This window comes from Streptomyces sp. NPDC094448 (assembly GCF_044763775.1).
Taxonomy (GTDB): domain Bacteria; phylum Actinomycetota; class Actinomycetes; order Streptomycetales; family Streptomycetaceae; genus Streptomyces.
This window is the reverse complement of record NZ_JBIWGU010000010.1, coordinates 216,197-264,812: the sequence shown is the minus strand read 5'-3', so window position 1 is coordinate 264,812 and position 48,616 is coordinate 216,197. Positions and strand designations below refer to the sequence as shown.

Genomic DNA, 48,616 nt, shown 5'->3' with positions numbered 1-48,616 from the left:
GGCCCGGCCCCGCCCGGCACCCCCCGGCCCGGGGCGGGGCCCCCCCCCCCGGCCGGGCAACCCCCCCCCCGGGGGGGCGCCGCCCGGGGGGGTGGATTCCGCCCCGGGCGGCGCCGCCCGCGACCGTCGGTAAAGTGGACGGGTCGTATCACGCCCTTACAGGGGGAAGCCGGTGCGAATCCGGCACTGACCCGCAGCCGTGAGCCGTCGGCGCGCCGTGTCCGTGACCCCCAGGTCACCTCCGTACGCGCCGGGCAGAGTCGGAATGCCCTGTACGCGGCCGTGACCGGCTTGTGCCACCGGCAGCCGCCGGTGGCCGGCACCGTCGAGGAATACGGGGCCGGAGCCCTGGTGCGTCCCCGACGCGCCCGTGCCCGGATCCCGGCAGCGTCCCGCAGAGGGCGCGGGAAGAGGCACCACCCGTCATGACCAACGCCACCGCACGCCGCGCGGCCGTCGCGCTCGCCGTCTCCGCCGTACTCGGCACGGCCCTCGCCCCCGCCGCGACCGCCGCCACCACCCCGCCCCCGGCCGCCCCGCTGCCCTCCGGTCTGTACGGCACCGCCGACCCGGCGTACGACGGCGTGTGGCGGCAGTCGCTGGCGCTGCTCGCCCAGGACACCGTCGGAGTGAAGCCCGCGGCCAAGGCCGTCGACTGGCTGACCGGGCAGCAGTGCGCGGACGGCGCCTTCTCCGCGTACCGCGCCGACGCCTCGGCCGCCTGTGACACCAAGCTGCCGCGCGATACCAACGCCACCGCCGCCGCGGTCCAGGCACTGACCGCGACCGGCGGCGCCGAGCAGACCGTCGGCAAGGCCGTCACCTGGCTGAAGTCGGTCCAGAACGCGGACGGCGGCTGGAGCTACAACCCGGGCGGCGCGAGTGACGCCAACTCCACGGCCGTGGTGATCGGCGCGCTGGCCGCCGCGGGTGAGAAGCCCGCGGCCGTGGTCTCCGCGAAGGGCGGGAAGTCGCCGTACGACGCGCTGCTGACCTTTGCCCGGCCGTGTACGGGACCGGACGCGGGCGCCTTCGTCTACCAGCCGCAGATGCCGGGCGCCGTCGGTGACTCCACGGCAGCGGCGGTCGTCGCCGCGCAGGGTGCGGGCCTGGCCCCGAAGGCCGGTTCCGCCGGTTCCGCCGCCGAGGGCGCCGGCTGCGACAAGGCCGCGAAGGACCTCAAGGGGGCGGCCGTCAACGGTGGCGCCTATCTGGCGGGCGCACTGGCGAAGACCGGCCATCTGCTGACCCCGCCGATGCCGGGCGCCGAGGACTCCGCGCCCAAGCCCGACTTCGGGAACACGGCGGACGCGGTCGTCGCGCTGGCCGCGCAGGGCCGCACCGAGGCCGCGAAGAAGCCGCTGGAGTGGCTGAAGGCGAACGGCGCCGGGTGGGCGAAGGCGTCGGGCCCGGCGGCGTACGCCCAGCTCGTCTTCGCGGCCAACGCCACCGGCACGGACCCCGCGGACTTCGGTGGTACGGATCTGGTGGCGGCTCTGAACGCGACGGGTCCGGCGCCGGTGTCGGCGTCGCCGTCCGCCGACACCGGGAAGAAGGACGAGAAGGAAGAGAAGAACGACGACGGCGGCCCGAACCTGTGGTGGATCGTGGGCGCGTTCTTCGCGGCGAGCGCGGGCGCGGGCTTCCTCCTCAGCGGCCGCCGCAAGCCCCGCGCATGACGGCCTCCGCCGACCGCGCCCCTGGGCCGGGCCCGGCCCAGGGCGCCGGGGAGTCCGCCGCGGGCCCGCGCCGGCGGTCCGCCGCCGTCGCGCGCATCGGGGCCCTCGTCCTCGTGCTCGTCGCGGGGGCCGTCGGTGTGCTCGGTGCCGCCGCGCCCGCGCAGGCGGCCGGATACCGCTACTGGTCGTACTGGCAGGCGTCCGGCACCACCTGGACGTACGCCACCGAGGGCCCGGCGATTGCCCGGCCGCCGGACGGCGCGGTCCACGGCTTCCGCTTCGCGGTGAGCGCAGACTCCTCCGACGCTTCGAAGCCCCGGACCGCACCCGATTTCGCCGCGGTCTGCGGCACCACAGCCGCCGAGCCGGGCACCAAACGCATCGCCCTCGTCATCGACCCCGGCACCGCCGCCGACGCGCCGTCGGGCGGGCGGCCGCCCGCGCCGCGTACCGCCTGCGCCCGCGTCCACCCCGGCGCGACCGCGGCCGAGGCGCTCGCCCGGGTCGCCAAACCGCTGCGCTACGACGGGAACGCGCTGCTCTGCGCGATCTCCGGCTATCCGGCGACCGGCTGCGGCGAACAGATCGCGAGCGGATCGCGGAACGGCGAGGACGCCACGGCGAAGACCACGCAGGATGCCGCACCGGATTCCGCACCGGACCCCGCCGAGGCGTCCGGCGACAGCGACGGGGGCCCGTCCCTCGGTCTCGTGGCAGGCCTCGGTGCCCTCGCCGTCCTCGGCGCGGCAGCGTACGGGCAGTCCCGCCGCCGGTCCCGATGACCCGCCCCACCCCACCGGCCGCTTCCGGCCGCGCCCGCCCCACCGCCGCGTCCGCCGTGTCACGGCGGCGCGCGCCCGTCGCGGACCGGGCCAACGCCGTCCACCCGGGCGCCTGGTGGCTCTGGGCCATCGGGCTCGCCGCCGCGGCGTCCCGGACCACGAACCCGCTGCTCCTGGGGCTGATCGTGGGCGTCGCCGGATATGTGGTGGCCGCCCGGCGCACCGATGCGCCGTGGGCCCGCGCGTACATCGCGTTTGTGAAACTCGGGCTGCTCGTCCTCGCGATCCGGGTGCTGTTCTCCGTCCTCCTCGGAGCCCCGATCCCGGGGACGCATCTGCTGTTCACCCTCCCCGAGGTGCCGCTGCCCGACTGGGCGAAGGGCATCCGGATCGGCGGCCCGGTCCATGCCGAACAGATCGTCTTCGCCGTCTACCAGGGCGCCAAGCTGGCGGCCCTGCTGATCTGCGTGGGCGCGGCGAACGCGCTCGCGAACCCGGCCAGGCTGCTGAAGTCGCTGCCGGGTGCCCTGTACGAGGCGGGGGTGGCCGTCGTCGTGGCGATGACGTTCGCACCGAATCTGGTGGCGGACGTGGCACGGCTGCGCACGGCCCGCAGACTGCGCGGCCGCTCCACGGGCGGGCTGCGGGCGATGGCGCAGATCGGGCTGCCGGTGCTGGAGGGCGCCCTGGAGCGTTCGGTCGCGGTCGCGGCGTCGATGGACGCCCGCGGCTACGGCCGGACGGCGAACGTGCCGCCCGCGGTCCGGCACACCACGACCGCCCTGACGCTCGGCGGACTGCTGGGCGTCTGCGCCGGTACGTACGGGCTGCTGGCCGCCGAAGGGGCGGCGTACGGTATGCCCCTGCTGGTGGGCGGGCTGGCCGCGGCGGTCGCCGGGCTGCGGCTCGGCGGGCGGCGGACGGTCCGGACCCGCTACCGGCCCGACCGGTTCGGAGCCCGCTCATGGCTGGTCGCCGGTTCGGGCGCGGCGGTCGCCGCGCTGATGGTGTGGGCGGTGTCGTACGCCCCGGGCGCGCTGGAGCCCGGAGTCGTACCGCTGACCGCACCGGCCCTGCCGCTCTGGCCCGCGGCCGGTGTGCTGCTCGGCCTGCTGCCCGCCTTCGTCGCCCCCGTCCCCTCCTCTTCCCCCGTTGCCCAGGAGTCGCCGTGATCCGGTTCGAGAACGTGTCGGTGACCTACGACGGCGCGGCCGCCCCCACGGTCAGCGGGGTCGATCTGACCGTCCCGGAAGGCGAACTCGTCCTGCTGGTGGGTCCGTCCGGGGTCGGCAAATCGACCCTGCTGGGCACGGTCTCCGGTCTCGTACCGCATTTCACCGGCGGTACGCTGCGCGGCCGGGTCACGGTCGACGGCCGGGACACCCGCACCCATCCGCCGCGGCAGCTGGCGGACGTCGTGGGAACGGTGGGCCAGGACCCGTCGGCGCACTTCGTCACGGACACCGTCGAGGACGAGCTGGCGTACGGCATGGAGTCGCTGGGCACGCCCCCGGACGTGATGCGGCGCCGGGTGGAGGAGACCCTCGACCTGCTGGGCCTCGCGGGGCTGCGGGAGCGGCCGATCGCGACGCTGTCGGGCGGGCAGCGGCAGCGGGTGGCGATCGGTTCGGTGCTGGCCGCGCACCCCAAGGTGCTGGTCCTCGACGAGCCGACGTCGGCGCTGGACCCGGCCGCCGCGGAGGAGGTGCTGGCGGTGCTCCAGCGGCTGGTGCACGACCTGGGGACGACGGTGCTGCTGGCGGAGCACCGGCTGGAGCGGGTGGTGCAGTACGCGGACCGGGTCGTGCTTCTCGCCGAGCCGGGCGCCGCGCCGGTGACCGGGACACCGGAGAAGATCATGGCGGTCTCCCCCGTACACCCTCCCGTGGTGGCGCTGGGGAAGCTGGCGGGCTGGGATCCGCTGCCGCTGTCGGTACGGGACGCCCGGCGCCGGGCCGGGGAGCTGCGGGACCGCCTCGGTGACCCGGAGCCCGTCCCCGCGCCCCGTTCCGGCGAAACCGTGGCCGGACTCTCCCGCGTCGGTGTCCGGCACGGCCGGGTGACGGCCCTGCGCGCCGTCGACCTGACGCTGACGGGCGGCGAGACCGTCGCCCTGATGGGGCGGAACGGCGCCGGGAAGTCGACCCTGCTGTCGTCCCTGGTGGGGCTGGTCGAACCGGTGTCGGGCACGGTGTCCGTCGGCGGGCTCGTACCGCACCGGACACGGCCGCGGGATCTGATCAGGCGGGTCGGTCTGGTACCACAGGAGCCGCGGGACCTGCTGTACGCGGACACGGTCGCCGCCGAGTGCGCGGCGGCCGACACGGACGCGGACGCCGAACCGGGGAGCTGCCGCGCTCTGGTGACACGGCTGCTGCCGGGGGTGGCGGACACGGCACATCCGCGGGATCTGTCGGAGGGGCAGCGGCTCGCGCTGGCCCTGGCGGTGGTGCTGACGTCCCGGCCGCCCCTGCTGCTCCTCGACGAGCCGACCCGGGGCCTGGACTATGCGGCGAAGGCGCGGCTGGTGACGGTGTTGAAGGAGCTGGCGGCCGAGGGGCATGCGATCGTGCTGGCCACGCACGATGTGGAGCTGGCGGCCGAGCTGGCGCAGCGGGTGGTGGTGCTGGCGGACGGTGAGATCGTCGCGGACGGCCCGACGGCGGAGGTCGTGGTGGGCTCTCCGGCGTTCGCCCCCCAGGTGGCGAAGGTGCTGGCGCCGCGGCGCTGGCTGACGGTGGCCCAGGTGGGGGCCGCACTGTGAGCCCGGTGCCCTCCCCCCGGCCCGTCCGTCTCGGCCCCCGTTCCGTCGCCGCCCTCGCGCTGATCAGCGCCATCGGTGTGGCGTTCTTCGGCTGGCCGCTGCTCGCGGACGAGCGGTCCGGGGTGGTGGCGCATGCGGAGGACGCGCCGTGGCTGTTCGCGCTGCTGCTGCCGCTGCTGGTCGCGGTGGTGGTGGCGACGATCGCCGATACCGGGATGGGCGCGAAGGCGGTCGCCATGCTGGGGGTGCTGGCGGCGGTGGGCGCGGCGATGCGTCCGCTGGGTGCGGGGACGGCCGGCCTGGAGCCGATGTTCTTCCTGATGGTGCTGGCGGGCCGGGTGCTGGGGCCGGGCTTCGGCTTCGTCCTGGGTTCGGTGACGATGTTCGCCTCCGCGCTGCTGACGGGGGGCGTCGGGCCGTGGCTGCCGTTCCAGATGCTGGCGATGGGCTGGTTCACGATGGGCGCGGGGCTGCTGCCGGGCGCGGAGGGGCTGCGGGGGCGGGCGGAGACGCTGATGCTGGCCGGTTACGGGGCGCTGGCGGCGTTCGCGTACGGCACGGTGATGAACCTCCAGGGCTGGACGATCGTCCCGGGTATGGCGACGGGGATCTCCTTCCAGCCGGGTGAGCCGCTCCAGGACAATCTGGTGCGCTTCTTCGCCTATGTCGCGGCCACCTCCCTGGGCTGGGACCTGGGGCGGGCGGTCCTCACGGTCGTCCTCACCCTCACCGTCGGCCCGGCGGTCCTCGCGCTGCTGAGGCGGGCGACACGGCGGGCCGCGTTCGAGGCGCAGGTCACATTCGAGGGCGGGGACGGGAGTGCGGCGGGTGAGCCGCCCCACAGGGCGCCGAGGGTGTACGAGGAGTCTTCGTAGCCGTACGGGCCGGGGGCACGGCCGCCGACCGGCCCGGGTCACGGGGTGTGGCGGCCCGGACTGCGCAACCGCTTAGTAAGTGGGCTCGTTGCGACGGGGTCGGGCGGCGGCTAGAACTGATCCGTCGCCGGGCGGCGGGCGTTTCGCCCCGTCCGGGCGGCAGCCCCCGTCCCCGACGTCAGGATCCCCCTGTGCTGCGCTCCGCCACCGCTGTGCTCCGCCGCCCGTCCCGCCACGCCTTCGTGGGCGCCGCGCTCGTCGCGACGTCGGCCGCGATGGTCGTGGGCCTGAACCCGGCTTCCGCCGCCGCCGCTCCCGCGGCCGCCCCTGCCTCGGTTCCGGCAGCCGTGGAGGCGGCGTCCGCGAAGGCGGTCGCACAGAAGATGATCGGCGACGACGCGCAGTTCCAGTGCTTCAGCCGGATCGTGGCCAAGGAGAGCAACTGGGACGTCCAGGCGTCGAACCCGTCGAGTGGTGCGTACGGCCTGGTGCAGGCGCTTCCGGCGAACAAGATGGCCACGGCCGGATCCGACTGGAAGACCAACCCGGAGACCCAGATCGAATGGGGTCTGAACTATATGCAGGAGCGTTACGGCAGCCCGTGCGCGGCCTGGGCGAAGTGGCAGACCCAGGGCTGGTACTGATCCCGCTGCCCTGAGGCGAAGCGGCCTCGACCGGCCCGGAGGGCCCCGTACGGCGAACGCGCCGTACGGGGCCCTCTGTCATGTCTCAGCCCGTGGCCGGCCCCCGGCGGCTTTCATCAGCAGATGTCCCCGGCGGTACCGCTCCCCTTCGCGCGGTTCGCGGAGCATCCGCCCGACCTCGGTGAACCCGGCACCGGCGGCCAGCCGCGCCAGCTCGTCCACCGGCCAGCGCCAGGCCGCCGTCACCCGGTGGTCGAAGACCGTGACCGGCTCGCCCTCCGATTCGAAGAAGGCGAGCAGCAGCATTCCGCCGGGGGCGAGCACCCGGCGGAATTCGTCGAAGTACGGCGGCAGCTGCCGCGGTGGCACATGGATCACCGAGTACCAGGACACGATGCCCGCCGCCTCACCGTCCGCCAGTTCCAGGGCGTCCATGGAGCCGATCTCGAACCGCAGGTCCGGGTAGGCCTCCCGGGCCAGGCCGATCATCACGGGCGACAGGTCGACCCCGAAGGCGTCCAGGCCGAGATCGCGGAGGAGCGCGGTCACCGGCCCCGGACCGCAGCCCAGCTCGGCGACGGGCCCGCCGCCCGCGGCCCGTACCTGGTCGGCGAAGGCCTGGAGGAACGTACGGTCGAGGGAGGGGGCTTCGAGGTCGTCGCGGTCGAAGGCGGCGTAGGGCACGGCGAGGGCGTCATAGGCGTCGGCGGTCCGGCGCAGATACGAGATGGGCTCGGTCATGCGCAGGGACGCTACCCCGCCCGTACCGCGCCGGCCCGGGGAGCCCGGGCGCGGGTCGGTCGCCTACCCCGCCCCAACCCTGCGGCCGCCACCGCAGACGGCCCCGCCGCGCCCCCACCCGCGCTCCGCCGGCGGCTACACCCGCTGGATGATCGTCGCCGTCGCCAGGGCGCCGCCCGCGCACATCGTCACCAGTGCCGTCTCCTTGTCGCGGCGCTCCAGCTCGTGCAGGACCGTGGTGATCATCCGGGCGCCGGTCGCGCCGACCGGATGCCCCAGGGCGATCGCGCCGCCGTTGACGTTGACCTTCTCCAGATCCTGGTCGAAGACCTGTGCCCAGCTCAGTACCACCGCGGCGAAGGCCTCGTTGATCTCGACCAGGTCGATGTCCTTCAGGCTCATGTCCGCCCTGCCGAGGACGGTACGGGTGGCGTCGATCGGGCCGTCGAGATGGAACCGGGGATCGGCACCGACCGCGGCCTGGGCCACGATCCGGGCGCGCGGCTTCAGCTTCAGCGCGCGGGCCGTCCGCTTGGACGCCCACATGATCGCCGCCGCGCCGTCGGAGATCTGGGAGGCCGTGCCCGCGGTGTGGAGCGCGGCCGGCAGGACCGGTTTCAGGCCGGCCAGCGCCTCCATGCTGGTATCGCGGAGCCCTTCGTCGCGGTCGACGAGCCGCCACATGCCCTGCCCGGCGGCCTGCTCGTCCTCGGTGGTGGGCACCTGCACCGCGTACGTCTCGCGTTTGAACCGCTCCTCGGCCCAGGCGGTGGCGGCCCGCTCCTGGGAGAGCAGCCCCATGGAGTCGACGCGCTCCCGGGTGAGCCCCCGGTGGCGGGCGATCCGCTCGGCCGCCTCGAACTGGTTGGGCAGATCCACGTTCCACTCGTCGGGGAAGGGTTTTCCCGGCCCGTGTTTGGAGCCGCTGCCCAGCGGCACCCGCGACATCGCCTCGACCCCGCAGCTCACGCCGATGTCGATGACCCCGGCCGCGATCATGTTCGCCACCATGTGGGAGGCCTGCTGCGAGGAGCCGCACTGGCAGTCGACGGTCGTCGCGGCCGTCTCGTACGGCAGGCCCACCGCGAGCCACGCGTTGCGCGCGGGGTTCATGGACTGTTCGCCGGCGTGGGTGACCGTACCGCCGACGATCTGCTCCACACAGTCCGGCTGGATCCCGGTCCGGCCGAGGAGTTCGCGGTAGGTCTCCCCCAGCAGATAGGCCGGATGCAGATTGGCGAGGGCGCCCCCGCGCTTCCCGATGGGGGTCCGGACGGCTTCGACGATGACGGGTTCGGCGGCCATGGCTCGTCCTCTCCTGTGGGCTGCGCGGACGGTCCCGGCGCCCGCGCAAGAACTAGTACGCGTTCTAGTTCTACTGTCAGTCTTATGGTCGTTACCCCGGGTACGCAAGGGCCTTGCAAGCCCTTGCCGCACCCCTGCGGGACAACAGTTCCCGCCATGCCTCTTGCCTCTTCTAGAACTCGTTACTACCTTGCGATCGGATTCTGATGCACCGTCAGATTGCGGTACGGAGGACGGAACCGCGGACGGCGCATCGCGAACGGGCCACCGGCCGGCCGGCGGGGGGACCGCCGGCGGACCACCAGAGGACGGAACGGATCAGAGAACCGCGGATCAGAGAACCGGAGAGCTGCCGATGTCCCCCATGCCGTGTCCCCATCTGCCCGAGGGGTTCGACGTCACCGACCCCGACCTCCTCCAGTCACGCGTGCCGCACCCCGAGTTCGCCCTGCTGAGAAGAGTGGCCCCGGTGTCCTGGTGCGCCCAGCGGCACGGCGTGTCCGGGTTCGACGACGACGGCTACTGGGCGGTGACCCGGCACGCCGACGTCAAATACGTCTCCACCCGTCCCGAACTGTTCTCGTCCTGGACGAACACCGCGGTCATCCGCTTCAACGAGTCCATCCGGCGCGACCAGATCGACGTCCAGCGGCTGATCATGCTGAATATGGACCCGCCCGAGCACACCCGGGTCCGGCAGATCGTGCAGCGCGGCTTCACCCCCCGCGCCGTCAGCTCCCTCCGTACGGCGCTGAGGGAACGCGCCCTGAGGATCGTGGACGACGCGGTCGCGCGCTCCCGCGACGGCGGCTCCTTCGACTTCGTCTCCAGCATCGCCGTCGAACTGCCGCTCCAGGCCATCGCCGAGCTGATCGGCGTCCCGCAGGAGGACCGGTCGCAGATCTTCGACTGGTCGAACACCATGGCCTCGTACGACGATCCCGAATTCGCCGTCACGGAGGAGGCGGGCATCCGGGCGTCGATGGACTTCCTCTCGTACGCGATGAACCTCGCCGCAGCCCGCAAGGAGTGCCCGGCCCAGGACATCGTCACCCAACTGGTCGCCGCCGGGGACGCGGGCAACCTCTCCAACGACGAGTTCGGCTTCTTTGTGATCCTGCTGGCCGTCGCGGGGAACGAGACCACCCGCAATGCGATCACCCACGGGATGCACGCCTTCCTCAGCCACCCCGACCAGTGGGAGCTGTACCGGCGCGAGCGTCCGGCGACGACCGCCGAGGAGATCGTCCGCTGGGCCACACCGGTCGTCTCGTTCCAGCGGACCGCCACGCAGGACACCGAGCTGGGCGGACAGCGGATCCGGAAGGGCGACCGGGTGGGGCTCTTCTACTCGTCGGCCAACAACGACCCGGAAGTCTTCGAGGACCCCGAAACCTTCGACATCACCCGCGACCCGAATCCGCATCTGGGCTTCGGCGGCGGCGGACCGCACTTCTGCCTGGGGAAGTCGCTGGCGGTGATGGAGATCGACCTCATCTTCAACGCGATCGCGGACGCCCTGCCCGGTCTCCGACTCGCGGGTGAACCACGCAGGCTCAGGTCCGCCTGGCTGAACGGCGTCAAGGAACTGCGGGTGACCACGGGCGCCTGAGCCCACCGCGCGGACCCCGGCACAGCTCCGCCTGCCTGGAGGCGGACCCCGCCACGGATCCCGCCACGGCTCCGCCTCCAGGCACCGCGAGGACCCGCTCCGGGTGCGGCGCGGCCCCCGTCCCCGGGACCGCGCCGCACCCGGAGCCGTACCGCCGCACGGAAACGGCCCCGGGCCGCGGACCAGGTGTCCGCGGACCGGGGCCGCCCCCGGTGCCCCGCCGCCGTGCGGCCGGGCACCCTCCCGTCAGGTCGCCGACTTCTGGGCGACGGCCGTACCGCCCCCGCCGTCCTCCGGCGCGGTCACGTCCTCGGCCGCCGGCCTCTTCTCCGTACCCCCGAAGACACCCACGGCACTCTCCTCCGAGGTCCGGGCAGCGGGGACGGAAACCCTCACCGGGACGGCATCCCCCGACCCTGACCCCGACCCTGACCCCGGCCCCGACCCGGCCGGGGACCCGGCCGCGCCCGCGGCCTCCGGCAGCAGCGACCGCCGCCCCGACAGGACGTAGGTCAGACCGAAGCCGGCCCCGACCACGATCGCGCCGCCCACCGCGTCCAGGATCCAGTGGTTCGCGCTGGCCACGATCACGTACAGCGTGATCAGCGGGTGCAGCAGCCCCAGCGCCTTCATCCACAGCTTGGGCGCCAGCATCACGACCACCACACCGCACCACAGCGACCAGCCGAAGTGCAGCGACGGCATCGCCGCGTACTGGTTGGTGACCGCGGTCATCGCCCCGAACTCGGGATTCGACAGGTCCTGCGTTCCATGGACCGTGTCGACAAAGCCCATGCCCGGCATCAGCCGCGGCGGCGCCAGCGGATAGAGCCAGAAGCCGACCAGCGCCAGCAGGGTCGCGAAGGCCAGTGACGCCCGCGCCCAGCGGTAGTCGGTGGGACGGCGGATGTAGAGGACCGCGAGGATCGCCAGCGGCACCGGGAAGTGGAAGGAGGTGTAGTAGAAGCTGAGGAAGTCCGTCAGCCACTCCGCCTTCACCGCGGCCTGGTTGATCGCGTGTTCGATGTCGATGCCGAGCGCCTGCTCGATGGAGGCGATCTGCCGCCCGTGCTCCTCGGCGGTCGCCGTGGACGCGGTCGCGGCCAGCCGGATCTTGGAGTAGATCGCGTAACCGACCCGGATCGCCACCAGCTCCAGCAGCAGATTCGGACGGCTCAGCGCCCGCTTCCAGAACGGCAGCAGCGGCACCCACCGCCGGCGGGAGTCCGGAGGTGTGACGTACCGGGTCGGCAGGGGGTCCCGGAAATGCGGATCCGTACGGGACAGGAACGGTACGGCGCAGGCGGCCGCCAGCGCCGCGATCAGGATCGCGTTCTCCCGCACCGGCTGGAGCACCGCCAGATTCGGCAGCAGCATCTTGCTGGGGAGCGTCACCACGAACACCGTCAGAACCGGCCAGAGCATCCGGTCCGCCGCCTTCTTGCCGACCCGGCCGACGACGGCGAGCAGCAGCCACAGCAGCTGGTGCTGCCAGGTGGTGGGCGAGACCGCGACGGCGACACAGCCGGTGATGGCGACGGCGAGCAGCAGCTGCCCGTCCCGGGCGTAGCGGACCGCGCGGCGCAGTCCGAACCAGGTCACAGCGGCGGCCAGGGCCAGATAGAGCGCGATCTCCAGCGGGCCTTCGAGGCCGAGACGGAGCAGCGCGCCGTGGAGGGACTGGTTGGCGAGCCCGTCGGGACGGCTGCTGAGCCCGGCACCGGCGACATGCCGGATCCAGTACGTCCACGAGTCACCGGCCATCGCCGCCCAGGCCACGGCCGTACAGGCGGCGAAGGTCGCGGCAGAGGTCACCGCGGCGCGGCGGCGGCCGGTGAACCAGAGCAGCGGAACGAAGAGCAGGACCGTGGGCTGGAGCGCCGCGGCAACGCCGATGAGCGCCCCGGAGGCGCGTTCGCCCCGGGCGGCAAAACAGCCGAGGAGGACGAGGAGGACCGGGATGATGCTGGTCTGGCCCAGGTAGAAGCTGTTGCGCACGGGCAGCGAGAGCATCAGCAGGCTGATCGCGAAGGGTGCGGCGAGCAGCGCGCTGCGGCGCGACACCGGGCCGGGCAGCGCCCGGGCGACGATCAGGCCTATGCCGACGACGAGCAGCAGGGTGGCGAAGGTCCAGGCAACGCCGAGGCTCTGCTCCGCGCCGCGGGTGAGCGGTTTCAGGACCAGCCCGGCGAAGGGCGTGCCGGTGAAGAGGTCGGTCTCGTAGAGCGACCCCTTGACATGCAGTACGCCCTCGGGGCCGATCCACTTTTCGAGGTCGATGAGCCGCTCGCCGGGCGGCTCGCGCAGGACCACCGCCAGTTGCCGTACGGCGAGTACGGCGGCCAGTAGCCACAAGGCGGCCCTGGCCGCGCTCATCCTGGTGGCGGCCCCCTTCGCGGTATCACTTCCGCGCACGCTGTGCTCCGCGTTCGCCACGTCCCGCCGCGCCTCCTTTTCATCCCGTTCGTCCAGAAATACCGGTGTTTCCCGGTCCGGCGGCCGTCTCCACCTGCCGAAAAAGGTGACGGGCGCCCGAAGAAGCCTCGCATTGCCCGTTGGGTGAGACTCGGGCAACCCCCTCTTTGCCTGACTGTCGCCCGGTTTTGTTCGGTTGTCCGGCCGGACATCCAGGGGAGGGCCCGCCCGGGGAAGATACAAGACCTTCGCCCCGGCCATCCGTGCCGCTTATCACGCCACAGCGGCCGGATCCGCCCCCGGGGCCCTAGGTTGGGGCATATGACCGACGCACATCAGCACGGAACACATGAAGAGCAGGCAGCGGACGGGGCGGAAGCGCGCTGGAACGCCGTCGACGGCTATCTGACGGACCTGCTGGCTCCGGAGGACGAGGCACTGACACAGGCGCTGGCGGCGAGCGACGCGGCCGGGCTGCCCCGGATCGCGGTCGCCCCGAACCAGGGGAAGCTGCTCCAGTTGCTGGCCCGCGCCATGGGCGCACGGACGGTTCTGGAGATCGGCACCCTGGGTGGGTACAGCACGATCTGGCTGGCCAGGGCGCTGCCGGAGGGCGGCAGGCTGATCTCGCTGGAGTACGACGAGCGGCATGCGGAGGTGGCGCGGGCGAATCTGGTCCGGGCCGGTCTGGACGCGATCGCCGAGGTGCGGACGGGCCCGGCGCTGGAGACGCTGCCGAAGCTGGCGGCGGAGCCGGGCGCGGGCCCGTTCGACCTGTTCTTCATCGACGCGGACAAGGTGAACAATCCCCGCTATATGAGCTGGGCGCTGGAGCTGTCCCGGCCGGGGAGCGTGATCGTGGTGGACAACGTGGTGCGCGGCGGGGCGATCACGGACGGGGAGTCGCGGGATCCGTCCGTCCGGGGGACGCGCGAGCTGTTCGAGCTGGTGGCGCGGGAGCCGAGGCTGGACGCGACGGCGTTCCAGACCGTGGGTACGAAGGGGTGGGACGGGCTGCTGGTGGCCCGGGTGGTGGAGTGAGGCGGGGCTCCGGGCCCGGGGCGGCGGGCAGGGGTACGGGGGGCGGTACGCCTGGCGGGATACGGAGCCGTACCCCTGGCCGGATCCGGACCCCGGGCCCGGAGCGACGCTCACGTTCGGACATCGGTTCTTGCAAAGCAGCTGTCGGCGGTCACCCGGTGATCGGCCGGGCACGCGGGCGCGGCGCGGGCCGGTGGCGACCCCGGACCGCCGTACGAGGAGGGCCGGGCGGTACGGTCGAGGCTCCCGGGCGTTTCTTGTGCATCAGGACCGATCCACAGGAAACGACCCAGAGGTCCCTCTCTGTGAAGGATGTCCCGTGGCAAGCGTCGTGAAGATCAATGTTCTGACGGTCCCCGCCGAACAGCGCGAAGTGCTGGAGAAGCGCTTCGCGGCCCGCGCCGGATCGGTGGAGAACTCCGACGGCTTCGAATGGTTCGAGCTGCTGCGCCCGCTGGAGGGCACCGACCAGTACCTCGTGTACACGAGGTGGCGTTCCGAGGCGGACTTCGAGGCCTGGATGGCCGGTTCGATGCGCGGCGCCCACCGGCCCGCGGAGGGCGCTCAGGGCGGCCAGGGCGGCGAGCAGCCGAAGCCTGCGGCGACCGGCTCGACCCTCTGGTCCTTCGAGGTCGTCCAGTCGGCGGGCGCGCGGCAGTCCGACGCGGGCTGAGTCACCGGCCCCGCCGCGCTCCCGGCCCGGCGGCCACACGGTTCACCCACGGCCCGCCGTCTTGGCCTGCCGGGTGCCCCGCCCCGCCGTCTCAGTTCCCCGGCGGCGGCGGGCTCTGGGGCGGCCACGGCGGAGGGGCGTGGTCCCCCCGGGCCTCCTCGCCGCCCGGCCGCTCCTGGTCGGAGCCGCACAGCTCCGCGCTCAGCTCCTGCACCAGCTGCACCAGATCGGTGGGCCGGTCGGGCCCCCACCAGTCCCCCAGCAGCTCGGCCAGCGACTCCTCCCGCGCCTTCGCGAGTTTCACGGCGGTCCCGAGCCCCTGCTCCGTGAGCACGAGCTGGACACCCTCCCGGTCCGCCAGCCTCCGCTCCTCCAGCTGCCGGGCCGCGTCGGTGATCACATGCAGCGGTACGGGGGTGCTGTCGGCCAGCAGCCCCGGCTCCACGGTCCCGTGCCGCCGGATCCGCAGCAGCAGCCAGCTCGCCGCGGGGAGGAGGTCGTACCCCGCCTTTGCGGTGATCGTCTCGTAGATATGCCGCCGCCCCTCGCGGGAGCCCAGGACGGACAGCGCGCGGGCCGCCTCCTCGTGGGACGAACGCTGCACCGGATTGGAGGCGAGCGTCTGGCTGGGGTCGGGCGCGGTGACCGAGCCCCGCAGCCTGTCCTCCCGCAGAAACCAGGAGACGACGAACGCCAGCAGGACGACCGGGACCGCGTAGAGGAAGACGTCCGTGATCGCGGAGGCGAAGGCGTGCAGCACGGGCCCGCGCAGGGCGGGCGGGAGCTGGGCGATCGCCTGGGGATCGGCCGCCAGCTCACCGGCCCCGGCGCCCGGCGGCACCGGCCGGCCCGCGAGCACCGCGGAGAGCTTGTCGTTGAGCCCGTTGGAGAAGATCGTGCCGAAGATGGCGACGCCGAAGGAGGCTCCGATGGAGCGGAAGAAGGTGGCGCCGGAGGTGGCGACGCCGAGGTCCTCGTACCGTACGGAGTTCTGCACCACCAGCACGAGCACCTGCATCACCAGGCCCAGCCCGAAACCGAAGACGAAGAAGTAGAGGCTGATCTCCCAGTCGGGGCTGAACTCGGAGAGCCGGTGGAGCAGGAGCAGGCCGACCGCGGTGATACCGGTGCCCAGGACCGGGAACACCTTCCAGCGGCCGGTACGGCTGACGAGCTGCCCGGATCCGGTGGAGGCGATCAGCAGTCCGAGGACCATCGGCAGCATGTGCACACCGGACAGGGTCGGGCTCACCCCCCGGACGACCTGGAGGAAGGTCGGCAGGAAGGTCATCGCCCCGAACATCGCGAAACCGATGACGAAGCTGATCACCGAGACGAGTGTGAAGGTGCGGATCCGGAAGAGATGCGGCGGCAGGACGGGCTCGGCGGCCCGGAACTCGACGAAGACGAACCAGACCAGCAGTACGGCCCCGAGCACGGACAGGCCGATGAGCTGCGGCGAACTCCAGGCCCACGTGGTGCCGCCGAGGGAGGCCACCAGGACGAAGCAGGTGGCGACGGAGGCGATGAGGAAGGTGCCCAGATAGTCGATGGTGTGCCGGGTGGGACGGGAGGGGATCCGGAGCCGTGCGGCGATGACGACGAGGGCGATCGCGCCGATCGGGAGATTGATGTAGAAGACCCAGCGCCAGCTCAGATGCTCCGTGAAGAAGCCCCCCAGCAGCGGGCCGAGGATGCTGCTGGCGCCGAAGACCGCACCGAACAGGCCCTGGTAGCGGCCGCGCTCCCGGGGCGGCACGATATCGCCGACGATCGCCATCGACAGCACCATCAGCCCGCCGCCGCCCAGCCCCTGGAGCGCCCGGAAGCCGATGAGCTGCGGCATGTTCTGGGCCACCCCGCAGAGCGCGGAGCCGATCAGGAAGATCACGATCGCGGTCTGGAAGAGCTTCTTGCGGCCGTACTGGTCGCCGAGTTTGCCCCAGAGCGGGGTCGCGGCGGTGGAGGCCAGCAGATAGGCAGTGACCACCCACGACAGATGCTCCAGCCCGCCCAGTTCGCTGACGATGGTCGGCAGGGCGGTGGAGACGATGGTCTGGTCGAGCGCGGCGAGCAGCATGCCGAGCAGCAGCGCGCCGATGGCGAGCAGGACGCCGCGCCGGTCCCGGATCTCGCCGGGGGCCGGGCCGACGGCGTCCGTGCGCACCTCTTCCTGTGCCATACGGGTCTCCTCGCATCCGGAACCCGGCGACGGTCACACCCTTGTTCGCCTCTCCCATAGTGGAGCGAATGGGCCATAACGGCCCGCCGAGCGGAAGAGGGTGGCACTTTCGGCCATTGCTTTGTACCATGATTGAACAAAGTGGCTCCGCCCGTCTCCCTGACCGGTGGGCGGAGCCACCTTGAAACCCCGGTGGGCGCAAGCCCTCCCGATACCGGTGCGCGGCGGCACACCACCCCCGTGCGCCCCGTCGGCGCCGTCGGCCCCCCGCCCGTATCGCCTACGCCCTCATACGCCCCGCAGTGCGCCGCTGCCCTGCCAGGTCGGTCCAGGCCTCTGCACTTCGCCGCAGGAGTACGCCCATGCAGGCCACCGCCCTCACCGCCCGAGCCCTCCTCCTGGACATGGACGGCACCCTCGTCAACTCGGACGCGGTCGTCGAGCGCGTCTGGCGGGATTGGGCCGTCGGATACGGGCTCGACCCCGACGCGACGCTGAAGGTCGTCCACGGGCGCCAGGGGTACGCGACGATGGCGGAGCTGCTGCCCGACCGCCCGATGGCCGAGAACCATGCGGAGAACGCGGTGCTGCTGGCCCGCGAGACGGCCGATGTCGAGGGAGTCGTCCCGATACCGGGTGCCCCCGCCTTCCTCGCCGCCCTCGCCGGCCTCCCCCACGCCCTGGTGACCTCCGCGGACACGGCCCTGGCCACGGCCAGGATGGGAGCGGCCGGACTGCCGATGCCGGAGGTACGGATCACGGCGGAGTGCGTCGGCGCCAGCAAGCCCGACCCCGAGGGCTTCCTCAAGGGCGCGGCCGAGCTGGGCTTCGCCCCCGGCGACTGCATCGCCTTCGAGGACTCCGCGGCGGGCATCGAGTCCGCCCGTGCGGCCGGGATGCGGGTCGTCGGCATCGGTCCGCGCGCTCTGGCCCTCGGCCCCGATCTGCACGTGGACGATCTGACGCGGATCGACGTCACGGCCGGCCCGGACGGATGGCTCCGGGTACGGGGCCTCTGAACCCACCGCTCGGTACGGGGGTACGGATGCGGGCTGCCCGCATCCGTACCCCCGTACCCCTTGACCGGCAGTTCACCCGCGTACGGAGGCCGGACCGAACCCGGCGGTCCGGTCCGGCCTCCGTACGTCCCGTATCAGCCGGTGATGGCCTCGTAGAAGCTGAATCCGGCCAGGACCATCATCAGCGTGGCCGCGATCTTGGTGATCAGCTTCAGCGGTACGTACTTCATCAGCGTCCGGCCGCCGAGGATGCCCAGACCGGCCACGGCCCAGAGCGCCAGTACGGCGCCGAGGCCGACCGAGAGCGGGTTGTCGTACCGGGCCGCGAGGTTCGCCGTCATGATCTGGGTCAGATCGCCGAACTCCGCGACGAGGATCAGCATGAAGCCCGCCCCGGACACCTTCCAGAAGGACTGGTCCTCGGGCTGCTTGATGGACTCCTCGTCGTCGTCGGACTTCCTCAGCAGCAGCACCAGCGCACCGGCCAGGAACAGCGCACCCACCACGCCCTGCACCAGCCGGTGCGGCAGCAGGGTGAGCACGCTGCCCGCGGCGATCGCGAGCGCGACATGGACGGCGAAGGCGGCGGCGACGCCGGCGAAGACGTAGGAGGCGCGGTAGCGCGTGCCGAGCATCAGCCCGGCCAGCGCGGTCTTGTCGGGGAGTTCCGCCAGGAAGACGACGCCGAAGGTGATCGCCATAACGGTGAAGCTGATCACGGGTGGGATTCCTCAATCGGTCGGGCTGTCCGCGCCGAGAGACCGTGACCCGGGGCCGGACGGAATCCGTCACCCGGTGAAAGGGGTCGCTTCGGCACGGCAGCGTAGGAACACTGCGGCCGAAGGTCTCGCTGGCTGAACCGGTCGGAAGACCGGCAGCCTCCGGGCGCCGGCCGGGTCCGCTCTCACGATCGGGCCCAGCAGTATGTCGACGTTCCGGCGAAGAGCTACTCCCCTTCTGCTCCGTCCAGGGTAGCCGATCCGCAAACGATCATCGCGGACGACCGGAAACGGTCACGAGCGGGCCGGGGGTCCCGCTCCGTACTCCCCGACGCCGTCCCGGTGCAGCCGCCCCCGGGCGACCAGCTCCAGCACCACGGCGACCGCGACCGCCTGTACGGCGATGAGCGCGACCAGCACGAAGAGCTGGACGGCCCCGGCGAAAAGCGGTGAAGCGCCGCCCAGCAGCATGCCGACGAAGGCGCCGGGGAGGGTGACGAGACCGACGGTACGGGTCTGGTCCAGCCCCGGAAGCAGGGCGTCCGCCGCCGGCTTTCGGGCCACCTCCAGCCGGGCGTCCCGTTCGTACAGACCGAGCGCGAGCCCCGCCTCCACCTCGCCGTTCCGCTGCCGCAGCTCGTCCAGCGCCCGCCGCCCGGCCAGCACCGTCGCGGTCAGCGCCCCGCCGATCAGGATCCCCGTGACGGGTACCAGCGCGATGCCCTTCACCGGCACCACCCCGGTCAGCAGCAGCGCCGCGACGACCGGGAACACCCCCACCCCGATCGGCAGCGCGACCCACCACCAGGTCCCGTTGCGGGTGATCCGCCGCCCTGCGGTCCGGACCGCCACGGCGTACATCAGCAGGACGAAACCGAAGAGCGCCGGCAGCGCGTGCACCACCCACCCGATGACCAGGGAGACGGCGGCGAGCTGGGCCGCGGCCCGCGCGCCCGCGACGACGATCTCCCGGGACCTCCCGAGGTGCGCGACGGCGGCCACCACCGCGGCCACGGCGAGCAGTACGGCGAGGACCGCCCCGAACGTGACATCGACCGTCAGCAGCACGCGCCAACCCTAGGCCGCACCGGGGGCCGTCCGGGTACAGCGCAGGAACGTTTGGCCCGATGAGAGTCCGATGAGAATCACCCCGACGCACTTACTTGAACTTGCAAGCACCTTTGCGGGGTACCTAACGTGAGAACCGTTCCCCCCACGGGCCGCCCCACCCGGGACCGCCCCCGCTCCCCCCACACCTGGAGCCCGTATGCCCGACTCCCTGAGCGCGAGCCTGAACCGGTACCAGCCGTATGCGATCGGCGGTTTCCGGATCGTCGTCGGCTTCCTCTTCGCCTGCCACGGCGCCGCCTCCCTCTTCGGGCTGCTCGGCGTACCGGACAACGCGACCGCGGACACCTGGACCTGGCCCGGCTGGTACGCGGCAGTCATCCAGCTGGTCGGCGGCATCCTGGTGATGCTGGGCCTGGGCACCCGGGCAGCGGCCTTCGTCTCGTCGGGTTCGATGGCCTACGCGTACTTCAAGGTCCACCAGCCCGATGCGCTGTTCCCGCTGGAGAACAACGGCGAGGCGTCGGCGATGTTCTGCTGGGCGCTTCTGCTGCTGGTCTTCACCGGCCCGGGGGCGCTGGCGCTGGACGGCCTGCGTGGCCGGAACAACGGCACCACGACCCGCGCGACGCTCCCCCGCGAGCACGCCCGCACCTCCCGCTAGCCCCTCCTCCCCCACCCCTCCTCCCCTTCCTCTCCCTTCCCTCCCTCCTCCTTCTCTCCCTTGCCGACAACCGGTGCATCACACATCGAGTATGTGTCGACACACAACGGAGCGCCCGGCCCCTCTTTGGAGGGTCCGGGCGTTACCCGTGGTCCCGGGCCCCGAGTACGGTCGGCGCAGCCATGCAGCGCGGGGGGCTTCTGGGCGGTCGGACATCACTTCGACGGACAGAAGAGGTGATGATCACAACATCCACAGCCCCGGATGCTTCGGCCGGGGAGATCACGCGTACGCTGTACAACTGCCAGTGCCACCGTCACAGGAATGACCGTCCGGACCGACACAGCACTGTCACCACATGGGGAAACGGGGAGAGTCAACAGTGCTGGAGAGTCTGGGGCCGCTGGTCGGCAGCCCTTGGATCTATGCCGTCGTGGCCCTCTCCGTGCTGCTCGACGTCTTTCTGCCGGTCCTGCCCAGCGGTGTCCTGGTGATCACCGCGGCGACGGCCGCGGCCGCGGGCAGTACGACCGTCACGGGCCAGGTGCCGCGCGAGGTGCCGTCCCTGCTGATCCTGATCCTCTGCGCGGCCGCCGCATCCGTACTGGGTGATCTGGTCGCCTACCGGCTGGCCCGGCGCGGCGGAGACCGCTTCGACCGTGCGATCGCCCGGTCCCGCAGACTCACCAAGGCCCAGGCACGGCTAGGGGCCACCCTGGCGCGGGGCGGCGGTGCCCTGGTGGTGATCGCCCGTTTCGCCCCGGCCGGCCGCTCCGTGGTCTCCCTCGGCGCGGGCGCGGCCCGCCGCCGGGTCCGGGAGTTCCTGCCCTGGTCGGCGCTGGCGGGCGTGATCTGGGCGGGCTACAGCGTCGGCCTCGGTTACTTCGGCGGCCAGTGGCTGGGGGCGAGCTGGGTGGGTGCCGCGGTATCGGTCTTCGCCCTGTTCGGCGCGGGGGCCCTGGCGGCCTACGTGATGCGCCGCCGCCCGGCCCCGCAGCCGGCCACCGAACCGGCCTGAACAACCGCAACGCCCCCGGCGGAGCCCTTTCCTCAGGCCCCCTCGCACCTCCCCTGTCAGACCTTCTTCACCCCTCCTCTGATCTCCAGACCGTCGAGCAGCCGGGCGGTTGCCTCGGCTATCTCGTCGACGGCGCGGTCGAACACCTCGCGGTTGTGGGCGGCCGGTGCCCGGAAGCCCGACACCTTGCGTACGTACTGCAGGGCGGCGGCACGGATGTCGTCCTCCGTGGCCTCCTCGGGCAGAACCGGCGGACGTAGGGTCTTGATACTGCGGCACATGACTCCAGTGTGCTCCCGCCCACTGACAACGTCCCGCACCCCGCCCGGGCCCTGCTCACCGGGCGCCGAAGGCCCGCACGTACCTCTTCTGCCAGGGCGTCTCCACGGCGTGCCGGTCATAGGCCCGCCGGACATACGCCACCGCATCGCCCGCCGGGACTCCGTCGAGTACGGCGAGGCAGGCCAGGGCGGTCCCGGTACGCCCCCGTCCGCCCGCGCACGCGACCTCGACCCGTTCGCCACCGCACCGCTCCAGCGTCCGGAGCAGCACCTGCTGCGCCTGCGACCGGACGGCGGGCAGCCGGAAGTCGGGCCAGCGCAACCAGACGGCCTCCCACCGGAAGGCGGGCGGCTCCTTCCCCAGCAGATAGACGCCGAACTCCGGCTCGGGCCCCTCGGGCAGTGCCCTGCGCAACCCCCGCCCCCGGACGAACCGCCCCGACGGCAGCTCCATGACACCCGGAGCATCCGGTTCCCAGAGCCCCATGGGCCCACCTCCCCGATCGGCCTCCGACGCTACGCGCCGCGGACCGGGGCCTCCTCCGCTTCCGCGATATCACCGGTTCGGTTCAGATCGACGAGGGCGCGGACGAGCCCCGGCTCCGATTCGGGAAAGTCCATGGCGACGATCCCGAGGCCGGGCCGGCCGCGGGCGGCGGAGCCCAGCCGGGCGAGGAGCGCGCGATTGACCACGGCGGCGGCCTCACGGGGCACGGCCCCGTCCGCCGCCCCGCCCATGAAGGTGACGGCGAGCTTCACGGGGTCCGCCCGGACCCGGCAGAGCCGGCCGAAGCCGGTCCCGAGGTCGCCGTACCGCACCCCGGGGAGCGCATCGTGACCACCGATGACAACAACCCGGCCACGCGCCTCCCCCAGTACCGGGATGTTGTCACCGACCAGGAGGAGGGACCGCCAGTCCCGGTGGTACCGGTCGAAGAGGCTCCGGAAGACGTGGCCGGGCTCGTCCGAGTACTCCTGCCGGATGCGCATCAGGACGGTCTCGGAGGGGTGCGCGCGCAGGAAGTCCCAGCAGTCCCCGAGGATCTCGCCGAGGACGACGTTCTGAAATACCTCGCCGTGATGGAGGGTGAAGGCACCGTTGGTGACACGGCAGCGGAGGTCCAGGAAGCGGATCCCTTCGGAAGTCAGGCTGTCTGAGCGAGGAATTCCCGGACGACGGGCACGGTGCTGTGGCGGGCGAGCCGGGCGCGGAGGTCGGTGAGGCTGGAGGTGCCGCGAGCAGAGGAAAGACCGCCGAGGTAGTCGAGGGATCGGCGGGCACTGTCGACCGCGCCGTCCAGGTCACCCAGTGCCATCCGAGCCTCGGCTTCCCGGGCCAGGAAGATCGCGGTGGAGCGGGGGAAGTCGTCCTCGCGATACACATCAGCGGCCCACAGGCCGGCCGAGGCTGCGGTGAAGTGGCGGAGTGCTTCGCCCGGTCGGCCCAGGTCGAGTTCGCAGGATCCCGCCTGCATATGCAGTTCGCCGAGGTTGAGCCAGTAGACACAGTCCGGGTCCTCACCGGGACCCCGGTCGCGGGCGCGGTCGTAGGCGTCGAATGCGGCACTCACGGCTCGGCCCGAGGCGCGATGGTCGCCCGCACGGGCGTGGGCCCTGGCGAGCCGTGCGTACAGCATGGCGTTCATCGCGGGTGACCCAATGCTCTCGGCCCGCCCGAGAGCGTCGGTTACCAGAGCAGAGGCACCTCGGGGGTCACCGGTGGCGTACAGCAGCATTGCCCAGAAGGCGAGGGTGTTGGCGGCGACAGTCTGGTCGCCGGAGGATGCTGCGGCACGCAGGCCAACGAGGTAGTACTCCTCCGCGAGGGCATGTCGGCCGGAGTCGTAGGCGGTCCAGGCGCAGATCCTGGCAGCTTCGGCCGCAGCGGCGTAGAGGCGTCGGCCCGTGGTCTCGGTGTAGGAGGAGGACTTCAGCGTCGATGTGATCAGTTGGAGTTGCGCGCGGGCGGACGCGTGGACCTGGCCGGATCCGAGTTGGTCGTCCTGACGCCGGAGGATTCCGAGGGAATGCTCGAAGAGTTCGGGTGTAGTGGCACCGATACGACGGCCGTGGGCGCGGGCCGTGGCCGGTTGGGCGGTGGCAGCCCCGGCCAGCATCGGGGTTATCCCCGTGAAGACAAGGAATCCCCTGCGGTCCATGGTCCCTCCGGTCATTGCAACGCGGTCCAGTAGGGCGATCGTGGTCGCCGGGGTCCATTCGGCGGAGAGAAGCTGGTGGTCGTGAACACACGCAAGCTTCAGCCACTCAGGCCACGGGCGGGCGGTAATCTCCGATTCCGGTACACCGTGCAGCGCGGCCATGGCCTTCTGCGCGTGGTAGTCGGGGGTGACACCGCCCCGAGTCCAGCGTGTGACCCGCTTACGGTCCCGGGCGATCGGTCCGTAGCCGAGTCGTTGGTGTACCGCCCCTAAGCGCACGAGGTAGTCACTCGCCGACCAGCCCTGGCAACGCAGCAGGTAGGTGAGCGGGTGTTCGTAGATGTCCACCTCTTCAGCATGACCGACGGCGGCTGGGATGGCAGGTGGCTGACGCTCCCAACCGGCCGTGTGGGTACACGTGGTAACACGATGGGCACATGTGGGCACACGCATGCACTCCTCAGCCTGCCCGGCTGCGGCCAGCGTTGAGCCAGGCCGAACCATGGAGGAAATGATGTTCCATCACTCCGATCGTCTTCCGACCAGCTCGCCACTCCCTCAGGGACACCCGACCACCGTCCCCTGGGGCATCCAGCGGATGGTCCCGTACCCGGCGACCGCCCCCGGGTACAGCCGTGCCGAGATCAACCCGGCCACGCAGACCACCCGGTACTACGACCGCAACGGCCAGATCATGGAAATGCCGGGGCACGGCACCAGCACGGGCACAAACCCGGCGACCAACACCGGTAACCCGTCCGACGGCTCCGGACCCGGTGGATCCGGTGGGGGCGACCAGGACACGGGAAACGACAGCGATCAGTGAGTCACTCCGGTCCGGTGCTGGTCGTCACCATGATCGACGACCCGACGGCCGACCTGGTGATCACCGAACTGCACGACCGGGACATCCCGGTCGTGCGGCTCGACTCCGGCGATTTTCCCGCCACCCTGTCGATCACAGCAAGAATCAACGAAGAGGGCATCAGCGGGACCCTGCTCACCCCGACCCGCACAGTGGACCTTCACACCGTCCGATCCCTGTATTACCGACGCCCGAGCGGCTTCGCCTTCCCTCACCTCGATGAGCAGGACGCACGCTTCGCCGTCACTCAGGCACGGTACGGCTTGGGTGGGGTCCTGGCGTCCCTCCCCGGGTGTCTCTATGTCAACCATCCGCATCGGATCGGCGATGCCGAGTTCAAGCCCTCCGGGCTCGCCGCAGCCGTACACAGTGGCTTCAAGGTCCCGGAGACGTTGATCACGTCCGACCCCGAGGCAGCGGAGCGGTTCGTGGAGGGCAACACATCCACCATCTACAAGCCCCTGTCGACGCCTCTGTACCGGGTGAACGGGGTGTCGTGCACAGTTGAGGTCGCCGAGGTGAGTGCGGGCGAACTGGACGAGCGCGTTGCCGGCACGGCTCACCTCTTCCAACGGCTCGTGGACAAGGTGGCGGATGTCAGAGTGACGGTCATCGGGGACCGCATTTTCCCCGTTCGTATCGACTCCGGCCTGCTCGACTGGCGCACGGACTACAAGCAGCTCTCCTACAGCATCGTCACCCTGCCGAGGAGTATCGAGGAAGCGCTCCGACACTACCTCGCACATTTCAGGCTCGTCTTCGGTGCATTCGACTTCGCCGTCGACCGCGACGGTGCATGGTGGTTCCTCGAATGCAACCCGTCCGGGCAATGGGCATGGCTGGAGCCGCCGACCGGACTGCCCATGGTCGCGGCCATGGCCGATCTCCTGGAGCGTTCCCCCCGATGAGCAGCAGCATGCGCGAAGCGCTGGCCGACACCATCGCAGCCGACGGTGACCTTCGCTCTCCGGAATGGCGTCGAGCCGTACTGGACATCCCACGACATGAGTTCCTACGCGGCGGGTTCTTCCACCGCACGGATGAGGGAGGCCGCACCGGGTGGGAGCCCGTGCGTCCGGAAAACGAGACCTGGCTCTCCGCCTGCTACAGCAACGAGTCGTTGGTAACACAGATCGCCGGAACGGTCGTACCGGCCGATATCGACGGGCGGATTCATCGGCAGCCGACCAGTTCGAGCACGCTGCCCGGCCTCGTGGTGCGCATGCTGGAAGAACTGGAGGTTCAGGACGAAATGAGGGTCCTGGAGATCGGCACCGGCACGGGGTACTCCACCGGCCTGCTGTGTCACCGGCTCGGCGACCATCTTGTGACCTCCGTCGAAGTTGACGAAGAAGTATCTGCACGGGCCCGGACGGCGCTCGGCACTGTCGGCTACCACCCCACCCTCGTGGTCGGCGACGGGCTGAAGGGGCATGCCGCTGAGGCTCCGTACGACCGGCTCATCGCCACCTGCGGTGTAATGAGTATCCCCGGCGAATGGCTGGAGCAGGTCCGGCCGGGTGGCCGGATCCTGGCCACGGTGAGCGGTTGGCTCTACTCCTCCGAACTGGCATCGCTCACCGTCCGTGCGGACGGGACAGCGGCCGGCCGCCTCCTCGGAGGGGAGGTCTCCTTCATGCTGGCCCGCCCTCAGATCCCACCGCCCCTCGGAGTCCTGCCCGATCTCAGCGATGGCACCGAACGCGAATGCATCGTCGCGTGGGACGTCCTGAACGACTGGGCCGCCCGATTTGTCGCACAGCTCGCAGTTCCGAAAGCCCAACGGTTCAGCCTGGCTCTCGAAGGAGGCGTGTTCGACGTGCTCTTGGACGTGGAATCCGGATCGTGGGCCGCACTCCGCAAGGCCGAAGGCCGGTGGATCGTCCGTGAGGGAGGACCGGAGCGGTTGTGGGCACAGGTCGAGGACCACGTGACCAGGTGGCGCAAGGAGGGCAGCCCCGGCCTTGACCGATTCTTGATCACTGCGGCACCCGGCGAGCACATGGCCACATGGACCCGCTGATACCGAAGCCGTCCAAGCGTTCATCCCCCGGGCCTTGGAGGCTGCGCCTGAGCCGGGGACTGTATCCGCCTCGTCCGGGTGCTGACCGCGAACGCCGGAACAGCAGGACGAGCCCGACAGGCGGAGTCACCGCCCTCCACTGCCGACTCAGCGGAACGACGAAGGCCCAGGCTTCCGGCTGACCGCCGGTGACCTGGGCCTTTGTCGTGCTTACTGCTGGTGGGCGCGGACGGTTTCGAACCGCCGACATCTGCTTTGTAAGCCTGGTACCCCCAACTAAGCCGTCATGGCAGCTCAGCCCCTCTGTGTGCTGCGGCGGCTGTCACAAGCTGTGCACACCGTAGCGACCCTCCAGTGACCATGGTTGGCCGTACGATCTGGCACGGAACTGGCACACATGCCGCCGGCTCCCTCATAGGCAGCCGGCAGCCGTGCCCTCCGGCGGGTCGAGGACGCGCCGGGCGGTCACCAGGTAGCCCGCGAAGCTCACGTCCGGTTCGGCCTTCGCCCATCCGTCCGCCTTCTCAACCGGAATCAGTACGGTCGAACCCGGAACGGGATAGTTCACCTTGCCCGTGGCGCCCGGGGGCACCCCGTAACGGCAATGAACCTCGACAATCCCCACCACCTCCACCGACGTGGGCGCGCGCCCCTCCTCCTGGCCGTGACGCTCTTCCCGGAAGTCGATCTCACCCGCACGTCGCTACCGACGACGTCGGCGTAGTCCTCCGGATCGACCTTGAGGGCCTGGCGCACTTCGGCATACGGTCGTCCGCCGTGCGAGGCACGGGTGCGATCAACCGCCCGCTCGACCTCGGAGAGGTATGCCGCAACGGTCGGCATGGACTTGTCGTCTCGCTCGGATCGGTGTCCATGTGCCCAGCCGATTAGCGTGGAGCAGTTGGGGCAAGGGTGGGATGCCTATGAGCTTGGGAATCAAGGTTGATCCATCCCTGCACTGCCCCTGACTTGCGATTGTCCAGGCTAGTCAACCGTGCAACCCTGGCGCCAGGCTCTGTCGATGGCCGCGGGTTAATGCTCCAAGTGGCACGCATCGGGCACGGCTGACTACGGCTTGGGAAAGCTCTGCTCAAGCCACTGACGGACTGCGCCGACAGTCGTGCGTCCGTCCTGGAGTAGGGCGTCGATGATGTCGCGGCCGGCGACAAGCACGATCGGATGTCCGTCTTCGTGTACTTCCTCTTGAACCTGCTTGTGGAAGTAGGACGTGGTCACCAAGACACCGAAGTTGCGATGCCTGATTCTGGAGATCAGACGGGAGACTTCCCGGACGCCAACCGAGTTTCCGGCCCCGTAGCACTTGGCTTCGAGGGCGAAGTCGATCGCGATGCGGCTGGAGACCGGTCCCAGACCGTACGTACCGACAGCATCCCGTCCACCGTCGCGGCTCGGGCGCGTGACATCTACGGGCCCGGTGTTCCGCGCAATCAGCCGCCAAATAGCAACGGCACACGGTTCGAAGTCGTGCTCCCGGCCCCGGAAGTACTCACGAATCTCCTCCAGCATGGACATACCCGCAGCGTCGGTGGGCAGTTGGTCGGCCTTGGACCGGATCGTCGTTGTCACCGGAGCAAGTAGCGGACGATATACACGTCCCTCCACCCAGGTCCGCCAGACGTCCGGACATCCGCCTTCGAGAGGATTCCCGCCGGCCAGTACATGCTGGATCCAGCTGCGAGGGATGCGGTCGTGGTCAAGAACCGTGAAGTGTGACCGGTAATTCTGGAAGCGCAGTCCGGAGGTCGCCCGCCAGATGGCAGCCAGCTCATCGTCCATCGTGAGAGTCGGGCCACCCGGCGCCAGCAGACCGCGGAAGAGTACGGAGTAGCCTGTTCCGGCCTTCTCGAACAGGAGGAACGGAGGGACCTTGGCCCGGTCGACTGCAGTTCCGTGGGACGCCGCGAACACATCGCGCAGAAGGACATTCCCTGACCGCGGAGTGTTGTGGAGGCCCTGTCCCGGCTTCTTGTTGTCGCCGTAGTAGGTGAACGTGCCGGTTTCCACGTCCAGATGATCGGGCCAGTCGACCTCGCCACCGCTCGTGTAGAGCACTGCCAACTTCACGGTTCCCTTGGCGGGCGAGCCGGCGTACCGGAAACCGCCCTGGTTTCCGACACCCTTTATGAGCTTAGAGATCGCTTCATCCGACTTGTTGCCCTTCGTGCCGCCTGCGTAGAGCGCATCAACGATGAGATCCGCGGTTTCCAGGTCCGAGAACGCCACGTGCGGTACGGGAGCGGCAGCAAGAGTCATGCCTCCATGTTCTACCAGCTCGCACTGACAACTCAGCCGACCAGGGCGATCGTTCAGCAGCTGTCGCGCATGTAGCCCCTGAGACTCTCACCATCTGAATGGGCCTGAACGATGCCAGGGAGTTCCGATGGACCCACTGAGTGTCAGACCCGTTGGCTACGCTAGCCGCGGTACCGGGCTGCTGCGTGAAGGGGACCACCCATGGGAAGACTGAAGTTGCAGCCGTTGGGTGATGTGTGTCTGAACGAAGGATGCCGATCCGACGGCCGGATTCTGCGTGGCCCTGAAGACGACGTGGAGTTGCAGAAGGTTGTAGCGGAGCTGGATAAGTTTGACCTGGCCAAGGGATTCACGGAAGCGATTCGCGCATCCATTGACTACGTACTGGACGGGGCCCGGACGGGGAGATTCAACCTTCTATCTGATGACGTTCACCCGGGAGAGCGCGCATCGGTGGGCGCCAAGCTCGAATACGAAGTGCAGAGAGTCTTTCAATGGAAAAAGGCCAAGCCTCTTGATATTGAGCTATCTAATTCCCCGGTCGACCTCAAGAGCACAGTAGGAGACAACTGGGCAATCCCTAAAGAGGCCCACTGCCATCTGTGCATCTGCACTCAGATGCGCCTCAAGGATTCTACGCACCGTAGCTGGTTGATTCGAACTCACAGGTCCTGGCTGTACAGAGGTAAAGGCAACAATGACGGGAAGCGCGGAATCGCAGTAGACGCACGCAACAACTGGGGAGTCCCGCTTTACGACTGGACCTCGCTCCCTGTAAATCCCCTGACGCTTCTCTCTGATCATCAAGTAAGCCAGGTCTTTGAGTTCGGGCGGGGGCAGGAAGTCCGACTCCTGCGACTCTTTAACTTCCTGCCAAACAGAGTGATTGAGCGAAGCGTTATCCTTACAGTCTGCGCGGGAAATGATGACCCAATGCGAAGAGCCCGCGCCATCAAGCAGCGAGCAGCGAAGCAAGGCCTCCTGCTCTTGTGTGGGACATGGGTTAGCGATCGGGCCGTGGCGAACGTGCACGGATTCACATTGGGCTCCGGAGATTGGGTTGCAATTCCTGGCGGAAGCAAGGCTCAAGAGGAGGCGGTAGGTTCGGATCTCCTGTTCTGACCGGGGCCATTGAACAACCATGTTGGGCACTGAGGTCGGCGGAGCGGCTTTGGGCGGGAGCTGTCATGGGGCGAGAGGCCGGGGGCCCGTAAGCTTTCGCGGCTCGGGCGGTCTGTGGACCTGCCCGCTGTTGGTCCGAGTGGGCCCCCGGTCTTCGAGGCTCGCCCCATGGTGGCTGCCTAAAGCCGCGGAGCCGACCCCCCAGCCACATCAGGCTCTACCTCGGGGCCGCACTTGCTTGCGGCCGACCCTTCGTGGCCGGGCCGCCCGCCGTAGGCTGGGGCGGGCCCGGCCGCAAGGGGCCAGCCCGCGCCGTGCGCGGGCACTTGAAACCGTAGAGAAGGTTTGAATCATGGTCCGGCTGTGGCTGGACGCTTCGGATGAGCCCGGACCGTTCGTGGGCGTGGTGTAGAACCCTGGGTATGGGGAGTGAGCGGCAGGAGCGGTTGAAGGCGCTGGGAGTGCGGTTGCGGGGCCTCCGGGTTCGGGCCGGGCTGACCGGGGCCGCGCTGGCGGATCTAGCAGGGGTTGGGCAGCCGACCGTGTCCAAGGTGGAGAACGGGCGCATGGTGCCCAGCTCCGACGTACTCAACCGGCTGACGACCGCGCTCGGGCTCGACGAAGCGGCGACTCGCGAGGTTCGGGAGCTCCTGGCAGCGGCTGAAGAGGCGTCTCCGGAGTCCCGTGGTGAACGTGCCCCCGGGGCCGAGCTGTATGAAGTGATACAGCGGGCAACCGTCGTGCGGTCGCTCCAGTGCATCGTGCTGCCCGCCCTTCTCCAGAGTGCCGAGTACGCGCGGCATGTCTTCGCCACTGGGCCGAAGGTCGCCTCGGAGGGGATCGGGAGCGCAGTTGCCGGCCGCATTGAACGGCAGAGCCTGTTGTACGAGCCGGGGCGTGAGTTCGTCTTCGTCCTGACGGAAGGCGTGCTGCGGACTTGGCCGGGCTCCCCCGCGCTGATGCTCGCCCAGCTCGACCGGCTCCTGGCCATCGAGAGCCTGACCACCGTTCGCCTGGGGGTCGTGCCGTGGGATCGGCCCGTCCCCGCACTACCGCCTCACGGCTACACCCTCTGCGACGACCAGGCGGTCATCGTCGAGTCGTTCGTCGGCGAGGACATCAACGAGTCACCGGAGTCGGTGACGGCCTGCTCCGAACTACTCGACCGGTTCGAACAGGCAGCCGTTTTCGGTGAGGACGTGCGACGGATCCTCCTGGATGTGATGAGGGACCTCCGCGCAATGGACAGCACCTCCACCCCTGGAGGAATAATTCCTTAGAATGCCTAGCCATGCCCCAGACCTAGGCATACTCTGCTCCTCATGCTGTCTAGCCCCCTAGACGAGGAGTGATCGTGTTCCCGCAGTGGTTCCGGGCCTTCCCCGGCCGCCAGGAGAAAGTAGCCGAGGCCCGCCGGTTCGTCGCCGCCCTGCTGGAAGGGTGGAGCGTCGTCGACTCCGCGGTCCTGACCGTGAGCGAACTGGCGACCAACGCCATCAGGCACACGGCGAGTGGAGCGACGGGAGGATGGTTCTACGTCTGCGTCGAGATCGGCGCCGACCATGCGCGGGTCACCGTGGGAGATCAGGGTTCCATGAGCACTCCCCATCTGTGCGATGCGTCCGGACAGGAAGAGGGCGGACGCGGGCTCCTCCTGGTGTCCGCTTGCGCGAAGGACTGGGGGGTGGAGTCCTCGCTTCACTCTTCGGAGGTCTGGGCCGACTTCGCCCGGGACTCGACGTGAGACCACTATGCCCTCGAACCCGTTCTCGGCGAGCGGGTAGGGCTTGAGCCCCCGCGGCGTCCCCCGTCGACGCTCCGGCTTCTACTCCGTGTGCGCAACGTCCGGCAGGCGCCTCCACCCCATACCGTCTAGAGCCCTAGACTCCATGGGGAGACTGAGGGGTGAAGCAATGTCGGACGAGTTGCAGCGGATCATGGCCATAGATGATCCCTATCTCCTTCTGCGGGAAGTCACGAGCCGTCTGGCGGACGCCCAGCAGGAGGTGACCGAGCTCGCCCGGCTGCGTCGCCGTGTCGTTCAGGACCTGCATGCTCAAGGTCTTTCCTATGCGCAGATCGCGGCAAAGGCCGGCCTCAGCCGTGGCCGTATCCATCAGATCCGGCACACCGGGCCGGCGCCCGAGGGCGCCTTCCTCGGCTCCGGCTCGGTGACGATCGCGACGCCCTTGCGGCTGGACCCGGAGCGAGGTCGCACGGTCGTCGCCGTGGACGACGTCACCTCCGGGAAGCGCCTGGAGGATCTGGCACGTTCATACGGGCTTGATGTCACGTCCGAGCATGTCGGCACGGACGGAGCGATCGACCTCAACCGCGCCGGACTGGTCGTCGTCTGTGGCCCCCGGATGTCCGACGAGATGTGGAACACCTACGCCCAGGATCCCGTGCTCCGCTGGGAGCAGGCGGCCGACGGGCCATGGACGATCGTGGACAGCCGGTCGGGGACGGTGCACCGGTCCGGTCAGGACACCGATCCGGCCCGGCCGTACGACATCGGATACCTCGGTCGCCTTCCACGACCGGACGGCTCCGGGCTCCTGATCGCGATCGCCGGTATTCACACGCAAGGGTCCCTCGGCGTGGTGCAGTTGCTGTCCAGCGATATCAACGCCCTCTGGGGGCAGGTCGGGAACCGCCCGTTCTCCACTCTGGTCGGCGTCGAATACGACCCGGTGACGGGTGACCCGCGCTCCGTCGAGCTGCTCTGCCCCCTCTATCACCACGAAGAGCGCACGGCGTGAACGTCGTCCTCGACTCGGTCCCCGCCTTTCCTGACCGGGAGAACGAGGACTTCGTCGCCGCGGCACCGGGGGCGGCTGTGCTGCTCGACGGAGCGGGCGTGGGGGTCGGCGACTCCACCGGGTGTACGCACGGGGTTGCCTGGTTCTCGGGGACGCTCGGCGCACTAATCCTGCGCTCCATCACCGCGGCGCCCGTCCGGCCTCTGTCCGAGTGCCTGGCGAATGCGATTCTCGCCGTACGGGCGATGCATGCCGACACCTGCGATACGGCGCATCCTGCGAGTCCCGCCAGCACTGTCGTCGCCGTCCGAGTGTCGGAGCGGACCACGGAGTACCTGCTCCTCGGTGACTCGTCGCTTCTTCTCGCTACCCAGGATGGGACCGTCACAAACTTCACCGACCGTCGTCTCGACGAGATCGGCGCCGCCTTTCGCGGCGGAATGGACCGCCTGCCAACTGGCTCCGCGGAGCATACGGTCGCCCTGGCGGCCTACCGCGCCCGGCTCTCAGAACACCGGAATCGTCCCGGTGGCTACTGGGTCGCCAGCAACGACCCGGAAGTGGGCACGCATGCCCTGACGGGGACTGTCCCCACGGGCACTCTGGCCTCCCTCACGCTCATGAGCGACGGTGCCAGCCGGCTCGTGGACCGCTTCTGCCTCGACGATTGGTCCGGCGCCGTAGCCCTGGTCCGCGACGACGGTCCCCGAGCGCTGATCCAACGCGTACGGGACGCCGAAGCAAGCGACCCCGACGGGCGGCGCTGGCCCCGCGGGAAGTCCCGCGACGACGCATCCGTCCTTCACTGGCGCCTCGGATAGGCCGGACCACTCAACTCGCATACCCCCCTAGACAGTTCACCATCCGCACGCTTATCGTGGACGTCAACCCCCCTAGACAGTTGCCGGGGTTGCTCCCCTTGCACTGTCTAGGGGGGTACGCAGACGGGTGCCACAAGGCACCGCCACCTGAGAGGTCCCGATATGCGCGTCATTCCCGTAGACACCTCCGCCGCGACGCTCCTGGTCACGAAGCTGCCGGAGGTCAAGGTCCGCGACCGGCAGACCGGAGAGGTCGCCGTCGACCCGCTGACCAACCAGCGGCTCATGGTCCTGGAACTGGTCTTCATCGCCCAGGGCGGCTCCGACATGATCAAAGTGACCGTGCCGGAGCAGGGGATCGGTGACGGCCTGGCGATGGGGGCGCCTGTTCTCCTGTCCGGCCTGGTGGCCCGTCCCTGGGAGAGCGAGTTCGCGGGCCGGGCCCGGCACGGTATCGCCTTCCGCGCCGACGCTGTCATGGTCAGCGCCATGGCGACGGCCCAGGGCTGACCACCGTGTCCAACAGCATGCCCGTGCTCGTCGCCGCGGGGGCGGTGATCCTGGCCCTCGCGATCGCGTATCACCGCTTACCGGTGCTGTTCTGGTGGCTCGTCGGCTTCCCGATCGCTGCCGCCCGGGTGTCCTTCTCCTACCGGGCGACCATGGACGCGTGCGGGCTGACGGTTCCCGCCACCGCCGTACGCCGGGCCACCGCCCGCATGATGGGGCGGCAGGCCGCGCCGGTCCCACCACAACGTTCGCTCCCCCGGCCGACACGATCCGGCCTCGTCATTCACCTGCGGATGGCGGCAGGACAGGCTCCAGAGGACTTCGCCGCCGCTGCGGACCGGCTGCGCCACGCCTGGGGCGTCCATGCCGTACACCTCCGTCCGACTCGCCCCGGCCGGCTCGAACTGCGCTTGGTGGGGTGGGATGTCCTGGCCGATGTACAGTCTCCGCGGCGGCAGCACGAAGAGCTGCTCCGCCTGCCGGTGGCCCTGCGGGAAGACGGGGACTGGCACATGCGTGACTTCCGCACGGTGCCTCACGAACTCGTGCTCGGGGCAACCCAGTCGGGGAAGTCCGTCTACCTCCGCAATCTGGTCTGCGCCCTGGCACGGCAGCCGGTCGCCCTGGTCGGCATCGACTGCAAGTGGGGCGTGGAGTTCGCACCCTTCCGGCCCCGCCTGTCGGCCCTGGCCGACACCCCTGATGGGGCCGATCACCTCCTCGACATACTCCTCGAAGAGATGGAGAGCCGGTTCCGTCTGATCGGCTCCAGCTCTGCCTCCGGGCTTGCTTCGGATATCTGGGGTCTGCCCGAGCATTTGCGGCCGGTGCCCGTCGTACTCGTCGTGGACGAGGTGGCCGAGTTGTTCCTGGCCTCCGGCAAAGAGGACGAGAAGCGACGGGACTCCATGGTCACCAAGCTGATCAGGGCTGCCCAACTGGGCCGGGCCGCCGGTATCCATCTGGAGATCTGCGGGCAGCGGTTCGGTTCTGAACTCGGCAAGGGCGCCACGATGCTCCGGGCGCAGTTGACGGGGCGGGTGTGCCACCGGGTCAACGACGAGTCGTCGGCCAACATGGCTCTTGCCGACATCGCCGCCGAAGCGGCCCTCGCTGCCACAACCATTCCGGCCGAACGGCCCGGTGTCGCCGTGGTCGGCGACTCCTCCGGCGGATGGTCTCGCGTCCGGTCGCCCCATCTCTCCCTGAGCGATGCGGCGGCCGTGTGCCGAGAGACCTCCGCACTGGTCCCCGAGCTGGCCTGCTTTGCCTCCCTCCGGCCCTCCGTGGACGCACTCTCCCTGCCGGTCAGCGACTGACCCGCGGCCCTTCCCCGTCCGGCGCGGACGGTCTTCCGCGCCACTCCCCTACCCCTGCCATGCCTGAATCCGACGGGAGAGCCGTGTCCCTCCGCACCCATCTGTCCCGCGTCGACCCCGTGCTCGTCCAAGCGGTCATCGCGGGCGCCCTGTCCTTCTCCCATCTGCAGGACCTGGCCGCCGCCTCGGGGCAGACCGGATGGAAGGCGTGGGCCTATCCGGTCAGCGTCGACCTGCTGCTCGTCGCCGCGTGGCGGCAGATGCGGGAGCGGCAACAGGCCGGACTGCCGTCGGCCGGGCCACGACTGTGGTTCCTGGTGGCGCTCGCCGCTTCCCTAGGCGCCAACACCGCGACGGCGGGTCTCCTGGACCTGACGGACGTGCCCGCCTGGCTGCGGATCGTCGTGGCCGGATGGCCGGCCGTCGCGTTCTTCGGAGGGACGCTGCTGGCGCACTCGCCCAGAGGCTCCGCGGTCACCGCTGACGGCCCCGACGAGCCGTTGCTTCCGCCCCCTGCCGTAGCAGCCACCGGCGCCCTCGTCCTCGACAAACCTGCCGCCCCCGGGTCCAGTCCGGCCGTGCCTCTTCCGCCTGCCCTCGTCGAGCGCGTGCGGGTCCTGGCCGACGAGCACCGGGCCCGTACCGGAGAAGACCCGGAGCCCGACGTCATCCGAGCCCGGCTCGGTCTGCCCTCGCCCATGACGCCCAGCGTCGCCGCCCATCTGTGAAAGGTCCCGTCACCATGCCCCGCCGCTTCCGCGATGTCCGCAGCACCGGGCCCGTCCATGTCGCCACCTTCACCGAGCGCGGCAGAACGCGGCACCTCGCCGCCTGCACCGCGCCCCGCTGCACCTTCTCCGCCGAATACGACAGCCGGGCCGCGGCCGAGCGGATCCACCGCTGTCCGCCCCGATGACCGAAGGAGCCCCGCCGTGTCCGTCTCCGTACCGCTCGTCGCTCTCCTCGCCGTCTTCGCCTGGTTCGCCATCCGGTTCCTCGGCGTCCGCGCGTGGGTGGCCGTGGTCCTGGTGCTCCTGGGCTTCCTGCTCTCCGGCACCGTGCTCGCACCCCTGATGCAGAGCATCACCGAACTCGGCGTATCGACCGTCAACAACCGCTGATCCGGGAGGAATGGCACCATGCACGCCCTGGCTCCTCAGCGAGCCGTCAAGGACCTGTCCGCCCTCGCCCGGCAAGGCGACCTCGGGGCCTACGCCCAGCAGATCGACCGTCTCGGCGGATGCGAGCAGCCCATCCGGATGGAGGGGCACCGGTTCGACGTCGACCCCTCGACCGGTGAAGTCGTACGGTCGCTCACCGGGAACGGCTTACCTGCCGGACAGCTCCTCGTGCGCTGCGGAAACCGGCGTACGACCCGCTGCGCTTCGTGTGCCGAGACCTACCGCGGGGACACCTATCAACTGATCAGTGCCGGGCTGTGCGGCGGCAAGGGTGTCGGCCAGGAGGTCGCAGAGCATCCGCGGGTCTTCGCCACCTTCACCGCTCCGTCATTCGGTCCGGTCCACAACCGTCCGGCGCACGGTCGCTGCCGCTGTGGGCGCACTCATGGTGCGGATGCCCCGGTCCTCGGGACACCACTGGACTCCGGGCGGTACGACTACCGGGGCGCCGTGCTCTGGAACGCGCACGCCGGGGCCCTGTGGGGCCGCTTCACCACCTACCTGCGCCAGCAGCTCGCCGCGCTGGCGGGGGTGAGCCGCACTGAGCTTCGGCGGATGGCCAGGATCTCGTACGCGAAGGTCGCCGAGTATCAGCGGCGGGGTGCCGTTCACTTCCATGCCGTGATCAGGATCGACGGTCCGGAGGGGCCAGGAAGCACTCCCCCGGTGTGGGCCACGACGACGCTCTTGGCCGACGCGATCCGAGCTGCTGCCGCCATGTCGGAGGTGTCCGGCCCGTCCCTCGACGGTCGCAACCACGCCTTCCGCTTCGGCTCCCAGCTCGACATCCGCCCGATCCGGTCGGCGGACTTCTCCGGGTCTTCCGAGCTGACCAGCCGGGCCGTCGCCGGTTACATCGCGAAGTACGCGACCAAGGGTGCGGAGTCCGCCACGGGGACCGTCGACCGGCCGATCCGGAACCCGGTCACCGATCTGATCGGCTCGGACGTCACCGACCATGCCCGGGAGCTCATCCTCACCTGCTGGCGGCTGGGCGCGCTTCCGGAACTCCGCGAGCTGCACCTTCGCCGGTGGGCTCACATGCTGGGCTTCCGCGGCCACTTCACCACCAAGTCGCGCGCCTACTCGGTCACCCTGGGCTCCCTCCGCCGCGCCCGGGCCGACCACAACGAAGCGGCGGCCCGTGAGCGCGCCGCCCTGGCCGGACACCCCCTTCCCGAGCCCGGGACCGTGCTGGTCCTCGCTCACTGGCGCTTCGCCGGAACGGGCCTCACGTCCGCCGAACACGTCCTGGCCCATGGCCTTGCCATGCCCGAGCCCGAGAACCCGGCCACCGGTGACGAAGGAGCATCACCATGCATTCCGACCCTCTGCTGACCGTCGCTCAGGCGGCGGAGGTGCTGGGGACCACGGAGCGGTTTCCCCGCCGTCTGATCGCGGAACGCCGCATCGTCTTCGTCCGGGTGGGCCGACACGTCCGTATCCCCGAAAGCGCGCTGACCGACTTCGTCACCGCCAACACCGTGCAACCCGTCGGTGCGCGGCCCAATCGTCTGAAGGTGGCTGTCTGATGCCGAATGCCAAGGGGAAGCGACGTCAGTTCGGTTCCGTGCGCAAGTTGCCCTCGGGGCGTTTCCAGGCCCGTTATCCGGGCCCTGACGGCAGGCTCCGTCCCGCCCCGGAGACCTTCCTCACCCAGACCGACGCGAACCGTTGGCTGGTCCGCACCGAAGCGGAAATCATCGACGGCCGTTGGCAGAACCCGGATGAGAAGATCATGTTCGGCGAGTACGCGGAGACGTGGTTCAGGGAGCGCGACTACGCGGCAACGACACGCGAACGCAACAACAGTGCCCTTCGACGGCACATCCTGCCGACGTTCGCGGGTGTCGCACTCGGAGAGATCACGACGCCCAGGGTTCGGCGCTGGCGAGCCGACCTGGTGAGTTCCGGGGTGGGCGAGCCCACTGTCGTCAAGTCGTACCAGGTTCTACGCGCGATCATGAACACGGCGGTGGACGATGGCGTCATCCAGCGGAACCCGTGCCGCATCAGGGGTGCGGGAACCACCAAGACGCCCGAGCGTCCCTTCCTAACGGTCGACGAGGTGTTCCGGCTCTCCGCGGCCGTGCCTTCCCACTTCTGCATGCTGATCCTGCTGGCAGCCTTCACCGGTCTGCGCTTCGGCGAACTGGCTGGGCTTCAGAGGCACGACATCGACCTTGACCGGCGAACGGTGTCGGTACGCCGGTCCCTCGCCGAGACACGAGCTGAAGGGGTCCAGATCAAAGCGCCCAAGAGTGCCGCGGGTGTACGGACCGTCGCCTTCCCCTCATCGCTTACGGCGGATCTGGGCACGCATCTCGACACGTACTCGGAGGGTGGGCGTACCGGTGCCGTGTTCACTGGTGCCCGCGGCGGGCTGCTGCGGCGTAACAACTTCCGTCGGCTCTGGCTGAAGGCAGTGAAGGACACCGGGCTGGGGAACGTCCACTTCCATGACCTGCGGCACACCGGGAACACCCTGGCCGCTACCGGCGGGGCCACGACCCGTGAGCTCATGCAGCGCATGGGCCACTCCTCGGTGCGGGCCGCGCTGATCTACCAGCACCTGGTGAACGGCCGGGATCAGGCGATCGCCGCGCACGTGGACGAGCAGATCAGAAAGGCACGGCCGGAGAAGTCCCCCAAGGAGGGCGAGCCGGGCGGGCAATCTGGCACGTAAGTGGCACGACACCCCCGCCGGGCTGCTGACGCGGGGGTACGACGAAGGCCCAGGCTTCCGGCTGACCGCCGGTGACCTGGGCCTTTGTCGTGCTTACCGCTGGTGGGCGCGGACGGTTTCGAACCGCCGACATCTGCTTTGTAAGAGCAGCGCTCTACCCCTGAGCTACGCACCCGTGGATGAGAGCACAGCCTACATGGCGCAGCGGGGCGGGCCGCAAACGCGTTCCTCCGGCGGTGGTGGGGAGGGGGGGTAGCACCACCACGGATGCGGTGGGTCGCCGGATCGTGAGGGGTGGGTGCGGGATCTAGCGTGGGGGGAAATGGTGGATCGGCAGGGGGAAGGGACTCTTTATGGACGGCCGTGCCGCCCGGGGAATCGTGGCGATCGGGGTGGGGGGTGTACTGGTGTTCGGGGTCGTGGGGTGCGGGGTCGCCGATGCGGAGGGGGCTCCCGTGGAGCGGAAGTCCTTCGCCGTCGTCGGGAAGGAGCTGACCGTGGACGTGGACGACTCCGATGTGACGCTCGTACCCGCCGGGGACGGCGACCAGATGAAGGTGAGCCGGCAGGTCGACGGGTGGGCCGTGGTGGGGGGCGGGCCCGATCCGCAGTGGCGGATGGAGGACGGGCGGCTGATCCTGCGCACCAACTGCGACGGGTTCGTCGGCGACTGCGACTCCCGGCACACCGTGGAGATACCCAGGGGCATCGCCGTCACCGTGGACCACGACAACGGGAAGGTGAACGCGTCCGCGTTCGACACGCCCCTCAGGATCTCCTCGGACAACGGAGACGTGACCGTCAGGGGCACCACCGGTGATCTGCGGCTCAGTACGTCGAACGGGGATATCCGCCTGGAGGACGTCGGCTCCCGGGAGGTGAGCGTCAAGAGTGACAACGGCAAGGTGCGGGTGCGGATGAAGACGGCCGCCGAGAAGCTGGAGACCGTCACCGACAACGGCGACATCGTGGTGGAGCTGCCGTCCGCCGGCGCTCCGTACGCGGTCAATTCGAACGCCGACAACGGGTCCCGGAAGATACGCCTGTCCGACGCGGAGCAGGACGACAGCAGTCCGCGCAAGGTGCGGGTGGAAAGCAACAACGGTGATGTGACCGTACGGCTCAAGGGGTAACCGAACGGCCCGTGTGTGCGTCCGTACCAGGTGGGACAATGGTCCGACCGGGTAGGGCGACACGGCACGGGAGAGGTTAGTGACGGCGACACACGCGCGGCAGCGGATCTCAGCCACAGCGAGTGCCGTCAGGGATGTGTTCCGGCTTGTGCTGCTGCCGGTGCCGCTGCTCGCCGGGGCGCTGGCGGGGGCCTTCGCCGGAGGGGGCACACGCCGCTGGTTCGGCGGGCGCGGAGAGAGTCTCCGGGCCGATGCCCAGGCCGCGAAGGACGCCGCGGCCGCCGCCTTCTACGAACTGGACAGTGCCCAGCGCGAGCTGCGGATCTCCATCGAGACGATCACCGCGGTGGACGATTCGCCGACCACTCGTAGGGCCGTGGAGGGGTTCGCGGCGCTGGGGCAGCGGATCGACGAGGCCAGCGGTCGCTACATCACGGCGGTCGACGCCCATGATCTCGACCGGGACGATCTCGACGCCTCCGTCGCAGCCCGGGCCAGGACCGAGCTGAACCGGGCCAAGGACGAGCTGGTCGCGGTCAAGGCCGAGCTGGACCGGTTCGGGGCGGGGCTGGGGCCGCTGCTCGACCAGGCCGAGACCCGGCTCGCCCGGCTGGTGCCCGCCGCCGAGCGGGCCAGGGCCGCCCTGCTCGCCGCGAGCAACGCCCTGGACGAGGCGCGCGGCTCCGGGCTGCGGGCGGACGATCTCGCCGCCCGGCTGGCCCGGCTCGCCCCCGAGCTGACCAAGCTCAACCAGGGCGCCGGGCGGCACGGCGTCACCGAGACCCTGCACCGGGCCGACCACGTCCTGCGCGAGGCCGAAGCGGTCCGGGCCGATGCCGAGAAGCTGCCCGCCCTCGCCGCCGACACCGACAAGCGCCTGGTCTCCCTCCGGACCCGGGCCCAGGCCCTGACCACCCGCTCCCAGGGCGTCGAACCGATCCTCAGCGAACTGCGCCGCCGCTACTCCGCCGCCTGCTGGCAGGACCTCCAGCCGGTGCCCGAGCGGGCCGCCGCCGATATCCGGCTCGCCGAGCAGCGGCTCAACGAGGCCGCCACCGCCCGCGACGAGCAGCGCTGGCCCGATGTCACCGCGCTGCTCGGCACCGTGCGCGCCCTGCTGAACAGCACGGACGAGGCGATTTCCGCGGCCCGCGAGCGGCTGGAGCGGCTGGACGCCGTCGCACGGGACCGGCGGCCGGAGATCGACCGCACCCGCTTCGCGCTCCGTGACGCCCAGCGCCTCGCCATGGCCGGGCGCGACCGGCCCGACCCCCGGCACGCCCGGCCGCTGGACGAGGCGGTCGCCCGGCTCGACCGGGCCGTCGCCTCCCTGGAGGGCCGGCACCCGGACTACTGGCACTTCCTCACCGAGGCGGAGGCCGTCCGGCGGACCACCGCCCGGGTCGTGGAGCAGATCAGGGAGGAGCGCGCCGGGGGATAAGGGCCCGGGGTGCCACCGCCGGGCCGACGGGCCGCCGGGCCGCCGGGCCGCCGGGGGCCGCCGGGCCGCCGGGGGCCGCCGGGCCCCTGATTTGAAGGGGCGGCGCCGCGGGCGGATGCTGGGAGGTACGAGTACGCGAAACGGTTCGTACCCGAGGAGGCCGCTCATGGCCGCACATGTACTGCCCCACCGGACCCGGCAGCCGCGGAACCGCCCACGCGCCACACTCGACGAGCATCTGCCCGTCGACCACCGGCTCAGCCGTGTCTACCGGATCGGCGCGGGAGTGATGGGCGCCTTCCTGGTCGCCTTCGGCATCCTGGGGCTGATCGACAAGATCGGCTTCTTCAACACCCACGGCGCGACCGTCATCGGTCTGAACACCAACGGCGCCCTGAGCGTGCTGTCGATCTGCGTGGGCGCGCTGCTGCTCTTCGGGATGCTCAAGGGCGGCAACTTCGCCTCGACCCTCAATATGGTCCTCGGCATCCTCTTCATCGCCAGCGGCTTCATCAATCTCGCCCTGCTGGACACCAGCTTCAACCCCTTCGCGTTCAAGATTCAGAACGTGCTGTTCAGCTTTGTGGTCGGGCTGCTGCTGATGTTCTTCGGCATGTACGGGCGGGTCAGCTCGACGCTGCCGCACGACAACCCGTACTGGAAGGCGCGCCATCCCCAGGAGGCCGAGGACGAGGCCAGGGCCGCGCGGGCCCGTGGATCGGCGGTTTCCACCGGGGCCCACGATTCCGGGGCCGGCGCGTAACAGGACAGCCCTTAACCTTGGCGCATGCCCCGATACGAGTTCCGCTGCCGCACCTGTGACGACACCTTCGAGATCGACCGGCCGATGGCCCGTTCCGGCGAGCCCGCGAGCTGCCCCGACGGGCACGACGACACGGTGAAGCTGCTCTCCGCGGTCGCCGTCGGCGGTACGGCTACGGGGGCGCCGCGCGCCGCAGCCTCCGGCGGCGGGGGCTGCTGCGGGGGCGGCTGCTGCGGCTGATCCCGTCCCGGGGCCTGCCCCCGTGCGGGGTGCGAAGGCCGGCGTCCGGGCCCGCCCTCAGGTGCCGAGATAGCGCAGGACCGCCATGACCCGGCGCGAATAGCCGGCCGTCCGGGTCAGCTCCAGCTTGTCGAAGATCGCGTTGATGTGCTTCTCGACCGCGCTCTGGGATACGTACAACCGTTCGGCGATGGCGCGGTTGGCGTGTCCTTGGGCCATTTCCGCCAGGACCTCCCGCTCCCTGGGCGTCAGCCGGGCCAGCGGGTCCGTCCTGGTGCTGCGGGCCATCAGCCGCCGGACGACCTCCGGGTCGAAGGCGGCCCGGCCGCGCCCCACCCGGTCCAGTGCGTCGAGGAACTCCTCGATCTCGACGACCCGGTCCTTCAGCAGATAGCCGACGCCCCGGGACTCCCCGCTCAGCAGCTCGTTGGCGTATCTCCGCTCCACGTACTGCGAGAGCACCAGCACCCCCACCTCGGGCCTGCGGCGCCGGATCTCCAGCGCAGCCCTCAGCCCCTCGTCGGTGTGCGTCGGGGGCATCCGGATGTCCGCGACGACCACATCGGGCTCCCCTGCCTCGACCGCGGCGAGCAGCGCCTCGCCGTCGCCGACGGCCGCGACGACCTCGTGGCCCTCCTCGGCCAGCAGCCGGACGAGTCCCTCCCGCAGCAGGGTCGAATCCTCGGCGACGACTATGCGCACGGCAGCTCCGCGGTGATGGTTGTGGGTCCGCCGGGCGGGCTGTGCACCGCGAACCGGCCGTCGAGAGCGGCGACCCGGCGCGCCAGCCCGGTGAGTCCGCCGCCGCCCGGGTCGGCGCCGCCGCGGCCGTCGTCCTCGACGACCAGCCCGAGCATGCCCACGCCCCCGGCCCCGTTCCGATCCCGGTCCCGGTGGACCCGGACGCGGATCCGGGTGGCGTCCGCGTGCTTCACGACATTCGTCACGGCTTCCGAGACGACGAAGTACACCACTGTCGCGGCGCGGCGTGCGGGCGGCCGGCCCCCGTCGTCGTAACCGAGGTCGACGGGGAGCGGGCTGCGCTCGGCGACACTCTCCAGCGCCACGGACAGCCCGGCTTCGTCGAGTACCGCCGGGTGGACCCGCCACGCGACCTCCCGCAGTTCGGCCAGCGCCCGCCGGTTCTCCTCCTGGGCCTGGAGGAGGAGGCGCCCGGCGCGTTCGGGGTCGGTGCTGCGGCGGGCCCGGCCCAGCAGGATCCCGAGGGCGACGAGCTGCTGCTGGACACCGTCGTGGAGATCGCGTTCGATCCGGCGCCGCTCCTCGTCGACGGCGTCGACGACCTCGGAGCGGCTGGTGGCAAGCTCGTCGATCCGGCGCCGCAGGGCCTCGTGCGGTCCGGGGCCGAGCACCCGGCGGACGAGTCCGGCCTCCAGCAGAACCGTGCCGTAGACGCCCTGGGCGGTGAGGACCAGCAGGAACGCCCCGAGGAGCCCGGTTCCGATCGCCTCCAGCGGATAGTCCACGAGGATCACGAACCAGCCGACCAGCCCGACCAGGAACCAGAACAGTCCGGTCGCCATCAGCCCCAGGACCATTCCGCCGAGGAGGCCGAGTGGGATGCGGTACAGGGTGTAGCGGAGCGCGTCCGCCGGCGGGTAGCCGGCCGGCGGCAGGATTCCGTAGAACGTCTCCAGCCTGCGCAGCTCGGCACCGGCCATCCCGGCGCCGACGGCGGTCAGCGGGCGCAGGACGGCCCGGCGGGCCCCCGGCAGGGCAAGGACCGTCAGGAGCGCCAGTCCGGCCGGTACGGCGGCGAGCAGGCCCGCCAGGGCGGTCAGCGCCCCGATCGCGAGGCCTGCGACGGCCCGCCCTCCACGGACCGCGAGCCGCCGGAGGGAGGCCCCGGGGCCCCGGAGGGCGGTGCCGGGGTCCCGGAAGAAGGTGCCGGGGTCCGGGAGGAAGGTGCCGGAGCGTACGGAGGCAGGAACGGGTCCCTCTGCCGCTGCAGCGCTTCCACTGCCGCCCGTGCCTTCAGGGGTCCCTGTGCGTCCAGTGCCGCCCGTGCCTTCGGCTCCTTCAGCGGTCCCCGTGCTTCCGGCCGTTTCCGGCTCCCCCGTATCCGCCACGCCCCCTCCGCCCCTCGCGTCCCACAGATCTGTCGGATCCGTCACAGCTTGCCCGGATCCCTCCCGGCCCTGGCCCCGCCCCGCTTCCGGCTCTTCACCCTAGCCAGCGTGACCCCGCCGGCACACTGCGGTAAACCGCAGGTCAGTCTGTGGGGGGCTTCAGACTTTCTTCAGCCGGCATTCATTACCTTTGATACATGGACCCCATGATCGTGACCGCCGCCGCGCCGATCGAGAGCAGTGCTCCGGGCTGGATCAACAGCCTCATGGACACCCTCGGCGCACCGGGTGCTGGCATCGCCATCGCCCTGGAGAACCTCTTTCCACCGCTCCCCAGTGAAGTGATTCTTCCGCTCGCCGGCTTCGCGTCCAGCACGGGTCAGATGAACCTCGTCGCCGCACTGATCTGGACCACGATCGGTTCGGTCGTCGGCGCGTGGGCGCTGTACGGGGTAGGGGCGGCGCTCGGCCGCGACCGTACGGTGGCCATCGCGTCCAAGCTTCCGCTGCTGAAGGTCTCCGATATCGAGAAGACGGAGGCCTGGTTCATCAAGCACGGCCCGAAGGCGGTCTTCTTCGGGCGCATGATCCCGATCTTCCGTTCGCTGATATCCGTCCCCGCCGGGGTGGAGCGGATGTCGCTCCCCCTGTTCCTGGGGCTCACGACGCTCGGCAGCGCGATCTGGAACACCGTCTTCGTCATGGCCGGGTATCTGCTCGGCGAGAACTGGGAGTCCGTGACGGGGTACGTCTCCACCTACTCCAAGCTCGTCCTGGCCGGTGCCGTCCTCGCGGTCGTGGGGTTCTTCGTGGTCCGGCTGCTGAAGTCGGGGTCGGGCAGCCGCCGCCGGGCCTGAGGAAGCAGGCGACCGCCACCGGACCCGGGCGGACGGAGCCAGCGGAAGACGGCCGCAGACCGGAACGGACTGAGCGGGAGTACGCGGCGGTATCGGGAGTACGCAGCGGTATACGGAGAAGGGGTCGTCCCTCGGGGGGACGGCCCCTTCTCCGCTGGCCGCCCGGCGCTACGGCGCCAGGAACCTGCGCAGGATCTCCTCGCCCGCCACAACCCCGGTCTCCGCCAGTGCCGTGACCCGCGGTCCCGACCAGCCCGCCGCCGCCAGCTCGCCGTGCCCCGGCCGCCATGCCCGGTCCGCCGCCAGCAGCAGATCCGCGTCCAGCAGAGAGTCCCCGGCCGCGAGGATCTCGCCGGTGCCCGCCCGCCGGGCCACCTCCCGTACCGCCGCGCTCTTGGTCAGCGGCTTCGGTACGGCGTAGATCTTCCGGCCCTGGAGGGACACGGACCAGCCCCGGGGCTCGGCCCAGTCCGCCAGCTCCTTGGCCCAGCCCTCGGGCAGCTGCGCCCGGTCGACGACGAGATAGGCGAACAGATCCTCGGCCACCCGCTCCTTCAGCACCCACGCGGGGTCGGCGGCGGCCAGCAGATGGGCCCGGACCTCGGCCAGCGGGGCGCATTCGCCGTCCAGGCGGGCGGCGACGGCCCGCTGCCACGCGGGGTCGGAGACACCGTCGACGAGGATGTGCCCGCCGTTGGCACAGACCGCGTAGGCCGCCGGCGGGCCGGGCAGCCTGATCCGTCCGTACTGCTCGCGGGTGCGGGTGGTGGTGGGCACGAACACCGTCTCGGCGGCGACCCGCGCCAGCAGCCCGGCCGCGGTCTCGGTGACGTACGACAGCGGTCCGGCCCGGTAGACCTCGACGCACAGCAGCCGGGGCGCGAGCGCGTCGGGGCCGGTGAGCTGGAGGGCGGGGGCCGAGTAGATCAGCGTGCGGTCGAGGTCGCTGGCGACCAGCCTGGCGGCGGGTGCGCCGGTCACGGGGCGGTCACCGCCTTGCCGTCGGCGCCGGTGGCGCCTCGGGTGTAGCGGGGGTGGATCAGCCCCACACAGGTGTACGGCAGCCGGTCGACCTCCTCGACGGGCACACCCCGCTGTTCCGCCAGGAGCCGCACATGGTCGAGGTCGGGTCCGGCTCCGGCGCGGGCGAGGATCTTCCACGGGACGCGGCGCAGCAGCACCCGGGTCGTCTCGCCGACCCCCGGTTTCACCAGGTTGACGTCGTGGATGCCGTACTCCTCGCTGATCCGCTCGACGGCGGCCCAGCCCTCCCAGGTGGGGGTGCGGTCGCTCGACAGCAGCTCCTTGACCTCGATGGCGACGGCGGCGGCGACCTCGTCGAAACGGGCGGCGACGGTGTCGACGAAGTGGGTGGAGACGTCGGAGCCGAGCAGTTCCCGGTAGTACTTGGCGCCGTGGTAGCCGTCCGGGCCGACCAGATCGGCCCGCAGGACGGTCCGCGATATCAGTCCGGAGACGGTGGAGTTGAGGCAGGCGGAGGGGATGAGGAAGTCCTCGCGGGTGCCGTAGGTGGCGACACAGCTCCCCGGGTCGGCGAGGACCGCGATCCGCGGGTCGAAGCCCTCGGACTCCCCGATGGCGGCGGCCAGCTCGCGGGTGATCGCGCCCTTCCCGGTCCAGCCGTCGACGAAGACGACGTCCGCCGGGTCGTGGTGGTCGCGCAGCCAGCGCAGCGCGTTGGCGTCGATGCCCCGGCCCCGGACGATGGAGACGGCGTAGTGCGGCAGGTCGAGGCCGTGGCGCTGCCGGGCCCAGCGGCGCATCAGGATGCCGACCGGGGTGCCGGCCCTGGCCAGGGAGACCAGGACGGGCCGCGGTGAGCGTTCGGCGAGCACGGTCTCGGTGACGGTGCCGACCGCACGGGCGATCCGGACGGCGGATTCGTCCAGGGCCCGCTGGAAGAGCCGCTGGTAGTCGGCGCTGGGCTGGTACTCGACCGGCAGCGATTCGGCGTAGTGGGCGCCGCCGTTCTGGATGGCCTCCTCGCGCTCCTCGACGGGGGCTTCGAGCCGGGTGTCCGACAGGTCCTGGAGCAGCCAGCCGACGTCGTCGGGCGCATAGGACGAGAAGGCGGGGCCGCGGAGCGGCTCGGCGAGCATGGATGCCCTTTCCTGGACGGCCGGGGGTACGGGGAGATGGCTGGGGACCACGGCGAGCAGTACGTGCGGGGTGTGCGCGGCGAGCGCGGCGAGCAGCCCGTCGGGGGCGTGCAGCGCGGGTGTGTCGGCGACCGAGTCGACGACGGCGACGACCGCGTCGAAGCCGCCGCCCGCGACGTTGTAGGCGTAGCGGTCGCCGGGGCCGTCGGCCGGGTCGTCGTGGGCGGGGAAGGTGATCCGGGTGCGGATGGCATAGCCCGGGTCGTCGACGGCGAGTACGGGTGACCGGGTGGTCGTCGAATAGCGCACCTCGGCGTCGAGGGCGCTCTCCAGGGCGGTGGCCAGGCGCAGGGGCGCGTACATCAGCTCCTCGAAGCCGAGGACGAGCACACGGCGCCGGGTGCGGCCGGGGGCCGGGGCCGCAGCGGGGGCGGCGGAGTCCGGTACGGCCGCGGGGACACCCGGATCCCCTACCACCACAGGGACACCGGGGGCCGGGGCCGCAGCAGGGGCGGCGGAGTCCGGTACGGCCGCGGGGGCACCGGGATCCCGTACCACCGCGGCCAGCGCGTCCGTCAGAGCCTCGGCCAGTCGGGGCAGAGCCGATTCCAGGGTCCGGCGGTGGGCCGGGAGGAAGCCGTGCCGGCCGCCGTCCGGGAGGCCGTCCGGCCAGGGCAGCTCCACCCGGCGCACGGCCCCGGGCGCGGTGCCGTCCGGTCCGGGCGCGGTGCCGTCCGGCGCCGACCAACGCTCCACCAGGGCCCGGCC

The 48,616-nt window shown here is 70.7% G+C and carries 50 protein-coding genes, 1 tRNA gene and 1 riboswitch (1 of these 52 only partly in view); of the genes, 34 read left to right on the top strand and 17 right to left on the bottom strand.

The window, feature by feature from the left end; all coding sequences use genetic code 11:
- Positions 1 to 129: 129 nt before the first annotated feature.
- Positions 130 to 292, top strand: a riboswitch (cobalamin riboswitch).
- 133 nt (positions 293 to 425) lie between these two features.
- The 6 genes from ACIQ9E_RS21330 (at position 426) to ACIQ9E_RS21305 (ending at position 6,744) form a co-directional block, all read left to right on the top strand.
- Positions 426 to 1,679 (top strand): prenyltransferase/squalene oxidase repeat-containing protein, encoded by a 1,254-nt coding sequence (locus tag ACIQ9E_RS21330; protein ID WP_403709240.1) that lies wholly within the window; start codon positions 426 to 428, stop codon positions 1,677 to 1,679.
- Positions 1,676 to 2,461 carry an SCO2322 family protein gene (locus ACIQ9E_RS21325; protein ID WP_403709238.1) on the top strand — a complete coding sequence of 262 codons (786 nt, stop codon included), beginning with the start codon at positions 1,676 to 1,678 and terminating at the stop codon, positions 2,459 to 2,461. The genes ACIQ9E_RS21330 and ACIQ9E_RS21325 overlap by 4 nt, the downstream gene beginning before the upstream one ends.
- Entirely contained in the window at positions 2,458 to 3,633 is a 1,176-nt protein-coding gene (locus ACIQ9E_RS21320) for a CbiQ family ECF transporter T component (protein WP_403709236.1), read from the top strand. Before ACIQ9E_RS21325 ends, ACIQ9E_RS21320 begins: the two co-directional genes overlap by 4 nt.
- Entirely contained in the window at positions 3,630 to 5,225 is a 1,596-nt protein-coding gene (locus ACIQ9E_RS21315) for an ABC transporter ATP-binding protein (RefSeq protein WP_403709234.1), read from the top strand. Before ACIQ9E_RS21320 ends, ACIQ9E_RS21315 begins: the two co-directional genes overlap by 4 nt.
- A complete protein-coding gene (locus ACIQ9E_RS21310; protein WP_403709232.1) occupies positions 5,222 to 6,100 on the top strand; it encodes an ECF transporter S component in 879 nt (292 codons plus the stop codon). Before ACIQ9E_RS21315 ends, ACIQ9E_RS21310 begins: the two co-directional genes overlap by 4 nt.
- Before the next feature lie 191 nt (positions 6,101 to 6,291).
- Positions 6,292 to 6,744: a transglycosylase SLT domain-containing protein gene (locus tag ACIQ9E_RS21305; protein ID WP_403709230.1), complete on the top strand. Its 453-nt coding sequence runs from the start codon at positions 6,292 to 6,294 to the stop codon at positions 6,742 to 6,744.
- 78 nt (positions 6,745 to 6,822) lie between these two features.
- Here the strand turns inward: ACIQ9E_RS21305 and ACIQ9E_RS21300 are convergent, their stop codons facing one another.
- The gene (locus ACIQ9E_RS21300; RefSeq protein WP_403709228.1) at positions 6,823 to 7,485 is read right to left on the bottom strand and encodes a class I SAM-dependent DNA methyltransferase; all 663 of its coding nucleotides are present in this window, start codon (positions 7,483 to 7,485) and stop codon (positions 6,823 to 6,825) included.
- A gap of 135 nt (positions 7,486 to 7,620) precedes the next feature.
- Complete coding sequence (locus ACIQ9E_RS21295) at positions 7,621 to 8,790, bottom strand: steroid 3-ketoacyl-CoA thiolase (RefSeq protein ID WP_366262943.1); 1,170 nt, start codon at positions 8,788 to 8,790, stop codon at positions 7,621 to 7,623.
- Positions 8,791 to 9,154: 364 nt separating this feature from the next.
- On the opposite strand from ACIQ9E_RS21295, the gene ACIQ9E_RS21290 reads away from it, so the two are divergent.
- Entirely contained in the window at positions 9,155 to 10,402 is a 1,248-nt protein-coding gene (locus ACIQ9E_RS21290; RefSeq protein ID WP_403709397.1) for a cytochrome P450, read from the top strand.
- Positions 10,403 to 10,648: 246 nt separating this feature from the next.
- Here ACIQ9E_RS21290 and ACIQ9E_RS21285 read toward each other — a convergent pair whose 3' ends face one another.
- The gene (locus ACIQ9E_RS21285; RefSeq protein WP_403709226.1) at positions 10,649 to 12,838 is read right to left on the bottom strand and encodes a bifunctional glycosyltransferase 87/phosphatase PAP2 family protein; all 2,190 of its coding nucleotides are present in this window, start codon (positions 12,836 to 12,838) and stop codon (positions 10,649 to 10,651) included.
- A gap of 300 nt (positions 12,839 to 13,138) precedes the next feature.
- Here ACIQ9E_RS21285 and ACIQ9E_RS21280 point away from each other — a divergent pair, with 300 nt between their 5' ends.
- Together ACIQ9E_RS21280 and ACIQ9E_RS21275 are read left to right on the top strand one after the other, a co-directional pair.
- The gene (locus tag ACIQ9E_RS21280) at positions 13,139 to 13,858 is read left to right on the top strand and encodes an O-methyltransferase (RefSeq protein WP_403709224.1); all 720 of its coding nucleotides are present in this window, start codon (positions 13,139 to 13,141) and stop codon (positions 13,856 to 13,858) included.
- A 319-nt stretch (positions 13,859 to 14,177) separates the two neighbouring features.
- On the top strand, positions 14,178 to 14,531 hold the full coding sequence (locus tag ACIQ9E_RS21275) for an antibiotic biosynthesis monooxygenase family protein (protein WP_403709222.1): 354 nt from the start codon (positions 14,178 to 14,180) through the stop codon (positions 14,529 to 14,531).
- Between the two features lie 91 nt (positions 14,532 to 14,622).
- Here ACIQ9E_RS21275 and ACIQ9E_RS21270 read toward each other — a convergent pair whose 3' ends face one another.
- Positions 14,623 to 16,713 carry a DHA2 family efflux MFS transporter permease subunit gene (locus ACIQ9E_RS21270; RefSeq protein WP_403709220.1) on the bottom strand — a complete coding sequence of 697 codons (2,091 nt, stop codon included), beginning with the start codon at positions 16,711 to 16,713 and terminating at the stop codon, positions 14,623 to 14,625.
- A 362-nt stretch (positions 16,714 to 17,075) separates the two neighbouring features.
- Here ACIQ9E_RS21270 and ACIQ9E_RS21265 point away from each other — a divergent pair, with 362 nt between their 5' ends.
- On the top strand, positions 17,076 to 17,732 hold the full coding sequence (locus tag ACIQ9E_RS21265; RefSeq protein ID WP_403709218.1) for an HAD-IA family hydrolase: 657 nt from the start codon (positions 17,076 to 17,078) through the stop codon (positions 17,730 to 17,732).
- A gap of 134 nt (positions 17,733 to 17,866) precedes the next feature.
- Here the strand turns inward: ACIQ9E_RS21265 and ACIQ9E_RS21260 are convergent, their stop codons facing one another.
- Positions 17,867 to 18,451, bottom strand: coding sequence for a TMEM165/GDT1 family protein (locus tag ACIQ9E_RS21260; protein ID WP_366262933.1), 585 nt, complete (start codon positions 18,449 to 18,451; stop codon positions 17,867 to 17,869).
- Positions 18,452 to 18,745: 294 nt separating this feature from the next.
- The gene (locus ACIQ9E_RS21255; RefSeq protein ID WP_403709216.1) at positions 18,746 to 19,519 is read right to left on the bottom strand and encodes an ABC transporter permease; all 774 of its coding nucleotides are present in this window, start codon (positions 19,517 to 19,519) and stop codon (positions 18,746 to 18,748) included.
- Between the two features lie 199 nt (positions 19,520 to 19,718).
- Here ACIQ9E_RS21255 and ACIQ9E_RS21250 point away from each other — a divergent pair, with 199 nt between their 5' ends.
- Complete coding sequence (locus ACIQ9E_RS21250) at positions 19,719 to 20,183, top strand: DoxX family protein (protein WP_403709214.1); 465 nt, start codon at positions 19,719 to 19,721, stop codon at positions 20,181 to 20,183.
- 382 nt (positions 20,184 to 20,565) lie between these two features.
- Entirely contained in the window at positions 20,566 to 21,201 is a 636-nt protein-coding gene (locus tag ACIQ9E_RS21245) for a DedA family protein (RefSeq protein WP_403709212.1), read from the top strand.
- Positions 21,202 to 21,257: 56 nt separating this feature from the next.
- Here ACIQ9E_RS21245 and ACIQ9E_RS21240 read toward each other — a convergent pair whose 3' ends face one another.
- The 3 genes from ACIQ9E_RS21240 to ACIQ9E_RS21230 are packed head-to-tail and all read right to left on the bottom strand — an operon-like array spanning position 21,258 to position 22,301.
- Entirely contained in the window at positions 21,258 to 21,482 is a 225-nt protein-coding gene (locus tag ACIQ9E_RS21240; RefSeq protein ID WP_403709210.1) for a DUF2277 domain-containing protein, read from the bottom strand.
- A gap of 55 nt (positions 21,483 to 21,537) precedes the next feature.
- The gene (locus ACIQ9E_RS21235; RefSeq protein ID WP_403709208.1) at positions 21,538 to 21,969 is read right to left on the bottom strand and encodes a protein phosphatase; all 432 of its coding nucleotides are present in this window, start codon (positions 21,967 to 21,969) and stop codon (positions 21,538 to 21,540) included.
- A 29-nt stretch (positions 21,970 to 21,998) separates the two neighbouring features.
- Entirely contained in the window at positions 21,999 to 22,301 is a 303-nt protein-coding gene (locus ACIQ9E_RS21230) for a hypothetical protein (protein ID WP_403709206.1), read from the bottom strand.
- Between the two features lie 15 nt (positions 22,302 to 22,316).
- Here ACIQ9E_RS21230 and ACIQ9E_RS21225 point away from each other — a divergent pair, with 15 nt between their 5' ends.
- Positions 22,317 to 22,640 carry a hypothetical protein gene (locus ACIQ9E_RS21225; protein ID WP_403709204.1) on the top strand — a complete coding sequence of 108 codons (324 nt, stop codon included), beginning with the start codon at positions 22,317 to 22,319 and terminating at the stop codon, positions 22,638 to 22,640.
- On the opposite strand, the gene ACIQ9E_RS21220 is transcribed toward ACIQ9E_RS21225, so the two are convergent.
- On the bottom strand, positions 22,628 to 23,989 hold the full coding sequence (locus ACIQ9E_RS21220; RefSeq protein WP_403709202.1) for a transcriptional regulator: 1,362 nt from the start codon (positions 23,987 to 23,989) through the stop codon (positions 22,628 to 22,630). The two genes, ACIQ9E_RS21225 and ACIQ9E_RS21220, sit on opposite strands and share 13 nt — an antisense overlap.
- Positions 23,990 to 24,155: 166 nt before the next feature.
- Here ACIQ9E_RS21220 and tgmA point away from each other — a divergent pair, with 166 nt between their 5' ends.
- Genes tgmA through tgmC form a run of 3 tightly spaced genes read left to right on the top strand, consistent with a single transcriptional unit; the run spans position 24,156 to position 26,529 of the window.
- Positions 24,156 to 24,467: a putative ATP-grasp-modified RiPP gene (gene tgmA, locus ACIQ9E_RS21215; protein ID WP_403709395.1), complete on the top strand. Its 312-nt coding sequence runs from the start codon at positions 24,156 to 24,158 to the stop codon at positions 24,465 to 24,467.
- The gene (gene tgmB, locus ACIQ9E_RS21210) at positions 24,464 to 25,414 is read left to right on the top strand and encodes an ATP-grasp ribosomal peptide maturase (RefSeq protein WP_403709200.1); all 951 of its coding nucleotides are present in this window, start codon (positions 24,464 to 24,466) and stop codon (positions 25,412 to 25,414) included. The genes tgmA and tgmB overlap by 4 nt, the downstream gene beginning before the upstream one ends.
- Complete coding sequence (tgmC, locus tag ACIQ9E_RS21205; RefSeq protein WP_403709198.1) at positions 25,411 to 26,529, top strand: ATP-grasp peptide maturase system methyltransferase; 1,119 nt, start codon at positions 25,411 to 25,413, stop codon at positions 26,527 to 26,529. The genes tgmB and tgmC overlap by 4 nt, the downstream gene beginning before the upstream one ends.
- 412 nt (positions 26,530 to 26,941) lie before the next feature.
- Here tgmC and ACIQ9E_RS21200 read toward each other — a convergent pair whose 3' ends face one another.
- Both ACIQ9E_RS21200 and ACIQ9E_RS21195 read right to left on the bottom strand, forming a co-directional pair.
- Complete coding sequence (locus tag ACIQ9E_RS21200) at positions 26,942 to 27,154, bottom strand: DUF6578 domain-containing protein (protein WP_403709196.1); 213 nt, start codon at positions 27,152 to 27,154, stop codon at positions 26,942 to 26,944.
- A gap of 443 nt (positions 27,155 to 27,597) precedes the next feature.
- The gene (locus ACIQ9E_RS21195) at positions 27,598 to 28,803 is read right to left on the bottom strand and encodes a restriction endonuclease (protein WP_403709194.1); all 1,206 of its coding nucleotides are present in this window, start codon (positions 28,801 to 28,803) and stop codon (positions 27,598 to 27,600) included.
- 201 nt (positions 28,804 to 29,004) lie between these two features.
- Between ACIQ9E_RS21195 and ACIQ9E_RS21190 the strand changes: the two genes are divergently transcribed.
- The 13 genes from ACIQ9E_RS21190 to ACIQ9E_RS21130 all read left to right on the top strand — a co-directional run bounded on the left by ACIQ9E_RS21190 (position 29,005) and on the right by ACIQ9E_RS21130 (position 39,204).
- Positions 29,005 to 29,925: a NaeI family type II restriction endonuclease gene (locus tag ACIQ9E_RS21190; protein WP_403709192.1), complete on the top strand. Its 921-nt coding sequence runs from the start codon at positions 29,005 to 29,007 to the stop codon at positions 29,923 to 29,925.
- Positions 29,926 to 30,305: 380 nt separating this feature from the next.
- A complete protein-coding gene (locus ACIQ9E_RS21185) occupies positions 30,306 to 31,205 on the top strand; it encodes a helix-turn-helix domain-containing protein (RefSeq protein ID WP_403709190.1) in 900 nt (299 codons plus the stop codon).
- Positions 31,206 to 31,279: 74 nt separating this feature from the next.
- Positions 31,280 to 31,669, top strand: coding sequence for an ATP-binding protein (locus ACIQ9E_RS21180; RefSeq protein WP_403709188.1), 390 nt, complete (start codon positions 31,280 to 31,282; stop codon positions 31,667 to 31,669).
- 169 nt (positions 31,670 to 31,838) lie between these two features.
- Positions 31,839 to 32,687 (top strand): sigma-70 family RNA polymerase sigma factor, encoded by an 849-nt coding sequence (locus ACIQ9E_RS21175; protein ID WP_403709186.1) that lies wholly within the window; start codon positions 31,839 to 31,841, stop codon positions 32,685 to 32,687.
- Positions 32,684 to 33,508 carry a protein phosphatase 2C domain-containing protein gene (locus tag ACIQ9E_RS21170; protein ID WP_403709184.1) on the top strand — a complete coding sequence of 275 codons (825 nt, stop codon included), beginning with the start codon at positions 32,684 to 32,686 and terminating at the stop codon, positions 33,506 to 33,508. The genes ACIQ9E_RS21175 and ACIQ9E_RS21170 overlap by 4 nt, the downstream gene beginning before the upstream one ends.
- A 162-nt stretch (positions 33,509 to 33,670) precedes the next feature.
- A complete protein-coding gene (locus tag ACIQ9E_RS21165) occupies positions 33,671 to 34,018 on the top strand; it encodes a hypothetical protein (RefSeq protein ID WP_403709182.1) in 348 nt (115 codons plus the stop codon).
- 17 nt (positions 34,019 to 34,035) lie between these two features.
- Positions 34,036 to 35,337, top strand: coding sequence for an FtsK/SpoIIIE domain-containing protein (locus ACIQ9E_RS21160; RefSeq protein ID WP_403709393.1), 1,302 nt, complete (start codon positions 34,036 to 34,038; stop codon positions 35,335 to 35,337).
- Between the two features lie 83 nt (positions 35,338 to 35,420).
- Complete coding sequence (locus ACIQ9E_RS21155) at positions 35,421 to 36,065, top strand: DUF2637 domain-containing protein (protein ID WP_403709180.1); 645 nt, start codon at positions 35,421 to 35,423, stop codon at positions 36,063 to 36,065.
- Positions 36,066 to 36,079: 14 nt separating this feature from the next.
- The gene (locus ACIQ9E_RS21150) at positions 36,080 to 36,253 is read left to right on the top strand and encodes a mobile element transfer protein (protein ID WP_403709179.1); all 174 of its coding nucleotides are present in this window, start codon (positions 36,080 to 36,082) and stop codon (positions 36,251 to 36,253) included.
- A gap of 16 nt (positions 36,254 to 36,269) precedes the next feature.
- A complete protein-coding gene (locus ACIQ9E_RS21145; RefSeq protein ID WP_403709178.1) occupies positions 36,270 to 36,458 on the top strand; it encodes a hypothetical protein in 189 nt (62 codons plus the stop codon).
- Between the two features lie 18 nt (positions 36,459 to 36,476).
- Entirely contained in the window at positions 36,477 to 37,856 is a 1,380-nt protein-coding gene (locus ACIQ9E_RS21140) for a replication initiator (RefSeq protein WP_403709177.1), read from the top strand.
- Positions 37,835 to 38,050, top strand: a complete 216-nt coding sequence (locus ACIQ9E_RS21135) for an excisionase family DNA-binding protein (protein ID WP_403709176.1) — start codon at positions 37,835 to 37,837, stop codon at positions 38,048 to 38,050. Before ACIQ9E_RS21140 ends, ACIQ9E_RS21135 begins: the two co-directional genes overlap by 22 nt.
- On the top strand, positions 38,050 to 39,204 hold the full coding sequence (locus ACIQ9E_RS21130; RefSeq protein ID WP_403709175.1) for a tyrosine-type recombinase/integrase: 1,155 nt from the start codon (positions 38,050 to 38,052) through the stop codon (positions 39,202 to 39,204). The genes ACIQ9E_RS21135 and ACIQ9E_RS21130 overlap by 1 nt, the downstream gene beginning before the upstream one ends.
- 100 nt (positions 39,205 to 39,304) lie before the next feature.
- Here the strand turns inward: ACIQ9E_RS21130 and ACIQ9E_RS21125 are convergent.
- Positions 39,305 to 39,379: transfer RNA gene (locus ACIQ9E_RS21125), tRNA-Val, on the bottom strand.
- 178 nt (positions 39,380 to 39,557) lie between these two features.
- On the opposite strand from ACIQ9E_RS21125, the gene ACIQ9E_RS21120 reads away from it, so the two are divergent.
- The 4 genes from ACIQ9E_RS21120 to ACIQ9E_RS21105 all read left to right on the top strand — a co-directional run bounded on the left by ACIQ9E_RS21120 (position 39,558) and on the right by ACIQ9E_RS21105 (position 42,781).
- Positions 39,558 to 40,337 carry a DUF4097 family beta strand repeat-containing protein gene (locus ACIQ9E_RS21120; protein ID WP_403709173.1) on the top strand — a complete coding sequence of 260 codons (780 nt, stop codon included), beginning with the start codon at positions 39,558 to 39,560 and terminating at the stop codon, positions 40,335 to 40,337.
- Positions 40,338 to 40,416: 79 nt separating this feature from the next.
- Positions 40,417 to 41,778, top strand: a complete 1,362-nt coding sequence (locus tag ACIQ9E_RS21115; RefSeq protein WP_403709171.1) for a hypothetical protein — start codon at positions 40,417 to 40,419, stop codon at positions 41,776 to 41,778.
- 166 nt (positions 41,779 to 41,944) lie between these two features.
- The gene (locus ACIQ9E_RS21110) at positions 41,945 to 42,541 is read left to right on the top strand and encodes a DUF4383 domain-containing protein (protein ID WP_403709169.1); all 597 of its coding nucleotides are present in this window, start codon (positions 41,945 to 41,947) and stop codon (positions 42,539 to 42,541) included.
- Positions 42,542 to 42,565: 24 nt separating this feature from the next.
- Positions 42,566 to 42,781 carry a zinc ribbon domain-containing protein gene (locus ACIQ9E_RS21105; RefSeq protein ID WP_403709167.1) on the top strand — a complete coding sequence of 72 codons (216 nt, stop codon included), beginning with the start codon at positions 42,566 to 42,568 and terminating at the stop codon, positions 42,779 to 42,781.
- Between the two features lie 57 nt (positions 42,782 to 42,838).
- On the opposite strand, the gene ACIQ9E_RS21100 is transcribed toward ACIQ9E_RS21105, so the two are convergent.
- Positions 42,839 to 43,483 carry a response regulator gene (locus tag ACIQ9E_RS21100; protein WP_403709165.1) on the bottom strand — a complete coding sequence of 215 codons (645 nt, stop codon included), beginning with the start codon at positions 43,481 to 43,483 and terminating at the stop codon, positions 42,839 to 42,841.
- On the bottom strand, positions 43,474 to 44,871 hold the full coding sequence (locus ACIQ9E_RS21095; RefSeq protein WP_403709163.1) for a sensor histidine kinase: 1,398 nt from the start codon (positions 44,869 to 44,871) through the stop codon (positions 43,474 to 43,476). Before ACIQ9E_RS21095 ends, ACIQ9E_RS21100 begins: the two co-directional genes overlap by 10 nt.
- A gap of 206 nt (positions 44,872 to 45,077) precedes the next feature.
- Between ACIQ9E_RS21095 and ACIQ9E_RS21090 the strand changes: the two genes are divergently transcribed.
- Positions 45,078 to 45,728, top strand: a complete 651-nt coding sequence (locus ACIQ9E_RS21090; RefSeq protein WP_366262971.1) for a DedA family protein — start codon at positions 45,078 to 45,080, stop codon at positions 45,726 to 45,728.
- Between the two features lie 168 nt (positions 45,729 to 45,896).
- Here the strand turns inward: ACIQ9E_RS21090 and ACIQ9E_RS21085 are convergent, their stop codons facing one another.
- A complete protein-coding gene (locus tag ACIQ9E_RS21085) occupies positions 45,897 to 46,709 on the bottom strand; it encodes an HAD family hydrolase (protein ID WP_403709161.1) in 813 nt (270 codons plus the stop codon).
- Positions 46,706 to 48,616, bottom strand: partial view of a phosphoribosyltransferase gene (locus tag ACIQ9E_RS21080; RefSeq protein ID WP_403709159.1) — the 3' portion only. It continues 732 nt past the right edge of the window; the window shows 1,911 of its 2,643 coding nt (coding positions 733–2,643); its start codon lies off the right edge, out of view; its stop codon occupies positions 46,706 to 46,708. The genes ACIQ9E_RS21085 and ACIQ9E_RS21080 overlap by 4 nt, the downstream gene beginning before the upstream one ends.

Excerpts from the sequence above, each read along its gene's own strand:
- ACIQ9E_RS21330 (WP_403709240.1), top strand. The coding sequence starts at position 426 with ATGACCAACGCCACCGCACGCCGCGCGGCCGTCGCGCTCGCCGTCTCC.
- ACIQ9E_RS21325 (WP_403709238.1), top strand. The coding sequence starts at position 1,676 with ATGACGGCCTCCGCCGACCGCGCCCCTGGGCCGGGCCCGGCCCAGGGC.
- ACIQ9E_RS21320 (WP_403709236.1), top strand. The coding sequence starts at position 2,458 with ATGACCCGCCCCACCCCACCGGCCGCTTCCGGCCGCGCCCGCCCCACC.
- ACIQ9E_RS21300 (WP_403709228.1), bottom strand. The coding sequence starts at position 7,485 with ATGACCGAGCCCATCTCGTATCTGCGCCGGACCGCCGACGCCTATGAC.
- ACIQ9E_RS21295 (WP_366262943.1), bottom strand. The coding sequence starts at position 8,790 with ATGGCCGCCGAACCCGTCATCGTCGAAGCCGTCCGGACCCCCATCGGG.
- ACIQ9E_RS21290 (WP_403709397.1), top strand. The coding sequence starts at position 9,155 with ATGCCGTGTCCCCATCTGCCCGAGGGGTTCGACGTCACCGACCCCGAC.
- ACIQ9E_RS21280 (WP_403709224.1), top strand. The coding sequence starts at position 13,139 with ATGACCGACGCACATCAGCACGGAACACATGAAGAGCAGGCAGCGGAC.
- ACIQ9E_RS21270 (WP_403709220.1), bottom strand. The coding sequence starts at position 16,713 with ATGGCACAGGAAGAGGTGCGCACGGACGCCGTCGGCCCGGCCCCCGGC.
- ACIQ9E_RS21265 (WP_403709218.1), top strand. The coding sequence starts at position 17,076 with ATGCAGGCCACCGCCCTCACCGCCCGAGCCCTCCTCCTGGACATGGAC.
- ACIQ9E_RS21250 (WP_403709214.1), top strand. The coding sequence starts at position 19,719 with ATGCCCGACTCCCTGAGCGCGAGCCTGAACCGGTACCAGCCGTATGCG.
- ACIQ9E_RS21240 (WP_403709210.1), bottom strand. The coding sequence starts at position 21,482 with ATGTGCCGCAGTATCAAGACCCTACGTCCGCCGGTTCTGCCCGAGGAG.
- ACIQ9E_RS21235 (WP_403709208.1), bottom strand. The coding sequence starts at position 21,969 with ATGGGGCTCTGGGAACCGGATGCTCCGGGTGTCATGGAGCTGCCGTCG.
- tgmA (WP_403709395.1), top strand. The coding sequence starts at position 24,156 with ATGTTCCATCACTCCGATCGTCTTCCGACCAGCTCGCCACTCCCTCAG.
- tgmC (WP_403709198.1), top strand. The coding sequence starts at position 25,411 with ATGAGCAGCAGCATGCGCGAAGCGCTGGCCGACACCATCGCAGCCGAC.
- ACIQ9E_RS21195 (WP_403709194.1), bottom strand. The coding sequence starts at position 28,803 with ATGACTCTTGCTGCCGCTCCCGTACCGCACGTGGCGTTCTCGGACCTG.
- ACIQ9E_RS21190 (WP_403709192.1), top strand. The coding sequence starts at position 29,005 with ATGGGAAGACTGAAGTTGCAGCCGTTGGGTGATGTGTGTCTGAACGAA.
- ACIQ9E_RS21185 (WP_403709190.1), top strand. The coding sequence starts at position 30,306 with ATGAGCCCGGACCGTTCGTGGGCGTGGTGTAGAACCCTGGGTATGGGG.
- ACIQ9E_RS21175 (WP_403709186.1), top strand. The coding sequence starts at position 31,839 with ATGTCGGACGAGTTGCAGCGGATCATGGCCATAGATGATCCCTATCTC.
- ACIQ9E_RS21165 (WP_403709182.1), top strand. The coding sequence starts at position 33,671 with ATGCGCGTCATTCCCGTAGACACCTCCGCCGCGACGCTCCTGGTCACG.
- ACIQ9E_RS21160 (WP_403709393.1), top strand. The coding sequence starts at position 34,036 with ATGCCCGTGCTCGTCGCCGCGGGGGCGGTGATCCTGGCCCTCGCGATC.
- ACIQ9E_RS21150 (WP_403709179.1), top strand. The coding sequence starts at position 36,080 with ATGCCCCGCCGCTTCCGCGATGTCCGCAGCACCGGGCCCGTCCATGTC.
- ACIQ9E_RS21140 (WP_403709177.1), top strand. The coding sequence starts at position 36,477 with ATGCACGCCCTGGCTCCTCAGCGAGCCGTCAAGGACCTGTCCGCCCTC.
- ACIQ9E_RS21135 (WP_403709176.1), top strand. The coding sequence starts at position 37,835 with ATGCATTCCGACCCTCTGCTGACCGTCGCTCAGGCGGCGGAGGTGCTG.
- ACIQ9E_RS21130 (WP_403709175.1), top strand. The coding sequence starts at position 38,050 with ATGCCGAATGCCAAGGGGAAGCGACGTCAGTTCGGTTCCGTGCGCAAG.
- ACIQ9E_RS21120 (WP_403709173.1), top strand. The coding sequence starts at position 39,558 with ATGGACGGCCGTGCCGCCCGGGGAATCGTGGCGATCGGGGTGGGGGGT.
- ACIQ9E_RS21110 (WP_403709169.1), top strand. The coding sequence starts at position 41,945 with ATGGCCGCACATGTACTGCCCCACCGGACCCGGCAGCCGCGGAACCGC.
- ACIQ9E_RS21105 (WP_403709167.1), top strand. The coding sequence starts at position 42,566 with ATGCCCCGATACGAGTTCCGCTGCCGCACCTGTGACGACACCTTCGAG.
- ACIQ9E_RS21090 (WP_366262971.1), top strand. The coding sequence starts at position 45,078 with ATGATCGTGACCGCCGCCGCGCCGATCGAGAGCAGTGCTCCGGGCTGG.